This window comes from Alistipes sp. ZOR0009, assembly GCF_000798815.1.
GTDB lineage: Bacteria > Bacteroidota > Bacteroidia > Bacteroidales > ZOR0009 > Acetobacteroides.
In genome coordinates this window covers 60,996-118,666 of sequence record NZ_JTLD01000110.1, presented here as the reverse complement: position 1 = coordinate 118,666, position 57,671 = coordinate 60,996, and the positions used below count along the sequence as shown (strand labels likewise).

Below are 57,671 nucleotides of genomic sequence, written 5' to 3'. Positions count from 1 at the left end.
TGATGATACAGAAATGAGAAAATACATTGCGGAGATTTTTTCGGATACTTGCGAAGTTATTGAAGCTCCTGATGCTACAGCAGGATTCAGAAAGGCCGCAGCGTATAAACCTTCCTTGATACTTTGTGATGTAGTAATGCAGAGAAGTAGCGGGATTGAGTTATTGAAGCGGCTGAAAGAGGATGAACGAACATCTCATATTCCAGTAATATTGCTCACGGCCCAAACTGGAGCAGATACTCTTAAAGCAGGGTATGCAGCAGGAGCTGATGCTTACCTTATTAAACCATTCGATGAAGCCCAGCTCAAGTTTAATGTTTTAAACCTTCTAAAAACTCAACACAAGCTGCTTTCAAGCATTAATACATTCGGACAAAAAGAAATTGGAATAAACGACCTCTCTTCGATAGATCGACGTTTTTTAAAAAAGGTAATTGCAGCAGTTGAACGAAATCTAGATAACTACGAATTTGATATAAAGGACTTGTGCCAGGAGATTGGGGAAAGCCGAACTCTTTTATACCGAAAAATGAAAGAAACACTTAATATGTCGGCAAACGAATTTATTAGAATGTATCGATTAAAAAGAGCCGCCATACTATTGGGTAATAAGCATATGAATGTAGGCGAGGTGATGATTGCTGTTGGCTTCAACAATCGTTCATACTTCAACAGATGTTTCAAGGATTTTTTTGGAATGACACCAGTTGAGTATATGGATAAGTTTGGGGAACGCTGAGTTTATAGTTCTCATCAAACATTAAAAGCAACATCAATGAAGGGCAAATCCAGCAAAAAACTTCTCTGAGTATGCAATGTATTTTATAGCTATGAAAAATATTTTAACAATTAAATAAAAAAGCAACTTATTTCCTCAACGAAATGGTACAATACTCTTTTTGTTGTTTTATGGTATTGTTTGTAAGTGCTTTATGAAAATATCATAAGCCAAAAAGTACACATAAACGAGCTATTTGTACTAATACAAAAAGGCCAATCTACCTATGTTTGGGACCAAATCACAAACACCTAATAAGTATGAAACTTAAATTTGGTCTCGCATGGATCATGCTGCTGATTGTATTTGCAGCACAGGCACAGTATACGGTAAAGGGGCGTATATTCGATGCAAGTACAAAAGAAACCCTTCCGGCGGTAACTGTTGCCGAAAAAGGTACCCCTAAAGGAACCATAACGGATATAAACGGCAATTTCCAACTAAACTTATCGAACGCAAAGGCTGTGCTAGTTGTACGCTTTGTTGGATATCAAACTCAAGAGATATCTCTTGGCGGGAAGTCCGAACTAAACATAGAACTACAGGCTACTGATACGAAACTTGAAGAAGTGGTGGTTACCGGATATGGTAGTTCAATTTCGAAATCAAAGTTGACCTCTTCCATTGCTAAGGTGGATAACAAGGTGTTGGAAACAGGAGTTCGCTCGAATCCTGCTCAGGCATTGGCTGGGTCGATTGCTGGTTTAAAGGTGGTACAATCTACCGGTAAGCCAGGAGCAACGGCTACCGTAACCTTACGTGGAGGAACCAATTGGGATGGATCTGGATCGCCATTGGTTATTGTTGATGGTCAGGTTCGAGGTGGATTCTCAGATATCAACCCCGAGGACATCGAATCTATGGACGTGTTGAAGGATGCCGGTGCTACAGCTCTTTATGGTGCTCGTGCAAATAACGGTGTGGTTCTTATTACTACGAAGAGAGGTAAAGCAGGGAAATCGGAGGTTAATGCCAAGGTTCGTTTTGGATTGAACTATGTGAATGAAACCAACGAATTTCTTAATGCTGGAGATTACCTTTACTGGATGCGAAAAGGTTATCAGAATGCGGCTAATGCCGGCTATCAGAATCTTAACAGCCTAACGCAGCCAGTTGCTTATGGAACTGGTAACGTTTATTTTGATCCGAGTAATCCAACTCAACAGTTAGACGGAAATAAGGATAATAAGGGGGTGTGGAGCCCAATGCTGCTTACCGACGATAATAAGTTCTTGCTCAATCAAGGATATAAGGTGATGAAGGACCCTGTTTACGGGACCGATATAATTTACAAGGATTTCAATTACAAGGATGTTGCTTTTACTAACCCTGCAACAACCCAAGATTACAACATCTCGATGTCTGGCGGTAACGATCGTGGCAACTACTATGCTGGTCTTGGCTACTACTACGAGCAAGGACTTCCTATTAAAACCTTTTACAATCGCTTGAACTTTACCTTTAATGGCGATTACAAGATTAACGATTGGTTAACCTCCTACTCCGGACTAAACTTTGCCAATGCCCGTTGGAAGGACACCCCGATATCTGCCGAGGGTAACTACTTTGGACGTATGTTAAGTGCTCCACCTACCATGCGTGGCTATAACGGAAACGGAGATGCACTAGTAGGGCAAGGACTTTCAGATGGTAATCCGCAGGCTAACATCGACAAGTTTAAGCGTACCAATGTTTCCGACAAGTTTACCCTTAGCCAGTCGTTAAAGGTTAACCTAATGCGCGATTTGTCGCTAAAGTTGAACGCAATATGGATGTACGATGAGGAGTATAAGGAGAGTTTCAATCGCGACTATCTTCAATCTCCAGGCAACAAGGTTGTCACCCGATCTACTTCTGCTCAGTTTGATCGAGTCCTACGTCAAACGTATAACGCGGTGCTAAACTACAAGAAGAAGTTGTTCAATAATCATAATATCGACGGTATTGTTGGTGGAGAATTCTACGATGCCTACAACTATGGATTATATGGTGCAGGTTCTGGAGCCCCTACCGACGACTTTGGTGATTTGGAGTTGACTCTAAGCGAAAAGGATAAGCGTAAAATAGATACTTGGCATGACCGCCAGCGTATTCTGTCGGCCTTTAGCCGTGTTAACTACGATTTCATGGGTAGGTACCTTCTGTCCTTTACCTACCGTCAGGATGGCTACTCTAAGCTACTTGGCGATAACCGTTGGGGGTATTTTCCTGGAGTATCTGCTGGTTGGGTGGTAAGTAAGGAGTCTTTTATGAGTTCAACCAAAGATTGGCTTACCCAGCTAAAGTTGAGGGCTAGTTATGGCTTGAACGGCAACGTATCGGGTATTGGTTCATATCAACTTCAAGGAAGTTATTATTCACCAAAATACGATGGAGGCGTAGGATTTCTTCTTGGGGGTTACGATTCTAGTTCAGGATATACTACTGAAAAGGGGCTTCCTAATCCAGACCTACTATGGGAAAGATCGCATACGGCAGAGGTTGGCGTTGATGTTGGATTGTTGAATGGTCGAGTTTTTGCTTCTCTTGCCTACTACGATCGTACTACAAGTGATAAAATTACGCCAATTACGGTACCTGGAAGTTCGGGGGTTAATAAGCTCACAACAAACAACGGAACTATTAAAAATATGGGCGTCGAGTTTGAGGTAAAAGTTGCTGCAGTTCAAACGTCCGACTTTAAGTGGGATGTTAACGCTAACATATCTTGGAATAAGAATAAGGTGGTAAAACTTCCAGATAATGGTTTAGAGCGTAATCGTCAGGATGCAATGCAAATTTACGATCCAAAAACAGGGGAAAAAGTTTGGGTAGGTGGATTACAGGAAGGTCAAGAGGTAGGGGGAATGTGGCTTCATGTTGCTGAAGGCATCTACCAAAATGCTGAGCAGATTCAGGCTGAGGCTGCGAATCGTATCGATATCACCTCCGGAAATAATGGAAGTAATGGTAAAACGCTATATGGGCCGGAAGCATGGAATAAGCTAACTACAGCCGAAAAGGGAAAAGGGCTTCAAATTCAGCCTGGAGATATCAAATGGAAGGATGTGAACGGTGATGGTCTTATCGATAACTTCGATAAGGTGTACGTAGGACGTACGGTTCCTCGCTTTACTGGAGGTTTAACCTCTACCATGAGTTGGAAGGGCCTAACCCTATTTGCGCGTATGGACTATGCTCTTGGTTTCTACCAGTACGATAACACGCTACCTTGGTTTATGGGATGTATGCAGGGGGCGTTTAATCCAGTTGCAGAGGTAAAGCAAAGCTGGACTCCCGAAAATCCTTCGGCAAAGTATCCAATTTATACTTGGGCCGATCAGCTTGGTAAGCGCAACTACGCCCGCGACTCTAAGATGTTTGCCTACAAGGCCGACTACATCTGCTTTCGCGAGATTTCGATGAGCTACACCTTTCCTAAAAGTTGGGTAAGCAAGGTTAAAATGCAAAACCTGCAGGTAACGCTCACTGGGCAAAACCTAGGCTACCTTACCAAGTCGAAGACTTACTCTCCTGAAGTTGGAGGTTATGTAGGAAGCGGTTATGCCCTGCCACGTACCTATGTATTCGGTGTAAATCTTTCATTCTAGCAACATCCTTTAAAATAAAAACAAATGAAAAAGTTAAGAATACTTTTTTACACAATAGCATTTGCGGGATTGTTTACTTCCTGCAACAGCCTTGAGCTCGCTCCCGAAGACTACTACGCTAGCGGAAATTTCTGGCAAACTCCTGCGCAATTCGAGGGATTTATGGTTGGTCTTCACAATTCGCTAAGGGGAGATTATACAAACATGTTTGTACTGGGCGAAGCAAGAGGAGGAACACAGAAAAATGGTAACTCAACCCTTTCAACCAGTTTAAACTACAGCTCTCCTATTAAAAATAATGCCTTTACAAAAGATCAAACTGGTGTTAGCAACTGGGGTGGTTATTATGGACGTATTATGCAGGTTAACCTCTTTATTCAAAAGGCAGAGGAATCGACCGTAATGAACGAAGCCAATAAAAATTATCTGCTTGGACAGGCTTATGGTTTGAGGGCATACTACTACTTTCAACTTTACAAAACCTTTGGTGGTGTACCAATTGTAACAGATCCAATGCCAACCATGACTTCGGATATAAATAAGTTGGGTAAGGCCCGTGGTACCGCAAAGCAGACCCTCGATTTTGTTAAGCAGATGATTGAAAAATCGGAACAGTATTTTGCTGCCGATAATTTTACCCTAAAGAATAAAAAGGGAATGTGGTCGAAGGCGGCAACTTTGATGCTTAAGGGTGAAATATTTTTATGGTCGGCAAAAGTTACAACCGACGATCAGCAGGCTGTCGATGTGGCTGGCGATTTGAAGAAGGCAGAGGATGCCCTATTGTCCGTAAAAAATTCAGGCAAGTTTAGCCTGCTAAACAAGTTTGAGGATGTTTTCTCTTCCTCGAATAAGGGAAACAACGAAATTATTTTTGCGTTACGCTTTGCCGATGGAGAGGCCACTAACAATGCGGCTGAGTTCCTATACCAGGATGCTGTTTTTTTGAATCTTTACACGGGTTCTAACGGGAAAGTACTTAAGGATACCTTGAGCCTAAAGGGTACTGGGGGAATATTTCGTAACGAGTACAAGTTCGAACTATTCGAATCGTACGATAATGCAGATGCCCGTAAGCGTGCTACCTTTCTTGATTTTTACAAGGTTGTAAATGGAACACCAACCGTAAAGGCGGTGGTTCTGCGTAAGTTTGCAGGTTCTATTAACTCTACGAATAACAGGGTGTACGATTGCGATATACCAGTGTACCGTTATGCTGATGTACTACTACTATTAGCTGAAATCGCAAATAAGAAGGGCGAAGATCCTTCTGGTTACATTAACGATATAAGGAAGCGTGCCTACGGTCCAACCTATCCTGTGTACGCAAATGGTACATTTGCAGATAATGAACTTGCAATTCTTAAAGAACGCGACAAGGAGTTCGTTTGGGAAGGGAAGCGTTGGTACGACTTACGTCGTATGCAGGATGGTGCTGGAAAACCTTTAGCTTTTTCTATATTGGCTGGCTACCCGGCAACATCACCTGTTCTGGCAGAAAATGAAGCATATAAGTTGCTATGGCCAATCGATATTAATACGTTAAATGGCGATCCATTACTAAAGGGGCAACAAAACCCTGGATACTAATGCAAATAATTATTGGATAAGTGGTTTGTGAAGTTGTTCAGAATAACCTTGTTTTTATACATCAGGTGGTTCAGGACAACTTCCTACCTTTTCTAAAAAACATGAGAGCATGAGACAACATAATTTTATTGCAGCTCCCCACACCCCATTTAAGGAAAACGGAGAGGTCAACATTACGGAAATAACAGCCCTATACTCATTCTTAAAAAAGAATGGTGTTAAAGGTGCATTTATTAATGGATCAACATCGGAGGGGTATCAACTTACAACAGCCGAGCGTAAAAATACAGCGGAAGCGTGGAACTCTGTTGTCGATCCCGAGTTTCAACTATTTGTTTTTGTTGGACACCTCTCGACAAAGGAGGCATGCGAGCTGGCTGCTCATGCTGCCACGCTACAACATGTTAAGGCAATTTCTGCAACGGGGCCGTTTTATCAGCGTCCAACGAGTTTGAGCACGCTTGTTTCAATTTGTCAGGAAATTGCAAATGCAGCTCCCAATAAAGATTTTTATTATTATCACATTCCTGTATTAACCAGCATTTCGTTTTCTATGACCGATTTTCTGAACGAAGGTGCATTGCAGATTCCTAACTTTAAAGGAGTAAAATATACGCATACTGACATGCAGGATTACATTTCTGCAACTGCTTCTAAATACAATGTAATGGCAGGTGTTGATGAGATTGCACTGGTAAGCATGCAGCTTGGAGCAACATGGTTTATCGGAAGCACTTATAACTTTATGTTACCGTTATATCTTCAAATGGGAGACTGCCTTAATCGTAATGATTTAAAAGGAGCACTCAAGTTGCAGCGAAAAAGTATTCAGATAATAGAGGTGCTTGCAAAGAGAGGATATATGGCAAGTGCAAAGTTTGTGATGGAGCAGTTGGGAATAAATGTAGGTTCCCCTCGTTTGCCTTTTGTAGGGCTGAATGAAGAACAAAAAGAATCTCTATTGAGGGAGTTGAAAAAGGTTGGCTTTTTTACATTTGCAAATAAGGGATAGATGGAAAAGGATTTTAAAGGCTTATCCCAATTTTATGGGGATAAACTGCTTCATGATGTTATGCCTTTTTGGATTAATCATTCGTTGGATCATGAGTTAGGGGGGTATTTTACCTGTCTTACTCGTGAGGGGCAGGTTTTTGATACCGATAAATTTTTGTGGCTACAAAATCGCGAACTTTGGATGTTCTCCTTTTTGCATGAACATTTGGACGCAAAGTCAGAGTGGAAGGATGCTGCTTGCCTAGGGTATAACTTTCTTAAAAAGTACGGAAGGGCATCTGATGGGAGTTGGTATTTTTCGGTAGATCGGCAAGGAAATCCACTGATTCATCCTTACAATATTTTTTCAGATTGCTTTGCTACAATGGGATTTAGCCAGTATGCAAAAATGACGGGCAACGATGAAGCTATGCAAATAGCAATTGCTACTTTTAATAATATATTGAGAAGGCAAGGCAATCCGAAAGGAATCTGGAACAAGACAATTCCCAGTTCTAGAAACCTAGTCAATTTTTCGCTTCCTATGATTCTTAGCAATCTAGTCTTGCTACTTAAGGATGTTCTTCCGAAGGATAGAGTCGATCAAACTGTTCAAGAGTGTGTCAATATGGTAATGAACATTTTTCGAGATAAAGATAGGGGCATTATCTTTGAAAATGTGCTACCTAATGGGGATCACCATAACAGTTATGAAGGTAGGCTGATTAATCCAGGCCATGGTATTGAGAGCATGTGGTTTATTATGGATATTGCTCATGCTTATGGTGATACCGAACTAATGAAGCAGGCTGTAGATACAACTATCTCCATCCTAGAGTTTGGATGGGACAAGGATTATGAAGGTATTTTTTATTTCCTTGATGAAAAAGGGTATCCTCCATTACAGTTGGAGTGGGATCAAAAACTCTGGTGGGTTCATCTAGAAACTCTTATATCTTTGTCTAAAGCATATTTATATACTGGCGATGAGCGCTGTTGGGAGTGGTATAAAAAGGTGCATAAGTACGCATGGTCGCACTTTAACGACGATACCTTTGGTGAATGGTTTGGTTATTTGAACAGACAAGGCAATCCGCTCACAACTTTAAAGGGGAGTAAATGGAAAGGTTGTTTTCACCTTCCTCGTGCCCTCTACCAGTGCAGCATTACTTTTGCTATGCTGGACAAAATCCAAACAAAAAAGAATGCAGTATGAGAACGCAGATACTTCCCTTTTTAATATTACTTCTACTAACAGGATGTTCTTCTCCTCCTAAGGGAAGGCCTACTTACCATTGGCAAAAACTTCAAAACGTAGGAGCCCAAGATGTAAAAGGTTACGGTAAAGGTGTTGCCTCCCCTTTTGCAGGAGTCATAAACGGAAATCTCATTGTTGCAGGAGGATGTAATTTTTCGATAGGAGATAATGGAAGTATAGGTAACAAACGTTACTATAAGGAGATGTACTGCTATTCCTTGGATAGAGTAGCTTCGCCTCCTTCTCCAATGGCTCTACAACTTCCTTCTACTCTCGCTTATGGTGTTTCCATTCAGGTTCCTAGTGGAGTGGTGTTTCTTGGAGGTCGTAACGATAGCGTCTTTAGCAATAAAGTGATGCTACTTACCTGGAATGTTGCCCAGAAAAAGATAGTTGCTCATTCGTTGCCTCCTTTACCTGTGAAACATGCTCTATATGGCGGGACATACACAAACGGGAAAATTTATGTAGTTGGTGCCGAAACTATCGCTCCGTATCGAAAGCTCTTTTTTTCGCTGCAATTGAACAGGTTGGATAGTCGGTGGGAGCAGCTCGCCACCTATCCAGGTAGAGCTCGGACATCACCTGTTGTTGTAGCACAAAGCAATGGTGAGGAGGAAAATATATTTCTCTTCTTTGGAACTACTGCAGATGGAAAATATCCTTATATATTAAGTAGCTATCTTGCCTACAGCATTAAAGGAAGTAAATGGGGAGAGGAGGTAAAGACGAATTATAATGGTTCATCTATCTCTTATTTTGGAGGTGATGCTTTTAGATCAGGTGCACACCACATTCTTTTTGTTGGAGGTGTAGATGCCAGTATCTATCGCGAAGAAATAGCGCGCAGAGAAGCCTATTTGAAGATGCCCTCTTCCTTTCAACGAGATTCTATAAAGAGAGTCTCTGATGCTTATATGAGGGCGAATCGCTCATTCTTCAACTTTAACAGCAAAGTAATGGCGTTTCATACGCTTACTAAAAGTTGGACTCCCTTACAGAATGCTCCTTATGGGGGAGTTGCAGGAGCCAAAGTTGTTTCCGTTGGGAATAAAGTATATGTCGTTAACGGAGAAATTAAGCCCGGAGAGAGAACTCCTAGCGTTTATGCTGGAGAGGTCAACTCCAGTCCTGAATTTGGACTGTTAAATTGGATTGTTCTGGTAATTTATTTATTGTCGATGGTATACCTCGGTTACTATTTTATGAAGGGAAATGACAATACTGAAGAATATTTTACGGCTAGCGGACAGATACCATGGTGGGCCTCTGGAATAAGCATCTTCGCAACAATGCTGAGTGCTATTTCTTACATGGCTTTACCTGCAAAAACCTACACTTCTGATTGGCGCTATTCTCTTATGGCTGTGTCTATAATCTTAATTGTTCCGTTAGTAGTTAAATACTACTTTCCCTTTTTTCACAGGCTAAAATTATCTTCCGCTTACGAATATCTTGAGCGCAGATTCGGGCTATCTGTCAGACTTATTGCAAGCGCATTGTTTATTGTTTTTATGGTATCTCGTATTGGTGTAGTGCTTCTACTCCCAGCTTTGGCTCTTTCGACTGTTACTGGAATCAGTGTTTTGGTATCGATACTTCTAATGGGAATGATAACCTTGTTTTATAGTACAACGGGAGGAATAAAGGCTGTGATATGGGGAGATGTTATTCAAGGTGTCGTCCTTTTGGCCGGCTTGTTTGTTGCTATTATCTTTTTACTAGTTGATATTGATGGAGGAATTTCCTCCCTAATAGAGCATTCTCGTGCTGCCAATAAGCTTCAGATTCTCGACTTTTCTTTTGATCTTACAAAACCAACCTTTTGGGTGGTGATGTTTGGTGGGTTGGCCTCAAGCCTAATTACATATACGTCCGATCAATCAATAATTCAACGGTATATGACTACCTCAGACGAGCGTGGTTCAATAAGAGGTATTTGGCTTAATGGTTGGCTGAGCGCACCCGCTTCTCTGCTATTCTACTTCGTAGGTGCAGCCCTTTTTGCATACTACTCTGAAAACCCGATGAATTTGGATGTTACGATGACAAATTCAGATTCTATTTTTCCATACTATATAATGTATGCTCTACCCTCTGGGGTGGCTGGTTTAATGATTGCGGCTATTTTTGCGGCTACTATGTCTACACTTTCATCGAACATTAATGCTGTGTCCAACGCATTAACGGTAGATTTTTATCAGCGGCTAACAGGTAAGCATAACTCGGTTGTACTTGCAAAGATTATTAGTTTTGGGGTTGGATTTTTAGGTGTCACGGTGGCAATTTGGCTCTCGAAAACAAGTGTTGAGTCTATCTTTGATGAATTTCAAACCATTATAGGCCTTTTTGTGAGTGGTTTGGGTGGTTTTTTTGCGATGGGTATTTTTACTAAGCGAATAAGCACAGTGGGAGCTATTGCGGGGTTGATCGGAAGTGGACTAATCCTATTTTTTATACAACAAACTCAAATTCATTTTTTAATTTACGGGCTGATAGGATTTGTATCAAGCTTTGTTTTAGCATGGTGTGTCAGTATCTTTATCCCCAATAAGAAAAACCTTGATGAATTGACTATTCATACTTGTGGCAAGAGAACATAAGTTAAGCTATGCAGTAGATTTGAGAATGGTTTTTACTTTTTGTTAAAAATAAGGATAGAGCAGTAAGAGGGTCTCTTGTATGTTAATCACAACTATATGAGATAAAAAATATGTAGAGAAACACATGATTTTTTATCTTATGTGGTGATACTTTGGGGACCCTCTTTTATTTTTTCTCCCAACTCTAATGCAGCTTCTTTCCAATTAAATGGATAAACTCTTCCCTTGTCTTGCTGTTCGAAAGAAAGGCTCCTGTAAACGCTGATGTTGTAGTTACAGAGTTTTGTTTCTGTACGCCTCTCATCTGCATGCACATGTGGGAAGCCTCTATAACAACCGCCACTCCAAGAGGTTTCAGCGTTTCGTGTATGCAGTCGCGAATTTGTACGGTTAGCCGTTCTTGAACCTGAAGCCTGCGGGCGTAGGCTTCTACTATTCTTGCAATCTTGCTAAGACCTGTGATGTATCCATTGGGAATGTAGGCAACGTGTGCCTTCCCGTAAAACGGAATCATATGGTGCTCGCACATGGAGTAGAGCTCAATATCCTTCACCAGTACCATTTGCTGGTAGTCCTCCTTAAACTTGGCTGAGTTTAGGATTTCCTTAGGATCTAAATGGTAGCCGTGAGTCAAAAATTGAATCGCTTTGGCTACTCGCTCTGGGGTTTTTAGTAGACCTTCTCTTTCGGGGTCTTCCCCAATTAGTGTAAGTATCGATTTGTAGTGTTCTGATAGTTTTTGGGTAATTTCGTCGTTATATCGCTCTTCTTTTTCGTATCCTCGAATTACGCCATTTTCAAAATCGTTCATTCTATTCTTGGGTTTATTCGCCGTAGTATTCGGCAAAGTTATTCTCGGTTTCTTGTACTTTAATGCAGTGTAGGGCTATTTTTAGCGCTTCAACCTGCGGCTTTAGCTGCTGCCAGATGGCAACTGCCAAATTTTCGGTCGAAGGTATAATACCTTTCATAAAATCAACCTCTAAATTGAGATTTTTGTGGTCAATTTTTTCCACAATTTCTTCTTTTACTATCCGCCCAAGCTCTTTCAGGTTTACCACATAGCCCGTGTTGGGGTTTATTTCTCCCTTAACGGTAACTAGGAGGATGTAGTTATGGCCATGCCAATTGGGGTTGCTACATTTTCCGTATATCTCAAAATTTTCCTCATCGCTAAGGCCTTCCTTGTAAAGCCGATGGGCGGCATTGAATTGTTCTCTTCTTGTTAAGTATGCAAGCGGCATCTGGTCTGTTTTTAGTTGTCATTTAGCAAGCCATTTTCAAAACAACTTAAAGCCGATGAGGTTCATTGTCGTTAGGCTTAAAGATGAATTATTGTAGCGGCTTAAGGCTATCCTATAAAATTAGCGTAATAAGTGGAAGAACGGTTGAATGACTCAAAAAAAGAAGAAAAGTTTCCTTTTTTTTCAAAACCAGCTGAACAATGTTTCATGCTTATCGTTTTTAGCAGTAATTAGACTGAATAAAAACAACGATTAAAATTTTACGATTATGGCTTTCGTACTACCAGAACTTACCTACGATTACTTGGCATTAGAGCCTCATATTGATGCAAGAACTATGGAGATTCACCATACAAAGCATCATGCTGCATATTTGAACAATCTTAATGGTGCCATTAAGGACACTCCGCTTGCAGATCTTTCCATCGAAGCAATTCTTAAAGATGCATCAAAGCATGCCCCTGTTGTTCGTAATAATAGTGGCGGTTTCTATAACCACAACCTTTTCTGGAATTTCTTGTCTCCCAACGGAGGTGGCGTTCCATCCGGTGAAGTGGGGGAGGCTATCATAAAGGCATTTGGAAGTTTTGATAAGTTTAAGGCGGAGTTTAGTCAGGCTTCAATGAGCCGCTTTGGTTCTGGTTGGGCTTGGCTGGTTGCAACGCCTGATGGGCTGAAGGTTTCTTCTACTCCCAATCAGGATAATCCTTTAATGGATGTTGCTGATGTAAAGGGGGCTCCGATTTTAGGTCTTGACGTGTGGGAGCATGCCTACTACCTGCATTACCAGAATCGTAGAAATGAGTACGTTGAGGCTTTCTTTAATGTTGTTAACTGGGACGAAGTTGCACGATTGTACAAGTTAACTTTATAGTTCTAACTCCTTTTTTGTTTAAGGTCAAGTTTAGCTGTGAGGGCGGTCTGTTTACAGATCGCTCTTTTTTTGCTTTCTCAACATTTTGGGTTTACCTTTGTTACTAGAGCGACAAATACAAAAAACAAAAAGGATGAAATTTGAACTACCAAAGTTGCCTTACGAGCTGAGTGCTCTTAATCCAACCATTAGCGACAAAACGTTAGAATTCCACTACGGAAAGCACCATCAAGCTTATGTGAATAATCTAAATAACTTGGTTCCAGGAACTAAGTTTGAAAATGCCGATTTAGAAACCATCGTTTTAGAGTCGGATGGGGCTATTTTTAATAATGCGGCTCAGGTTTGGAATCATACCTTCTATTTCAACCAGTTTTCGCCTAACCCAGCTACCGCGCCTACTGGCGAGCTGGCAAAAGCGATTGATGCTACATTCGGATCATTCGAGAAGTTTAAGGAGGAGTTTACCAAGGCTTCGGTTGGACTATTCGGTTCTGGTTGGTCTTGGCTGGTTAAAAATGAGGCTGGTGTATTGGAAATTGTGCAGGAAGCTAATGCTGGCAACCCTCTTCGCAAGGGTAAAAAGCCTTTGCTAACTTGCGATGTGTGGGAGCATGCTTACTATCTCGACTACCAAAATCGTCGTCCTGACTATGTATCCAGCTTTTGGAATATCGTAGACTGGAAAGTAATTTCTGAAAGATACTAGCAGATTTATATCTTTGAGGCCCTACAACGTTGCTGTTGTAGGGCCTTTTTGTTTTCTTAATTTTCAGAATAATGGTAAAAGAGTTGGTGTATAAGAATAGAAGCTACAGACGATTCTACGAATCTGAAAGCATTGATAGAGAAACGCTAGTAGAACTGGTTGATTTGGCTAGGGTTTCGGCTAGTGGACGTAACCTTCAATCTTTGAAGTACTATATCTCAAACGAAAAATCGCTAAACGAAAAAATATTCCAAACATTAGCATGGGCTGGCTACCTGAAGGAGTGGGCCGGACCTGCCGAAGGCGAACGTCCTAGTGGCTATATCGTTATTCTGGAGGATACCACTTTGGGTGCTGCAATGGCCCACGATCAAGGAATAGCGTCTCAAAGTATCCTTTTGGGAGCTGTAGAAAAGGGACTTGGAGGCTGCATTATCGCTTCGGTAAAAAAGGCTGAGCTATCTAAAATTTTAGAACTTCCAGAACATCTCAGTATTGCGCTTGTGCTTGCCATTGGGAAACCGAAAGAGGAGGTTATCATGGTAGAGATGGCCGAAGATGGAGATGTTAAGTATTGGCGCGATGAAGATGGGCGTCATTATGTTCCGAAAAGGAAGCTCGAGGACGTGTTGATTAACTTATAGTCCGAATTAGGGTGGCATACCTTCTGTGAGGTAGAGTTTTATCCTGAGGTTTTATGAGTTATCGACGTTGTAAATTAGGGCTGATACAGCACGCTTGGATAAGAGGATGGGTATTTTGCGAGCTAACCGAATCTCTGTATTAATAGCATCATTCATGCTGTCTGCGTGCTCCTTCTTGCCCTTCTTCAAAAAAACGAGTAAGGAAGCTTGTACCGCAGATTTCTGCCTTGCACGGCGCCGCCCTGCGCGCGTTTGAGGCAATAGTAAAAAGAATGCCGCTATAAGCCATATAACAGAAGTAAGCAGTTAGCCCTCTTTTTCATCTCGCTTTGCGGCAATGCCAAGTGGGCTTATCCACCTTATTCGTTATAAGTTTTTTTATGCAAGAACATAGCGAGTGATGTCTTTGTGTCAGATAACAATTGCAGCAGAAAGGTTTGAACTCGCTCAAGTCTCTACTCTCAGTGTTGCCTACAGTAGCTTTACGGCAGTTTCCTCACCTAGTGTATGTCGAATCTAGATTTTTACGATAGCTTTTACCGCAAGACCCACAACAATAGCCATTGCAAAGCTCATCAGCGTTCCAATTAAAACGTATTCTGTCTTTTTTCGGGCTTTTTCTTCGCCATCCTTGCTGATGCGAAGCAGCGACTTCGCCGCAAACAGAAACCCAATTGCCGAAAACTGGTCCAGCAGTACAAAAATGAAGGTCAGCACCCGTTCCAGAACGCCAATATAGGTGCCAGCTCTGCTTAGACTGTCTGACTCGTTGTTGCCCAGCTCATTTCTGAATGGTTCGGTTATAATACCTATAACCAACCCAACAGGCCATACGATAAGCGTTAAGGCCGTTAAAATGGTAAGGTAAGCCTTGTTCGAAAAGAGTTGAGCAATAAACGGAAGTATCAGATTGAACGAGCTTGTCAGGTAAAGCCAGGCCATAAGAATGACAAGGAGATGGTAAAGCTGATCCATTAGAAAAAGCCGTGCACCCGACTTCCTTTTTGAGACATCCTCTACCTGGTTGTTAAAGGCTAGCAATTTAGCCTCCTGCCTTATTTTCAGATAATCGAGCAAGCCGTGGGTAACCATAACAAAAAGAGGCACCAGCCACCCGCTCCATTGCATTAGTATAAGGTAGGTTAGGGCTCCTGAAAGAACAATGTGAAACCAAAATTTTTTCGACTTTAGTCCCCCTTTTTTCTTGCTTTCGACCATGTCGTCGGTCTGAAAAACAAAATCGGCCAGAATATGGGCCAGTAGCAACTGAACGAGAATGGTTAGGTTCATCGTATTTTCCCCCTTACTATTTCATCAAAACGTGCCAGCAGCGCTTCAACGCCATACCAGCCCGCTGTTTTTTTACGTTGGTTAATGGCCGATTGGGTAATGCCGAGTATGCTGCCTATTTCAGCCTCGTTTTTCCCTTGTAGCAGCCAGTAGAGCACCTCTGCAGAGGTTACCTTCCAGCCTGCTGCTATCACCTCCAAAAGCTTAAGTTCGGTGTCCAGTTCGGCGTCAACCTCCTCTATACCCGTTTTTATGGCAAGCGTTCGCTTATTCTTTTTCATGGAATCCAATGTCCTGCCCGAGTTGGTGTATGCCTCTCCGGTCGACTCGTCGACTCTGTCTCTTTTGCCTGTAATGCTTCCTACCCCAATGGCAACTCTAACGTCCACCTCCGGTTTTGTTTTGGTGTCACTTTTTAGTGTGATCTTGTTTATGGCCGCTTTAAGTCGCAGGGCCAGCTTAAGAGCCTCTGCTACATCGTGCAGCTCTACCTGTATGCTGTCGCCTCTTTTTATGTGGAAACTGCCCTCGGTGGCATTACTTCTTCCCGAGTCGCTGTCGAAAACAGCATAAATGGCCTCCAGTACCTTACTCTCCTCGTTGGCCGACAGCTTGGTCGAGTTGATGACATCTGCGGTAATTACGGCATTCATATGGTTGCGATTTCTTATGTTACCAAATATCCTTATATCATAAGGTTTTAGCCTTATAGTAGTGTAGTATAAGGTTGTGGACTTATTTTGCCACCCGCTACTTTGCGGGATTGTCATTATTTGCCACTTTTCTATACATATCCACTTAGATATGTATGGATTTTGCCACTTTCCTATACATATCCATTTCAGCATGTATAGATTTCTCTACTTTCCTATACATATCATCGGGCATATATAGGCTTTGGTTGCGATTTCTTAAGTTACCAAATATCCTTATATCATAAGGTTTTAGCCTTATAGTAGTGCAGTATAAGGCTATGGGCTTATTTTGCCACCCGCTACTTTGCGGGATTGTCATTACTACAAATATATTAAAAATATTAGGACGTAACCTTATAATGTGTATTTATTAGGTTGTGACCTTATATGATAGGGCGTTGTTCTACTAAATGTGTGGTTGGGGAGTGGTATTTTAGCAAGCAAGTTTTTGAAAATGTAAAGCTAGATGAACGTTAAAACAAAAAGGGGCTGCTGCCCCTTTTGTTGATAGGTTAACCATCAGCTGATAACCTTTTCTAAATTATTTAGGTTGTTGATAATTGTAAATATCTTATCAGACTGGTCGTTGTTAAACACACCATCGACCCCTTGGTTGTGGAAGCTGATAAACGGTGGTTCATATAGCTTTTCTGGGTCGATCTTGCCATTGGTGGTTAGGAACATTTTGATGGTGTTTAAGAACTCAATTTGTTGAGAACTTAGCTGGTTGGCGTTGATGAAATCTGCAAAGGCTCCGTCTACGTGCTTTTCGCTTTGTCCTGTAAGGGTAACTACCATTTCGACAAGGTTAAGGGTCTTCCCAATTTCCTTTTCAAGTTCTTCCTTCTTTATTTGATCATCGAACAGCATCTTTTCGAGCGAAGCTAGCTCTTGATGTGTAATGGTTTCGCCATCGCGAATGCGCTTGATGGTTATGTTGCTGCTATTGTCGCGAATAATTTTTTCGAGGCGTTGACGGTTACTGCTGAAGAATGGCGTTGTTTCTACAGAAACAGCGTAGGACTTTTCCACTACCTCTTCTGCATTTAGCGAGTCCTCGAAGTCAGTCATTACATAGCGTACGTCCTCAGCATCTATGTAGCGGAGGAGGTTTCGTACGTTGCAACGAAGCTCTTCGAGGTGTGCAAGCTGGTTGGCATCCCAGAATTCAGCATCGAGAGGTTGTCGGATATGCTTTTCCTTATGCTTTACTTCGGGAATAGTTGTCTTCTCGAGCAACTTCTTAGATATGTGGCTTACACTACTAATGAGGCTGTTGGATTTGTTCTTAAACGCTGAAGTATTGGGCATTTCCAACCGTTTGGCCATGATGCTATAGAGCAGCTTATCGTAGAAACGGGAAAGATCGGTATCTCCTTTGGCTGGTTTTACCAATGGCGCAAGCGTTTCGTTGATAACTTGGATATCCTTTTTTTCTAGGTGATTCCAGAGTTCGCGATTACCTGCTGCATACTTGTTTACCGTTTTTATCTTCATGCGTACATCAAAGCGGTCGCGGTTGAGCGAGGAAATATCGTTAAAGAGACCATCGAGTAGGGACTGACGAAAAGCCTGAAGCTCGGTATTGGTGGCAAGCTGATCGCTGCGGAGGTATTCGGCCAACTCTAAGCGCAGGCCAAAAACCTGCTCGGTTATCGATTTTTGTACTGAGGTTTCTATTCCATGCTCGTTTTCGGCAAAGAATTGGAAGTTACCGCAAAGATCGAAGATCAGAAACTTGTCTTTATGAATCCCTGGCCCAAAAAGATTTGGACGTAGCCGAGAACCACGCCCGATCATCTGCCAGAATTTGGTGTACGACTTAACGGGCTTGTAGAATACAAGATTTACTACGCTAGGTGCATCGATCCCCGTATCCATCATATCTACCGAAATGACGATTTGAGGTAGCCGTTCCTTTTCTTCGTCGCAGAATCGCTCTATAAAGGATTGGGCCTTTGGTTGACTGTGATCTATCACCTTTACGTAGTCGTTGCTAAAAAGCTCCTTGTCGAGCTGCATGAAGATGTCCTTTAGAAACTTGGCATGCATTTGGTTGCGAGCAAAGATGATGGTTTTACCCAGTTCGTCGCCACCACGTTTTTTGATGCCATGCTTAAGTACGAAGCTAAGCGTTTTGATGGCGGTATCCTTATTAAAAAGCCAAGTGTTAAGGGAGTTGCTATCTATCCATTCGTTTCCAGAGGCCTCCTCACCGTCAAGTATCTCCTTTTCGAACTGCTCCTGCTCTTCTGCAGAAAGTTCGCTATACTTTATTCCTTGAGTTAGGAACTTGGTAGCTACCTCGACTGTATGGTAAGGAACTAGGTGACCATTCGTAACCGCTTCGTCGAAGGTATACGCATCGGTGGGGGTTTTATCGGCTAGACCAAAAATATGATAGGTGTTTTTGTCGATGCTGTTTTTGGGGGTTGCCGTTAATCCAAGGAAAAGGGCATCGAAGTAGTCGAATAGCGCCTGATACTTACGGTATATCGAACGGTGCGCTTCGTCGATAATAACCAGATCGAAGTGTCCGACGCCGTAGTATCTTTCGCTATCGGATTTGGCGCTGTCAATAAGGCCCATCATGGTAGCGTAGGTCGAGAAGGCTAGGCGGGTGTCCGTATTCTCCTTATCCTCTAAGAGATTAACGCACGAATATTCGGGTAGATGCTTTACAAAGTTGTTCTTAGCTTGCTTAACCAAGCTGATTCTATCGGCTAAGAAAAGCACCCGTTTAGCCCAGTTTGCCTCGAAGAGAAGCTTACATAGGGCGATGGCGGTACGTGTTTTGCCCGTACCGGTTGCGAGTACCAGTAGCGCACCTCGGTTGGTTCCTACTAGGTTGCCCGTTCGCTTATCGGTGCCAGCAAAATGCTCGGCAATACTTTTTATGGAGCGCATCTGGTATGGACGACCTGCAATTTCGGTGTTGATAGCAGAGGTACGGATATCTTTACGGTTGGCACGGCGGAACATGATGGTTTGCAGCTCGCGCTTGGTATAGAAGCCGTTAATGGGGCGAGATTGCTTATAGAATTGATCGTCCCAGATATAGATTTCGTAGCCATTGGTGTAGAACATAACGGGGCGGCGGCCAAAAGTTTTTTCCAGGCACTCGGCGTAAAGCTGCGCCTGATTCTCCCCGTTTTTAGCGTTAACCATTGTCTTTTTGGCTTCCACAACAGCAAGCGGTAGTCCGTCGTCATCCCAAAGCACGTAGTCGATATAGCCAATGCCCGATGGATTACCGCTAACAGGCATGTTGTTAACCTTGTACTCGCGGTTGTTTATGCTCGATAGATCCCAGCCAGCCTCGCGAAGCAGCACATCGATAAGCAGCTTGCGGGTTTCTGTTTCGTTGCGCGGATGGTAGATGTCGTCGGCGCTGTTGGCCTGACGCTTGTTGGCCTCCTGCTTTGCTTTTAGCTCCTGTAGCTGCAAGCGGTAAAGCTCGTTTTCGGATTCCAACAGTCGATTCTTCTCGTTGGCTTCGGCAATCTCGTCGTGTACCTTTCCGATGGTTTTGGCAAATTTAACCTGAAGCTCGTCGATCTTTTTTTTGCTAAGAGCTTCATCTCCCTCGGTTGGAATGAGGCTGCTATCGAATGGGGCTAATACGCCTATCTCGGTGGTAGCGTACGATTTGGCAAACCATCGGCAGAAGTAGAAGAGGTAGCCAGCAACGGATTCGGCATCGGTAGCAGTAACGGGCCTATTATGAGCGGCTAGGTTACCAGCCTTGCGTATGATATCTAGCTCTTGGTATAGCTTAGCGGATAGCTGCGCCCTAAACTCGAACGTTTTCATGAGCGAGTTCAACGATTTGTCGATGGGCATCTCCAGCTCAGTATCGTGCTGATACATCCAGTTAACAGCCGTTTCTAATGCCATACGACCGTATATAAGGGCTGTGCGCGGGTCGGTGTTAGCAAAGCGTTCTACTTTGACCGATAGCTTATAAAGTTCGGGCCACTCGGCTTTTAGAAAGGTGAAGTTTGACGATGGATGCATTACAATAAGCCTTTAGGTAGATATATGAGTTTCTTTTTAAAAGAAGATTACGAATAACGCTGCAAATTAACATTTTTACCGATATGGTATGGAGAAAAATTGCTTTAATGAGATATGATAGTGAAGTAACCAGCATTCTGATTTTTATCGTTGCGCTTGCCCATTATCATACAGGTGTGATAATGGGCTGATCTAAAAATAAGAGATTGAAATTGTGTGTTGTAGTAAAATTGTTTAAGATATAATGTTTTTAGGGGATTAGAGATTAACTTTATGAATAAATGGTAATTTTAGCAGTTAGACAGAGTTGTATTCCCTATTTTACTGTAAAAAATACGTTATGTGTCAAGTAATTCAACTTTAAAGTTGAATTATTGTAGAAACTGAAATATATTTGTGGAGGTAAAATGCCAATGACAACCAAGCAAGATGTAGAAGCTTTCTTGAAGGAGTTAGGTGTTAAGATAGCAGTTTTCGATATTCTATTTTTAGATGGACGTGGAAAGAATCAGCAAGCCTTACTAGATTTAGAAATATCCCCTAACTGTAGAAAAGAAACAGTGCTTGCACTGAATATTGAAGATTACACGACAGGCCCACTGGAAGAAAAAATGCTAGGGTTACCTCCGATGTGGGTTTTTGGGAAAAGCGTAAAAGGCAAAGAAATTTATATCAAAATAAGCATGGGAGTGCCAAACAGTAATGTGATTTGCATATCATTTCACGTAGCAGAGCATCCGATGACATATCCATTTAAAATGCAAAAGCCATGAAGAGCCCATTTACAGGAAAAGAAATGCCTATAGTTAAGGAATGGAGGACTCTTACTTTTAGAAAGGAAGAATTTAGGATACTGGCCCATTTTTACAAGTGTGAGGATACAGGCGAGCAGCTAGAAGATGGCATTTTGGCAGAATTAAACTACAACCAGGCAGTTAACCAATATAGGGAGAAGTATAATATACCCTTCCCGGAACAAATATCCGCAGTGAGAGAAAAGTATGATGTTTCGGCATCAAAAATGTCGGATATTCTAGGCTTTGGAGCTAACGTTTACCGCCAGTATGAGGCGGGAGAGGTTCCCAACCAGTCGAATGCAAAGCTGATTCAGCTAGTGGAGAATCCTCACGAATTTAGGAAACTAGTTAATCTATGTAGTACGTTAGAGCAAAAAATAAAGGACAAGATAAACCAACGAGTAGAGGTTCTGCTTGACAATGATAAAACGCATAAGCACCAAAGGCAACTTGAAAGGTATTTTTTGGAAGCTTGTGCCCCTAGCTCGTATACTGGCTATAAAGTGCCCGATCTACGAAAGTTTACCGAGATGGTGGTATTCTTTAGCGAAAGGCTGGAACCATGGAAAACGAAGCTTAATAAACTGCTTTTTTATGCTGATTTTGAGATGTATCGGAAGAGTGGCTTCTCAATAAGTGGCGTACAGTATAGAGCAATTCCAATGGGACCAGTACCAAACAACTACGACAGTATATTTGAGTATCTTACCAAGAATCAGGAAGTATATATAAACTATAAATATTTTACGGATGGTGGAACTGGAGAGCAGTTTACTCTAACTAAAAACAGGCAGTTTAAAAACGAACTTTTTACCCAAGTAGAGCTAGCAGTACTCGAAAGTGTCGCCAGTAGGTTTAAGGAGGTTACGACTCAAGATATTATTGAAATTAGCCACCGAGAGAAAGCGTGGCTTGACAATCAGGACGAGCGTAAGCTGATAAGCTACCAGTATGGGTTTGAACTGAACGAGGCCTAACGGGGAGTCAAAACTTGCGTAGTAGAAGTTTGAAGTTTACCTTAATTTGATTTTTTAAAACTAACCTAAAAGGGAGGAAATATTTCTACCGGTGTATTGGGCAATGGTTTTACAAGGAAAAATGGCTGGGGGATTTTTTGCTAGATTAGCTTGTATAAATGCATCGCACCTTTTAGCGTCGAATAAGCCAATTTGTAAAGCCTGGTAAAGAAAGTCGAATGTGGTAAGGTATATTACTTCGTGCATTTTGCAGTAATTATCGATATCCTTTAGGTTACTACTAGCAATTATGTTTTCGGTGTACCTCGCATAGGCCAAACAGGCACTTTCGCCATCACCTTTGAACATTTTGTTCTTAATATATAGATATTCTTTTCTTACTTGAGGATTGTCTTCAGGGAAGTCTATTGGCTCGATAACCTTCAGGTTAATAATATTATCAACCTCTTTTTTACGCCTAGTAAATCGATTTAGCTCATTAAGAACTTGTGGTAAAATTTTAATGGGATAGGGAAATATTTTATTGATGTAGAGTATTTCACCAGCCTCAATAAAATGGGAGACAACATCGGCATCAATGACGATAATTCGGTTACTCTTCTGGTCGGCAGCCATTATCCTCTAATTCTTGTATGTTTATACCTATATCTTCGAGCAGCGTAAAATAATGGCTTTCTGATATTTTACCACCATCAAAAAGGTCGCGGGCAATTATTCCGTAGTCACCAATCACAAGGTTGTCGTTGCCAGAATTATAGAGGTCGGTTTGGTAACCATAAGATAACGCCCCATGTATTATTCTAGTGCTATATTGATTGTAGAATGAAGTGTCGATATGGCCCAACTCTTTAAGCCGGTATAGGAGAGCGCTTCGCGATGAAGAAAAGTAGTTTTCTATACTTAAAATTGTTTTAAGCGTAATCCTATTTTTAGGCATTTCATGGTCGGGAATAAGCTTTTGAATGCCAGCAGTTGGAAGCAGTAAGCGAGAAGCAAATAGGTCGGCATTATACTCCTCTTTGTCTCCTTTAGGATCAAATTTACCTGCGGCACTCGTGCTGTAAACAAAGTTCTCCTGAAAGAATAGGTGGTATAGCTCATGGCAAATGGTGAAGTGCTGCTTGCCAATAGAGTGGTCGCTATTAATAAGAATGAATCGCTTATAACTACCTGGGGTACCCGTTCGTATCGCCATGCCCGAAAAACCGGAACTCAACTTACGGTAAACCGTTAAGATTTGGTTGCTCTGAAGGATGCTCTTAATACGGATCGGTTCTGTTAGACTCAACCCGTTGGCTTGACGGAATGAGTTGGCGTTTTTTTCCTGTAGCTCCTTACTCATTTTGAACCGCTTGTTTCATGTTTAGATAGTTTCTGACAATTTTTTTGAACTCAAGAATCACGGACAAATCTTCAACCTCAAGCTCGTCGGCACGAAATGCTAAGGCTGTAGTAGCCTGTTGCATGTCTATGCTTTCTTCATAAAAATCGTACTCATCGATACCATACAAAAGAGCTAACTTTTCGAGGGATTCGGAAGGAATGGTAGATTCGCCAGACTCGTATCTTGAAACAATAGTGTGAGAAACACCAAGCGTTTGACCTATAAAGTCTTGGCTGTAGCCAAATTTATCACGTAAGACTTTTAAATTTTTAGAGACAACAGCATTGTTAGACATGGATGGTAGTATTGGTTTATTGGCAACGTGATGTTGCAAATTTATTGTAAAAATTATAATAACAACAAATCTGCAATAGTAAATGTTGATAAAAAGAAGAAAATTATCGGAAACATCTAGCCTGAGTTCTACCCAAAGGAAGGGAGAGCAATATGTGAAAGGTTTGAGATATGCGATGGATATGCAAGCCTCAAAAGGAGTTTTTGGTTGAGGCGATTTCTTTATTATCGAGCGGGGGCCCGCTTGATGAGATGGATGAACTAGAAATTCCCCATAAAAAGTAAGTATTACGCTATGCTCGTATCGCGAAATCCCCAATAGCACAAAGCAAAAAGCAGAGGCCGGTAACCTCTGCTTTTGTATTTTATGGTGGCAACTACTGCTGCTTAATACCGAACAGGTCTGCGGCTAATTCGGCCGGGTTTACTATTGGTAGGTAGTAGTCGGAAAACTTGGTGCCTAAGCTATTCTTTGCCAGGAGAGCCCTCGTATGCGAGATCGAAAGGCTAAGCATGGTAACAAGAAGCCCGTCGGGCAACAGAAGGTCTCCATTGTCATCCTTGCCCAGCTGGTCGAATGAGGGAACAAGAAATACGTTGCTTGTTTTTATTTTTAGAAAGTTTTGCTCGCCATTGTAGAGGTATTTAACCGTTAAAACAAGATCTAGCATTTTCAATTCGGCATTAACATTTAGGTTTACCTCAAAGTTAATGGAAATGGCATCGGGCGAGCTTACAGCAATGCTCTCGTCTACTAAGAACTCGATGTCTTTTATTTTGCTGATTCCTATCTCAAATGTATCCATGCTTAAGCGGCTTTATCTTTTTTTTCTTCTTCGGTTACTTTGGCAAATACGGAGTAGGCAATGGAGATATTACTATTGACAGCTGCCGCAGATTGAACTGTAGCGCTTGTGGCTCTTTTGTCGATTATAGCGTTGTAGGGTATTTCAACCTTTGCGTTGTACTCTTGTATAACTGATTCAATTGATTTAAATTCAACTACCGGAGCTTTGTCGATAAACAACGACAGCTCTATAAGCTTGCGCAGCGAGCAGTTGAAGTCGCCATTAAGTATTTGGGTGATGTATCCTTTGGAGACCTTCATCTCTTCGGCTAGCTTTGTACGGGAAATATTGTTAGCTTCCATATATTCGGCAAGCTGCCTGTAAATTTCGTTTTGAATAGTTTCGAACCAGTATTCCGGTGTTTTTATAAGTTCTTCCCTTGTTTTCATAGCTGGTTACTTTTTGTTTTCTAAATATCTTTTCTTTACCTCTCTGAAGTGCTTAATATCCTTTTTTTGGCTGGTCTTTTTCCCCGCACAGACAATCACCCTACCATTAGGAACGTCGTGAAGTAGGTAGACCCTAAGGTGCTTAGTTTTTACTTCATACTCCTTTACCTTTTCCTTTTCTGGGGTAATGTCCTTAAATTTAGTATCCGGAAGCGATTTTAGCTCGGCCATCTCCTGTAGGCGAACCTGTATGGTGGTTAGCTCGGAGAGGTAGGAGCCTTCCGCCTCAACCTCCCTTTCGAAGCTGTCGTACTCGCACTCTCCATCTACCGTGAGCTTGAATACTTCGAGACGGCCAACAATTTCTTCTATTTTATGTAACGCAAATGTATTCATTTTGTTTAGTTATAACTAAACTTGTTGGTGTTTTAACATTGCCTTTTGTTTAACAAATATAAAAATAAAGTTGTTTGTGCTTTGAGTATAGGTTTTTTAGAGAAATATTTTTTTAACGGGAGTAAGTTAAACCCGTTTGATTTTAGTATTACTACGCTCGTATCACGAAATGCCCAATAGCACAAAGCAAAAAGCAGAGGCCTCTAACCTCTGCTTTTGTATTTTATGGCGCTACACGGCCTGCTCGGCGGGCTGTGGCTCGGGTACCAGCTCGCCCTTAAAGGCCTTTTGCAGTAGGGCGTTAAAGAGGTTCTCGCTTTCGGCTAGGCTCTGCCTGGCCAGCTCCTTCTGCTGCTCTATAAGCGCTATCTTTTTGGCAAACTGGTTTTGGAGGTCTATTGGAGGAGTTGGAATTTGTAATTCTCTTAAAAATTTGAGATTAATATTTTTTTGTGCTGCAGCCGGTGCTAACTCTTCAATAGAGCCCTGAAGTATTGATAAAAGGAAATAAATATATTCATTCACTGTTTTATCGTTAGGTATAAATCCTACAACGCTATCGGGGAAGCATGCTTCAAAAGACAAAATACTACATTTAGCAATATTTGCTGCAATAGTAATGCATAAAGTGCCCTTAGGCCATTTCTTGCTTTGGGCAAGTCCAATGTCTGAATAGGTAGATTTATAATTCTTTATATATAAAGGAGCATTGGCAATATCCCCAGTTTGAATCAATGGATGTGAACCTCCCAAAAGTTCAGGTGCATTTCGGGGTCTATGTTTTGACTTTCCCCTATCTAAACTACCAAGTTTTTCAAATTCAATCAGTTCCCAGTTTTTCGAATTTTTGAAAGGGTCTCCAAACATCTCCAAGAAGAGGGACTGGGCGAGCTCGTCGTAGCTGTCGACAATTTGCTGGGTTTTGCGGCGTAGAGCATCGGCGGCATCGAGGATGTCGGCAATGTGCTTTTGGGTGGCTAATGGGGGGAGGGGGATTTCGAGGTTTTTGATATGTTCTAATTTAATTCCTTTGACAGTCGCTCCACTCGCTAGACTATTTAAGCACTCTTCTTTTGACTTGAAAAAATAAAATAAGTATTTGTAAAATACTTTATCTGAACAAATTATTGCTTTTAAATCTTGATTTATTGCCAAATCTACTAAATTAATAGAAACCTTCCCAACGGCCATTCTAGTTCCTATAATTATTGACCCTTTAGGAATAATTTGAGTTGCACTATTTGATACTGCTTCTAGTGAAATTGAATCAATAGTTTTCTCGATATAATCACTACGCAAATCTTTTACACTAGCCCAAGGTATGCTCCCGTTCCAATAATGAGATATTAATTTGCTAGGAGTGCCACCTCCAATGATTGTAATTATTTTATTTAACTTAATCATTATTCTATACTATTTATTGAAAGCATTTTTAATAAATTATTCCTTTCATTATCTAGTTGTTGTATTCTTGAGAGAATACTGCTAGGCGACTCATACTTCACCTCCTCATACACAATCTCCTTGTACTTATTGATGGAGAGATCCCAATCGTTGGCCTTAATTTCGGCGAAGGGTACCTGAAAGCTCTGCTCGGTACGGGCGCGGCTATCGGTGGCGCGGTGTGGGTAGCGGGCAAGGATGTCGGGGATGTTGAAGCTGGCGTGCAGCTTCGCCTTCTCCTCGGCGCTGAGCGTATTGGGAACGGCAAAGGTGTTGAAGATATCCTCGTCCACCAGCAGGTTGCGCTTATCGTCGAGGCTTTTACCGTCGGCCTGCATGTCGTAGAACCACACCTTGTCGGTACCTCCTGTTCCGGTTTTGGTAAAGATGAGGATGGCGGTGCTTACACCAGCGTAGGGCTTAAACACGCCGCTTGGCATGGAGATAACGGCCTCGAGCTTGTTGTTGGCAACAATCTCCTCGCGCAGGCTCTTATGAGCCTTGCCGCTACCAAAGAGCACGCCATCGGGGACAATAACAGCGCAGCGGCCACCAGCCTTTAGCTGGCGCAGCATGAGCGCCAGAAACAGCAGCTCGGTTTTGGAGGTGTCGGTAACGTTCTTAAGCCCTACGGCAATGCTATCCTTATCGATGGTACCCTTAAATGGAGGGTTGGCCAGAATAAGGGTGTAAGCATCGGCAACGGTGTTGTCCTTGCTAACGGCATCCACATCCATAATGTGCGGCTCGCCAACTCCGTGGAGGTATAGGTTCATCGATGCAATGCGGAGCATGGTGGCATCGAACTCCATCCCGTTAAACATCTTTTTGGAGATGTGCTCGGCCTTGCTGTCGATATCGGTAACCGAGTTGTTATGGTCGATGTACTCCTTGGCAGCAACCAGAAAACCAGCAGTTCCACAGGCCGGATCGCAGATGGTATCCGCGAGGGTAGGCTTCGTAAGCTCTACCATCATTTTGATGATATGGCGAGGGGTGCGGAACTGGCCAGCAGTGCCACCACCCTCGAGTTTGGAGAGCAGGTACTCGTAGATATCTCCCTTGGTATCCTGGTTGGTCATGTCGATGCCCTCGAGCTTCTCCATCACGGTGTCGAGCACCTGTGGCTTGGAGATGCCAAACGAGGCGTTGCGCATGTGGGTGCTAAAGAGGCTCTTCTCCTCGCCTAGGTTGCGGATAAACGGGAAGATGCCATCTACGGTATTGGCAAATATATTGTGACGGGCATTCACCTCCATCTCCTTAAGGTTTTTCCAACGGAAGTTCTGCTGGTCGGGACCAAAAATTGGGGTGTACTTAAAGCCACGCTTGGCCTTACGCTCGTTTAGGTTCTCCTTCTCGTCGAGGTCTTTGATAAAGATGAGGTAGGTAAGCTGCTCAACGATGGTTATGGTGTTGGTGATTCCTCCCGTCCAGAAGGTATTCCATATTTGGTCTATTTGCGATTTAAGCTCTCCAGTAATCATGGTAGAAGTCTTGATTTATGATTTGGTAAAGATAGTCGATGTCTGTGCAGTTGACGTGCACAGCTAATTTTAATTATACCTTTTTGCAAGTCGTTCTATTTTCTCTTTTAGCGGAGCTCTCAGGCTGGCAGGCTCCACAACTTCAATCCTATCGGAGTGCGAAAATATAACCGCCTCGAACTCGTAGTTTGGTATGAGCTTTAGCTCCACAATGGTATCCGCATCACCCATCTGTCGTATTTTTTGGGAGCCATGTATGGGCTTTGTTTTGATATACGGTAGAAGCGAGTTGTCAACTCGAAGCACTATTTTTTCAGGTTTCCCATCGGCAGGAACAGATACTCCAATTACATCGTCGAAGTATTCGTCAAAGTCGTAGCTGTTGTTTTCCTTATATGTGATTTTGGCCTCTTCAATAGAGGTAATTCTGTCAAGCGCAATATTGGTAATACGATCTAGCTCATCGTTAAGGCCAAGCAAGAACCACCTGTTGTTATACTGTTTCAGAAAGTAGGGATGAATGGTATGTATCAGCGGTGTTGTCCTCGAAAAGGGTTGATAGTTAATCGTAAGCGGTATTTTATTAATGATATAGCCGAAAAGAATGCTGATGTAATCGGTGCCTCTTAGGTAAGGATTCTCCTCGAATGAAATGGCCACCTGCTGCGACTTGAGCTTAAAGGTATGCTCTAAGCGAGCGATAATCTCGTCAATCCAGTTGAATTGAGGTAGGCCCTTAAAGCGGGAAAGTGTTACTAGCGACTCTTTCAGCTGGTAGGCCTCCTGCTCATTAAGCGGTTGGCTGTTAATGGAGAATTGGGTATCCGAATAGCGGTAGTAGGTTTTTTTGCCATCGCGATAGGATTCTATTGGAGCCTCGTAGCCCCTCGAATCCTTCATGAATTTTATGTCTTCAAAAACTTGCCGCCGCTTTACTCCGCTGGATTGGCTGTCTACATCCAGCAAGGCTTCATTGCAAGCCTCAATTAAATCTTCGATAAAGTATTTGCGGCCAGTATTACGAAAGCATTTGTCCAGTGCTTGATAGCGGATGGTGGCATTTTTATTGGTTGACATCTTAGTTAGAAAATATATTTAGGTGGTAATTGCTGTAAATGTAGCCAAATTATGGTTCTATAACGAAATCGGTGGATGTGCCTATAGGGATTTCGCGTTTAAAACAGCAGAAGTTAGACGAAGTTACAGGAAGTTACAAGGGGTTAAATGAATAGCTTGCGCCAGCCTTAGAACCCGGCTTCCTCGATTATAATATGGAAAAAATGGTGCTTAAGCTCATCTTTTTAACTTCGTACATCTCCAGCGATCCCCGCTTAATTTCTACCCAGCTAACGTTGAAGGTTAAAAGCGAAATACATGGAGATGCCTACCATTAATATCTATCGCAAAAGAATCGTTCGACGATGTTTTTGGCTTTATGGTGGGGTGGATGGGTGTAGGGTAGATCATTAAAATGGCTAGATCACCTTCTCGTTCATTCTTCGGGAGGCCGTAGGCATCGAAGGTTTATAGTACGCCCGAAGAGCGAGAAGTAAGGAGATATCATTTCCTATAAACCTTTAATTCCCACTAGTTTTTTTTATATAATTAAGTAGCTGCTGCCTTTGTCTGCGTATGCCCTTTTGCCTCCTCAAAAAGAGGAGCAGAGAAGCATGTACATCGCATTTCTACCTTGCACGTCGCAGCCCTGCGCGCGTTTGTCTCAAAACAACTAATTGGAGATTCTGATTTCCTGCTTTTCTTAGCATTGATTGCAGTTTCTTCTTTTTTGTAAAAGGTAACAATTTGATTTTGTTATAGGTGTGTGTTTGTTGCTAAATCTACAGCTACCTGTGCATGTTGGCTGCACAGTTGGTTGTCAGCTTTGTACCGTGCAAGTAAAACTTAAAACGTAATGGTATGAAGCGCTGTTTTTTTATAGCTGCTATGGCTCTATCTCTAGGCTCTTGTGGCTTTGGTCCTGCAGTTTCGTATAAGGTCGGGTTGTCGAATGTTGAGGCTCCAGCCGACGCTAAAAGGCAGTATGGCCAGACAAAGATTGTAAGCCTCGAAAAGGAGGGTAAAACTAACTATAGGTACGAAGACGACTACCTAGATGTCACCTGGTACGTTGGCCGTACTCAGCTTGCTTTTGGGCTAAAAAATAAGTCGGGGCACTCTATAAAAATACCTTGGGACGATGTGGTTTACATTAACGTCAATGGGCAGTCGGGTAGAGTAATGCATAGCGGGGTGAAGTATATTGATAGAAATAGCTCTCAGCCTGCAAGTGTGGTTCCTAAAGGTGCTAGCCTAAATGATGTAATAATTCCAACGGATAATATCTACTATGTAAGCGGGAAGTATGGTGGCTGGAGAGAGCTGGATCTCTTCAATTTTAAGATCGATCTCAGCAACTTTGATATCTCTAAGCAAGCGGTTGTTGGTCAAAGTATAAGGATACTTCTACCTGTTGTAATGGAGGATGTTAAAAATGAGTATGTGTTTGAGTTTAAAATTCAGGATGTCTTAAAACAGTAACACTCACAGCCTTTCGTAGAGCGTCATTTCTTATTGTTCTTTTAAAATAACTGAAGCAAATCGGCATCCTGTATGGTATCACGAGGCTTACGCCAGCGATATTTAATGGCCAATTAAAGGATTTTTGATTGGTTTTCGTGATACGTGTGTCGTGTATCGTGATTCCATGGGTGCTGAGTGCTATAACTAATTGTTCGTATGGAAAGATTACACTTTGCCAACTTTCATTTGGCCGGATTTACCTACTGGGATGGAGCGTTAGTATTCGATTTGCTAAAGGTAGGAGCAAAGCTCAGCTTGGAGAGGGAACCAAATAACAGGTACGATGCAAAGGCGGTTGCCATCTACTTTAATGGGCATAAAATAGGTTATGTGCCTAGAACCGACAACCGAGAAATTTCGAAGCTATGCGAGATGGGCTACAGCCATATTTTTGATGTTCGTATTAATAGGGTTAGCCCAGAGGAGCACCCGGAAAATCAGGTTGGTGTTATTGTACACCTGCTACCGATTAAGGTAGATGGCGACGAGTAGATGTTGAGAATTACCAATCATTAAACTGATAAGCTATGGATTATTACTATGTAAACAAGGTGGCACAAGCTACCGGCGAGCACGAGGTTCATAAGAGTGGATGTGCTTGGATGCCAAACTCAGAAAACCGAATGGGGTTAGGCTACTTTTCGGGCTGTGCCGATGCGCTAAAAAAGGCCCGCGAATACTACTCTAACGTAGATGGGTGCAAGCATTGCTGCCCTGCATGCCATAAGAGGTAGTAAATGTTTGTAAGGGATTAGCGGTATCAGCTAATTCCGTTTTATTTAGTATAACGCATTATATGACAGTGATTTCTCTTTTAAGACCGCGCGATTACCGTCAAGAGACGCATACAATGCGTCTCTACCCTGCTACGCCCATAAAACGATGGTAGAGACGCGATGCTCGCGTCTCAAAGCAAATTCATGAAATGCTTTTTACCCAATAGCTGTCGTCAAATCTTCTATCAAAAAGGACAGGATGGTAAAAGCGAAATCCCTGATTATATGAGATTTAAGAGTTTGCTTAGTGCTGAATTCTTATAGCATGATAGTTGGTTTTAATAAGTTATCTAACATGACTATATCGTAGATGTCTAATAGTCGAACGTCGTCCGATTAGCGTTAGGCCACTCCTCGGATAAGGGGGAGTGAATGTTTTTTTGCTTTGCCTAATTGAACTCTCTAATATTCGAAGCAACTCAACATCTCTGTATGGTATTACGAAGCACGTACCAAGAGCTGAAAGTCGGCGAGACCAACCGAAGCGCAGCGAGCTCAACGGAGTTAATCACGAGGCCTACGCCAGCTATATTTGATGGCAATTAAACGATTTTTGTTCGGTTTTCGTGATACGTGTGTCGTGTGTCGCGTATTGTAATTCCAAGGGTGCTGAGCCGTTACTGATATTCACATAGCATCATTCAGGCTGCCTGTAGGCTAACGTATGCCTTTGGATAGATAGCCGTAGCCGTACAAGGGGTACTTTGAATCCTTAATTTGCATTTGATAGTCTGAGGCATGCTTTCCACACACACACTTACCCCTCGCAAACCGCATTTATTGGTGCTTTTGATATACTCCTAGCATGTTTTACAATATTTTCTTGCACAATGCTGAAAATATTACCTATTTTTCTTTGTGCATACAAAATCATCAGTTAACTTTATAGAGTTTTAACACAATGTTTTAGCGAATGGCAAAGCTAGTTTTAAATATTCTACCTTTTATGCCAAAGGAAGCTGCGGCTATTTTCTACTTTTCTGTGACTCCTGTAAAGGGTGCTGTCACCTTGCATCTCTCTTCGTTATCCGAGGGGGTAAAATCGAAGTTGAATACCGACAGATGTGTAGATGGTAAGCTCTATACCCGTTTCGATGTGGAGTTCGAGAATGCCACTCCGGTGTTGGTTACCTTTGCCGACGATTTCTCGCTCTACCGTACCTACCTAAACATCCGTATAAAGGATTACTTTAGGGGTGTGGATGGAGTGGTTGTCGGTAGCTCGTTTGTCGACGATGTGGAGATTTGGATTCCTGCTGTCGATGAGAATACCGACACCTCGAAGGCCTACCGCCGTTTTAATCTTAAAATATTCACCAACGATAGGCGTAGCGCCCCCTTACTCAACGTTTCGTACAGAGGTATCTCCTGTATCTTTAAGCATAGCGTTAGCGAGCTGCTCGATCGGGGTGCCGACTCCGAGCTGTTTACCCAAGTGGTGTACAATGGTCGGCTTTTTCGCTATTCGAACATGCCGGATGTGGTAGCTGATAACCTCGACCTGGTTTACCCTAAGCTAGGAGGCTCGCTGTGTGCCTCTCTGGGCGTTCGCTTTGCTCGTAGACCTATTGTTAACCGTTACAAGCACTACCACACCATACTTAACTGCTTTAAAAGGGAGTATCTAGATACCGATGGCTTCCTGGCTATCATTCCCCATAGCGGGCAATGGTTCGATGCTACAGAGAATGGGTTAGTTAGCAAAATAGACAATGTAGGGGGAGCTTACAGGTTTGGTGGTGGTGGGGTGCATACCGATTTTCACAGGGGGATGGCCACCTATGGGCCTTATGTTAGGGTTCCCAACAATCACGTAAAGCTGTTTATTATTTACAGCGAAGCCGATAGGGATAGGGTCATGAAGTTGCACAACGAGCTTAAGGGCGATTCGGCTAACTCGCTAAAGAAGTATGCTCGTATTCTGGCATCCTACTCAAAGGAGCATAACATTATTATTACCGACGATACCAACCCGCTTCCCGATGTCGAGAAGGCTTTAAGCGCTATGGTGCTGAGCCCTAATACCAGCTACTTTGCTATTTACATATCGCCAATCTCTAAGGTTACCGCTAACCCCGTGGCCAAAAACGTCTATTTTCAGATTAAGCAGCAGCTGCTTCAGCGGGGTATCGTATCGCAAGTGCTGGAGCGGGAGAAGATGGATAGCAGCGCTTTTTGCTACTTTATTCCCAACATTCAGGTAGCCATGCTGGCTAAGCTAGGGGCTATTCCTTGGACGCTGGCTGTTCCCGATAGTCAGGAGCTGGTGGTGGGGATAGGCGCTTTTAAGCAGCAGGGGCGGATGGTGCGCTATATCGGTAGCACCTGTAGCTTTGCTGGCGATGGCCATTTTAGGGGCTATAAAGCCTTTCCCGAGACTAGCATTAGGCTGCTGGCTGGTAGCATTCAGCGTGCTATCGTGGAGTTTTGCGAAAAGCATGGCAAGCCAAAGCGTCTTGTCATCCATTTCTATAAGGATATGAGCAACCGCGAGCTGCAGCCCATAGAGGAGGTGCTCGACAAAATGGAGCTAAAAATTCCGGTTGTTATACTAAAGATAAATAGGACCGAGAGCAGCGACTTTATTGGCTTCGACGAGTCGGTGGAGTCGCTGATGCCAGTATGCGGTACGGTTGTGTCGCTTCGTAATAGCTCCTACCTGCTGTTTAACACCCCTCGCTTCGATGCTGGCACCATGGCGGTAAAGGGAAACCCTTTTCCCCTTAGGATTACGCTTAAGGCCAACCAGCCCGGACTAATTGATAGGCCTGATAGGGTTAACATGCTGCTACAACAGGTGTACAACTTTAGCGGGATGTACTGGAAGTCGATTAGTAGGCAGAATATGCCCGTAACCATTCTTTACCCAAGCCTTTTGGCCGATTTCTACATGCATTTCAATAGCAGCTTGCTTCCCGAGGCGGTGGGCGATAAGCCTTGGTTTCTCTAATAGGTGCTGTAGTATGACGCTTTCCGTTTTTCGCGATTTTCTGTTTGGACCGCTCCGCCCACTGGTGGTGTGCGCCAATTCGGCAGCGATTACCCCCTCCGAGATGCTCAACCTTTCGCTACGTCAGTGCCACACACCCCGTAGCTACTTTGCTGCGCTTTCGCTGCTCTGCAGGCAGCGGGCGGTTGATCTTTCGGCAGATATGCTACATTTTATAGCTCAGATGGATGGCCTGCACGATAGCGAAGCCCTTCATCCAGGAACTTGCTGGGCCGTATCGATGCCCTACCTGTCGCCTAACGATGAGTTTTACGCGCAGCTCTTTCTTAACTTCTCGAAGGGATACCATGCGCTGCTCTCCAAAATGGTTGGCAAAGCCCATTCTCCCGAGCTGGTGCATCTTTACCTCTACGAATTCTACAACGAGGCAAATAGCCTTTTCGACACGCTTAACGGCGATAGCAACCAGCAAAATTTCCCGTTTACATCAGCTGCAGCTTACGCCTTGGTTAACCTCTACAACGAGGTGACTCGTATTCATAACCCCGCAAATATGCAGTGTGTGGAGTGCTTTCGTACAGCAGAAATGCTCATTAACGCCATCTCTCCAACTCTCTACACCCAACACCCTGGTGGCGATATGCTAATTCCTTGCTTAAGGGGCTATCTCGATTCATGTTGTGCAGAGGAGGCTCCCTCTTCGGCCAGTCCTACCGACGAATATGTTGGTCTGACGAAAACTTTAAAAATTCTTGGAATTTCGCGTACTACCCTCTACAACTACATTAAAAGCGGTAAACTTCCCAAGTACGACCGAAACGGCAAACCCTGCTTTAAGTGCAGCGACATCCAAAGGCTTAAAGAGACAAATCGCGTTTAACCTAGATTTTACATCTTGTTAAGCAGCACCTACATCAGCGCACGTTCGGCGGTCGGCTGTGCCGCCGTCGGGCTATGTGGCGCAAGCTTTGCCTGCATGTTAGATGTTTTGTAGCCAAGGCCTCTGGCCGTATTGCCAGCTAGCAGGTGTCAATTATCGGTTGCTTTCCTTTTTATTTCAACACCTCCTCTAGCTATATCTTTTCTTTTAATCGCCATTTTCTTCTGTTCAGCTTTGTACAGATGTTGCTCACAACTGTATGTAGGTGTACAAACTTGTTAAACTTCAGGATATTCCTTGCTTTGTGCCTCTATACTTGTATCGACATCGCGCTGGGAATGCGTGGTAAAGCTATGGGCGCTGTTGCCTCCGAGTAGCCAGGTGTTCGAAACAACAAGGACACACCTTTCGTACAGCAAGCCTACACGTAGCCAAGCCATGGAGGAACCGATACGATTGATGGAGGGATGGTAACAAATGTTGGGAGATTGATAACAAGCGCTCACAACTTCTGCACAGCACTCCACATCACGGCTTAGGAACCTTCAGTACCACCGTTCGAGACGATGTAGTTTTTATTGTTAACCCATTAAAATTTAAAGTTATGGGTAAGATAATTCAAGGAATCCTTGGTGGATTCATCGGTAAGGTAGGTACTGTTGTTGGTTCAGTTCGCGATGGTAAGGCGTATATGCGCTCTGCCGGGTATCGTAGTGGTAAAAAAGCAACAGAAGGTCAGCTTAATCAGCGCCGTAAGTTTGGTGTTTTAAAGCGTTTGATTTCACCGTTAACACCGGTTTTTGCTATTGGGTTTCGAAATCTTTGCAACGGGAGTAAACCTCAGAATGTTGCATTTGGGATACTTTATAGCAGTGGGGTGGTAGGCGAGGCTCCCGATTTTGTGGTAGATTATAGTAAGCTAGTTGTAAGTGATGGTAGCTTAATTTCGTTTAATAACTTGCAGGTTAGCGTGGTGTCGCGTACCATTAAGGCGGTTTGGAGCGATAACTCCGACGTTGATGGGCTCGATCCCGACGATCAGGTTTACATGGTGGTGCTACTGCACGAGGTGGATTTGGTTTACATTATTGGAGGTGATGTTGTTCGTTCGAGTGGCTCCATTTCCTACACCGTTCACGAGTTGCTACCAGCGCAAAAGGCGCATGTTTACCTCTTTATGGCAGCTGCAGCAAGCACCAAGGTGAGCAAGTCTGCTCATTTTGAGGTTAGCTTGTAGCTTGGTTGCTCGGAGGTAAAAAAGGAGAGAGGCTGTCTTAAAAAGCGGTATCAAGCATCCGGATATCCGTATCACTACAGGTTAAACCACGTTGCTGTACGCTGTGGCTTCATTTCGTGATACTTGATTCTTGTATCTTGATACTTTTAAGACAGCCTCTCTTTCTGTTTGCTATTTAAAAGCGGTTTCTAGTAGCCCATCACCTTTTATCGATAGCCTATCGAAGTAGGCGGGTGTTGGCTTTCCTGTAATCTTATCTACATACAGCCTAGCAAGCTCTAGTCCAAGCATAAATCCTTGCCCTCTGAGCCCAACTAAAAGCCCTGCTTCTGTATCGATATACATACGAGGTTCGGTATAGTAGCCTGCCCAGAATGCTTGGAATCCGATGTTCGAAAGGTTTGGAATCCATTCCGTAAACACTTCAGACACAATTTCGATAAACTCCTTAGAGTTGACGGCCAGATTTCTACCTGCTTCCTGAGGGTCGGTCATTGGCGATGCGCAGCCTATGATTTGTCCCGTTTCGGCCAGCTGCTGTCCGTAAACCGCCACAAATCCTTTATACTTACGGCGATCTATAAGCATGCCTAGCGGCGTATTGTTTGCGCCCAGCCAGGGTAGCCTTCGGGTGATAAAGGCTTGATGCTTTACGGGATACATGCCCAACTGGTAGCCCAGCTGCTTGGCAAATCGGTCGGCATCTCCGCCAAGAGAGTTTACAAATACCTCCGTGCGATACTCCGTATACTCCTTTTTGTGGTTGCGTACCAGCGCTACAAACTCTTTCCCATCCTTATGGATGCTTATCAGCTCGCTGTCCTCCTCTATGGTTCCTCCATGGTGTATCCCTAGGTCGCGAATTAGGTCTACCGTTTTTCCGGGAGTGGCCTGCCAGCAGTCGCGGGTGATAAGGGCTCCTTTGTAAAGGTTCAGATTTGGGTTTATTAGCGACGATATTTCGGTGGCAAAATCTTTTGGATCTACCATGTAGGCGTTAGACCAAGCCATTGATGCCTCCAATGCTTGGTAGGTCTTGTCGTCGTGCGCAAAGTTTACGTAGTTTATCGGGCGGTAATCAATGTTCGAAACCTTGTGCAGCTGCCTAAAGAGGTCGTGGCTTCGGCCTGCTATCTCTGCAATTTCGGGGATACTAAAGGCAGGGCGTCCTCCTGCTATATTTCTCCACGACGAGCCTCTGCCGAAGTTTAGCAGCGTTGGTTTCATGCCCGCCTTTGCCATATGGAAGAATAGGGAGCTTCCGGCTATTCCTCCGCCTGCAATTAGCGATGTAACTTTAACCTTGCGCGTTGGGGTGGCGTTGATATCCGCAATTATTTTCTCGCTTCTGCCGTTAGGCTTTACTTCTCCAAGGGTAATTTGGTTCGAAAGGGGACCTCTAGGGTTAGAGTCGCCTACGATTTCAATCCCGAGTGGGGCTAAGGCAACCTTTAGGCGCTTCATGCAGCGCTTTCCTCGGCAAGGGCCCATCCCTAGGCGGGTGGTATGCTTAATCTCATCTGCCGAAATAAACTTTCTTTTTCCAATAACCTTCAGCACTTCGTCCAGCGGTACATCGTCGCAGTGGCACAGGTAGGTTTCTGTCTCTATGTTTGCGGGTGCATCCTTTAGGACTACAGGCTCAGGGAATTTTTCTTTTGGAATGAATCCTCTGATTTCGGTAATGTCGCTAGTGGTAGTGCTTCCTATTTTTACCCTAGCCATGTTGGTTTTGTTGGACTTGGTCATCACCCTTTCGATGACACCTTCGCCTAGCGTTTGTCCGTTATTGTCAACAAGGTATACCTCTTTTCCCTCCTCTACGAAGAATTCGATAGGAAGGAATAGCTGGTTATTTTTTAGGTTGTATCCAAATATAGCTAGGCCAGGGCATTGCGTTACGCACTGCATGCAGCCGGTACATTTGGTGTAGTCGATGGTTGGAGTGGTGTTGGTCGAGTTCTTGGTGATGGCGTTTTGTGGACAGGCAAAGCTGCAGGGGTTGCATGCGAAGCCGTAAAGGCAGTCGGCGATAACGAATGGTTTTTCGAGTCGCTCTCCGCTTGGCCTTAAAGGTTCGTTGAGCAGCTTTACGGGATGCTGTTGAGATTCGATATACTCTTTTGATACGGCGAGATAGTCGGTGTAGGATGTTTTAATCCCTATCTCCTGCATTATTTCGTAGGCAACCTGCTGTCCGCGGAGAACCGCGCTTGTTCCTTCACCAATGCGTATGGCATCGCCAGCACCGTAGCAGTGGCGTCCAAACACCTCATCTCCTTTAATTAGAAGGTGGTTGTCGGGGAATAGCCCCGTACAGATGTTTATGGCATCAATCCCATCAATATATTTTTCGGTTCCCGGGATGGGGGAGAAGTTTTTGCATTCGGCAATTACGGCGCCAACAATACCGTTGTGCTCCTTATTGGGAACAGCCTTAACAAGGATGTGCGAAAGCATTATAGGAATTCCCAGTCGGCGAACCCTATTGGCCTGCACCGGAAATCCACCTTCGTTGGGTGCTGCCTCCACTATTGCTTTCACGTTGGCACCAGCCTGCATCAGCTGGTACGAGGTTAGGTAGCCAATATTTCCTGCTCCGATGGTAAGCACATTTTTGCCCAAAAGCGTAAACTCCTGGTTCATCATCTTCTGAACTACCGCAGCGGTATATACTCCCGGAAGATCGTCGTTTTCGAATGCGGGCATAAATGGTACTGCTCCAGTTGCAACTACCAGGTAATCCGCGTCAACGTAGTAAATCTCATCCGTGGCAATATTCTTTACGGCAATACGCTTCCCTTCTAGTATATCCCATACGGTGCTGTCTAGCAATATCCCGTCGGCATTCTCACCTGCAAGGGTTTGGGCGATGTCAAATCCGCGCATACCTCCAAACTTCTTCTCCTTTTCAAAAAAGAAGAACTGGTGTGTTTGCATGTTGAATTGCCCGCCAATCTTGCTGTTGTTGTCGAGAACTAGGTTCGGAATGTTGTTTTTTAAAAGTAGCTCGCGGGTTGCCAAACCTGCGGGTCCAGCACCTATTATCGCTACAGAGGTTCTGTATACCTTCTCCTCCTTCTGTTGGGCGTTTAACTTCGAGTCGGGGATGTAGTCGTGGGGAATTTCCTTTACCTCCTTTACGCTATCAACAAGAGTTATGCAGATACGCTTTGCAATACCATCAACCAGCATTTCGCAAGCACCACACTTGCCAATGCCGCATTCTAGGCTTCTTTCTCTGTTGTCGATGCTGTGGCTATGGACGGGGAATCCTGCCCGGTGTAGAGCCGTTGCAATGGTTAATCCTTTCTCCCCTGCAACGGGTTTCCCGTTGAATATAAACTCGACCGCTTCACCCCTGGGTACTTCCAGTATCGGGTGAATATCAACTTTATACATAATGCTATTCTTTTTTAGTTCGTAGTAGTATTTTTCCAATTCAGTTTGCCAATTTATATAAATTTAACTCAGATTATCCCCCGGAGGGGGTGTGTGAATAAATTTAGAATGATTATTTATAAGTTAGTTGCAAGTTGTTGTACATAATTCTAGTTTGCCAATGTTTTCTTAGTAGTGTTAATTCTTTCTTCGCTTTTTCTTCAACATTTTTTGTGAGCCGATCGGTGCTATTCACAATTTTATAGGCAGATCGTAATGCAGATAATTATATCTTTGTTTGAATTTTATTAGCGCTTTAAATCAGTGAGTATGGATTTTGATAAAATCGCAAAAACAATACGAGTAAAGGCTAAACGTGCATGGGGTAACGTTTATAGTCGTCAGCTTATCATCGCTTTCGGAGTAGTTGTTCTTAGCTGGTTGGTAATTTCAGTTTTTCTGAATGTTATAACCCTGCATGGTATTAGCCAGCCTGTACCCGAGTTTAGAGGAATGATGATTGACGAGGCTACCGCTTCTGCCGATGACGCCAATCTCGAAATTCAAATTGCCGATTCTATTTATATTCCTGGACGAAAGGCTGGGATGATTATAGATCAAAATCCAGAACCTGGCGTACAGGTTAAGCGAGGTCGTAAAATCTTTGTAACCATAATTACCCGCACGCCAAAGCTTAGCAAGGTGCCTAACGTGGTTGGATTCTCGTTGCGTCAGGCTAAGGCTATTCTCGAATCGCAAGGTTTTGCGGTGGGTAAGCTTACCTACGTGAGCGATATTGCAACCAACAACGTGCTCGAGCAGCGCTACCACGGTCGTACGCTTTATACAGGTACTAAAATTCCTGTTAGCACGGCTATCGAGCTGGTGGTTGGCCTTGCTGGTGGCGAAATGACCGAAGCGCCTAACGTGGTGGGCCAAACGTTCGACCATGCTCGATCGGCCATCGTAGAGTCTTACCTCAATGTGGGCGAGGCGGTTTACGACGAGACTGTTCGTAACTCGATCGACTCCATTCAGGCTAAGGTGTACTACCAAAATCCATCATACCGTTCAAAATTGCTGTTTGGTCGCAAGGTGAATATCTTTCTTTCGAAGGATCCTCACAAGAGACCGCTTTCGTGGATGATGGTTTCTCCAAATGGAGCCGATACGGTTGCTACTGATACAGCCGATACCGCATCGGCCGCTAACACAGGTTTCTAAAATTATTACTGATAAATTGATGAAGGACGAATACGAAGACCCGGACTTGTTGAACGAAAACGAAGAGGAAGAGGAGGACGAGCAGTCGGGCCTGTACGAGCACTTCAACTTTTCTGTCGACAAGGGGCAGGGGATGCTCCGTATCGATAAGTGGCTTACCAACCGCATGGAGAAGGTCTCGCGCAACCGCATACAGAGTGCGGCAGATGCGGGCAACATTCTTGTTAACGGGAAGTCTGTAAAATCGAACTATAAGGTAAAACCGCAGGATGTTATCTCCATTGTGCTACCCTATCCTCGTAGGGAGCTAGAGATAATTCCCGAAAATATACCGCTTAACATCCTGTTCGAGGACGAGGATGTGATTGTCCTTAACAAGGAGGCGGGCATGGTGGTGCATCCTGGCCACGGAAACTATACGGGTACGCTGGTAAATGCGCTTACTTACCATCTAAAGGATGTGCCCCTTTTTCAAACAGGCGATATGCGAGCAGGACTGGTACACCGAATTGATAAGAATACTTCTGGTATTTTGGTGATTGCCAAAAACGAGTTTGCGCATGCCTACATTGCCAAGCAATTCTTCGATCATACCACCAAGCGTGTTTATAACGCGTTGGTTTGGGGTAATATGGAAGAGGAGGAGGGGACTATTGTGGGGAATGTTGCCCGTAGCACCAAAGATCGGCTTAAAATGGCCGTTTATCCCGAGGGCGATCAGGGGAAGCATGCCGTTACCCACTATAAGGTACTCGAACGCTTAGGCTACGTAAACCTCATCGAGTGCCGTCTCGAAACGGGGCGTACGCATCAGATTCGAGTCCATATGGAGTTTATGAAGCATCCGCTCTTTAACGACGAGCGTTACGGTGGCGATCAAATTCTGAAGGGGACAACGTTTAGCAAGTACAAGCAGTTTGTAAATAACTGCTTCGAAATCTGCCCTCGTCATGCGCTTCATGCTCGTTCGTTGGGTTTTGTGCATCCACGAACCAAGCAGGAAATGTACTTCGAGAGCGAGCTGCCATCCGATATGCAGCAGCTCCTAGAGCGCTGGCGTACCTATGTTGCTAGCCGCGAGATAGAGGAGGAGTAGTTTTTGTGATATGAGATGTGAGATATGCGATTTGAGATATGAGATGTGTGATATGAGATATGAATGTGAGACACTTCTACTCATTACTCAATACTCAATACCCATTACTCATTACTCTGTACTCAGTACCCAATACTCTGTACTCAATAAAAAAACTGAATTGGAATAATATCAACCGATATGAGTAAAAAAAACATTGCCATTTTAGCGGGAGGCGACTCTTCGGAGGCCGTTATCTCCTTTAAGAGCGCCCAACAGCTGGCCGATGTTATCGACCGCAGCTTGTACAACCCTTACACCATATTCATAAAGGGTGCCGAGTGGACTGTAAAGCAGGATGGAGTTCAGGATATCAGCATCGATAAGAATGATTTCTCGTTTCAGCAAAACGGGCAGAAGGTTACCTTCGATTGTGCGCTGATGGTTATTCATGGAACCCCTGGTGAGAATGGTATTCTCCCAGCCTATTTCGACCTAATTCGCCTTCCATATACAGGATGCCGCACCTTTACCTCGGCGCTTACCTTCGATAAGTATGCCACCAAAAAGTACCTCGAGGATGAGGGCGTGGATATGGCTCGTGGCTATATGTTCCGTAAGGGACAGCAAATAGACACCCAGGCGCTGGTTGAGGAGCTAGGTTTACCTATGTTTGTTAAGCCCAATGCTAGCGGTAGCAGCTTTGGCGTTACTAAGGTTAAGGGTGCCGACCAGCTGCAGGCTGCCATCGATACTGCCTTTACCGAGGGCGACAGCATCCTGATCGAGGAGTGCATTACGGGTATCGAGTTGGGCAACGGCCTTATTAAGACGCCAAGCAAGGCGCTTGTATTTCCGGTTACAGAGATTGTTCCTAAGAAGGAGTTTTTTGACTATGAGGCAAAGTACACCTCAGGCATGTCGGAGGAAATCACTCCTGCCCGCATCTCTGAGGAGGTTACCGAGCGTGTTCAGGAACTTTCTTCGCACATCTACGACGTGCTTGGCTGTCGCGGTATTGTGCGTGTAGACTACATCTACAGCAACGATAAGCTCTACTTTATCGAGATTAACACCATTCCAGGGATGAGCCCCGCTAGCATAGTGCCTAAGCAGGTTGAGGCAATGGGCCTTCAGCTGCGCGACGTGCTAACACTCGAAATTGAAGACGCTATTGCTCGATTTTAATTTAAGATCTAAAATATAGTAAAGAGGCTGCCTTTTAAAGCAGCCTCTTTTTTTACACCCTTTCTGAACGGCTATTATTTATTAAAAGAAAGGATGTGACTTGTAACCTTTGTGGTGCTCGGTCGTCTATTGTTTAAATTCTTGCAAAAAAATATGAAAAAGGCTAAGATGTTAATATTATTCAGTCTTCTTATGGGGAGTCTATTTGGTCAGTTGGTAGAGTATCCTGTTCCTTCCTCGAATTTTACTGCCAACTTTTGTAACTTTCCTTTGGCATGGGAGGCATGCAGAGGGAGATCTGTTCCTATCACCGTTGTTTCTAAGTCTCTAAACAGGCAGGACTCTATGCTATTATGTCAGCTTGTTCCAAAGGGGTGTTTTCAAACCTTGAAACTATCTCAGTTTATAGGTGATGCGAAATCTGTTAAACCAGGAGTAACTCTTTTGCTAGAGGAACCAACACCAACTTCTTACAAAGGCTTGTTAAGATGTATTAGCCAGCAGATTAGTATGGGGAATGTAGTTGTTGTGCCAGCTCTCTTTAAGGAGATGAATTCGGCTCACGGCTCTAAAGCATGGAGAATGTTTTTGGAACGGGCTTCTGCATTAGGTGCTGTTATTGTTGGAGCACATGGTCCTAGTATGGTTATCGGTGATTTAGATTTTATACGACAGTTTCCTATCGATTTGTTTGCCTATGTTGACATCGAAGACGAGGGATATCCCAACGCTAATGTTAGGCTAAAAGGAAGACTGGAGAGCTGTGCTCTTCCTGTTGCAGCAGGACTTGCTCTTTATAAAGGGAGTCACCCTATGCTGTCTTCTAAGCAACTTAAAAGTGAGTTGAGGAGGTATTCTAAAAAGGCAATATGGGGAGATGTTAAATTGACGAATGGAAATGACGTTTTGCACTTTTCTATAATCAAGCCAACCGATAGTTCTTTTAACGTAGAAGTTGCTAAGCATTCAAATGTTAATGCGAAACTCAATAGTAAATTTTATGGACGGTACTTTGATGCAGGCTTGTTCGTTGCTCATCATTCATATAAGCCTAACGAATGGTCCTATGGCGTACTTCAACTCGATTCACTTCGTCTTATAGGAACAGGGAAAGGGATCAAGGTGGCGATTCTCGATCATTTATTTAGTTGTGCAGATACTGCTATTACTAAGCATTACGTTAATCCAGGTTCCGTTTTTCCATCTGTGCGCTATGACCAAGGGAATGAGGGGCACGGTACATGGATGGCGCGGAAATTGCTGGATGTAGCTCCTGAAGTAAGCATTATTCCCATTCGTATTACGGATACAAACTATATGGCAAGTTGTGTAGGCTATGTTAAGGGAATTGACTATGCATTAAATCAAGGAGCAAATATTATTAGTTTAAGTCATCAACCTGTAGATCCTTCCGAACAGGCCATGCTCGATAGTGCTATTGATCGAGCTTCTTTAATGAATGTTTGTTTTGTGTATATCCACTATTCTGGCTCTCGTAACGATGTTGTAAAAACAACTCCAATAGAGTTTGTGACAGAAAAAACGAGTACTTCTTCTATTAATGTTATAGGGACAGGTTTTAATGATGAGAATGAGTTCCCATTTACCTGGGGCTTTTCTCAAACGGCTCCTATTGTTGCTGGAGTTATCGCATTGATTAAGGAGAAAAGTCCGTCTTTAAGTAATGAACAGATTCTTCATATACTTCGCCAATCTTATAAAATAGGGACGGATGGAGTTCGTTATCTTGATGCGAAAAACGCAATTAGGCGTGTATCTCAGGAGGCAGGTTATGGGGGAAAATAGGAGAGAGGAACTCGCTAAAACCTCTTTTCTCAAATTAATCGCATTACTTTAGATGTCACGATTTTCTAAATTTGGCGAATAACGAATAAATATATTTTTCAGCCGCTAGTATATGCATGCAGCATTGGCAAAAACTAGGTGCCAATGCTGGCTTATCAAATGCCGATGCTTGAGATGGTTGGTTGGACGATTTTATGCCTTAACGTTTGTAGTTAGCGAGCAGCTTATATTACGGATGAGTTTCCCTATTTCTGCAACTCTTTGGAATAAAAAAGGGGAAGATGCAAATCCTCCCCTTTTTGTTATTCTAGCTCAATCAGCAGCTCTCCCTTAGGAACCTTATCGCCAACCGAAATCTTTATGGACTTTACGGTTGCGTTAAAAGGCGCGTTGATTGCAGTGTGCATCTTCATTGCTTCAAATAGCAGCATCTTCTCTCCAGCTTTAATTGCATCACCCTCTTTTACGTATAACTCAAGAATGGTTCCGGGTAGGAATGATACAATAAGATTTGGGTTTGGACGCTCCCATGGTTTGCGGTTTGTGTATTTCTTGCTTACGGTTGTTTCGTAAACCGTATCGTCCACCACAAACTCGATGTACTCTGGTTTTTTCTCTTCTGCGTTGCTCATAATACCGTCGATTAAAATGGAGGAATTCCGTGCTTACGCGATGGACGCTCAACCACCTTATCTAGCGATACTTCAAGAGCGTGGATCAAGAATTTGCGGGTTTCCTGTGGCTCAATAACGGTATCAACATACCCTTTTGCAGCAGCCACGTATGGGTTTGCAAATTTCTCCTTGTACTCTTCTACCTTTAGCTTGCGCATTTCGTCTGGGTTTTCGGCCTCCATAATCTCCTTGCGGAAGATGATGTTAGCGGCACCTTCAGGACCCATTACCGCAATCTCTGCCAGCGGCCAAGCAAACACGAAGTCGGCTTGTAGGTGGCGCGAGTTCATCGCAATGTATCCTCCACCGTATGCCTTACGAAGGATAACGGTGATACGTGGCACGGTTGCTTCGCTGTAGGCGTACAGCATCTTTGCTCCGTGACGAATTACCCCTTGGTGCTCCTGATCTACCCCAGGAAGATACCCTGGAAGGTCTTCTAGCGTTACAATCGGAACGTTAAACGCATCGCAGAAACGGATGAAGCGAGCAGCCTTATCAGACGAGTCGCAATCCAACACCCCAGCAAGTACCTTAGGCTGGTTGGCTACAAAGCCAACGGTGTCTCCGTTTAGGCGGCCAAAGCCGATAACGATGTTTTGTGCCCACATCTCCTGAATTTCGAAAAAGTCAGAGTCGTCTACAACGGCACGAATTACATCGCGTACATCGTATGGCTTATTGGGATTGTCTGGGACAATGTTCTCAATCTTGTACTGTGCGCTAGGCTGCTTTGGTTCAAAGCGAAGCGCCTTTTGGTTGTTGTTGCGGGGGATGAGTGAAATCAGCTTCTTGATCTGATCAAAGCACTCTGCCTCGCTGTTGGCAAAGAAGTGGGCGTTACCGGTAGTTTCGCAGTGTACGCGTGCACCACCAAGCTCTTCCTGCGAAATCTCTTCGCCAAGAACCGACTTAATAACTTCTGGTCCGGTAATAAACATCTTAGAGATGTTATCTACCACAAATACGAAGTCTGTAAGGGCGGGAGAGTATACAGCACCACCAGCACAAGGACCAAGAATTACCGAAATTTGTGGAATTACGCCGCTAGCAATGGTGTTACGGTAAAAAATCTCACCGTATCCTGCAAGCGAGTTAACTCCTTCTTGAATACGTGCACCACCAGAGTCGTTAATTCCGATTAATGGAAGGCGCATTTTTAGCGCATAGTCCATAATCTTGGTAATCTTGCGGGCGTGCATAAGGCCTAGAGATCCGCCCATAACGGTGAAGTCTTGTGCAAAGATTGCAACGGGCGATCCAAATATTGAACCAGTACCAATCACTACTCCATCTCCAGCTAGCACTTTTCCATCCATTCCAAATTCGCGAGCTGTGTGCTCTACGAAAAGGTCATACTCGTGGAATGAGTTCTCATCCAAAAGAGAAAGGATGCGTTCGCGTGCCGTCATTTTTCCCATAGCCTGCTGCTTAGCAATGGCTTGCGGGCCACCTCCTTGTAATACTTCCTCCTTGCGCTTCTTAAGCTCAAGAATTTTCTTTTTCAAAGGCATGTGTATTTTGTGTTAGTTGATAACTGGGGGACGAACAGCCAGCGTCGTCCCCATTCTCAAATCGGGTACAATTCTAGCTAATTTTCTCCCAACATCAGCTAGCTTGTGAAGGTTTTAACAATTTGCGTTTGCACAATATATTATACATTGCAAAAAGTGCAGCACCTGCAGAAGCGGCTGGATGTTCTGATTTTCAACCTCTATTTCGGTGTTTTTCTGTACAGATAGAAGGCAATGAATGCAAATAGCACGTTGGGTACCCAAATGGCGACGTTAGCAGAAATTAAACCTCCAACGGCAAACATTTCACTAAAGCGCATAAACAGGATGTAGGCAAAACTTAGCAGTATACCTAGCCCAATGTGAAGTCCAATTCCGCCTCTCACCTTTCGTGACGAGAGAGATACTCCAATAATTGTAAGAATAAAGGTACTAAGGGGATAGGCGTAGCGCTTGTTCATTTCCGTTTGCAGAATCACCACGTCATCTGCGCCTCTAGCCTTTTGCTTTTTTATCTGATGGCTCAGCTCAAAGATGTTCATCGTTTCAACCACATTCGCGCGCTGCGAGAGCTCCTGTCCACTAAGATCGATCAGCGTATCGAGCTTTTCGCCTCGGCGTATGGTTTCCTTTCTATCGCTAAAGTCTCTTATATAGTAGTTGTAAACGGTCCATTTGTTGCTTGTGGAGTCCCACTGCGCGTAGTCCGACATCAGCTTCGAGCGCAGCTTATTCTTCTCATATTTCTCCAACGAAAATTTGTAGCCTGTCTTGGAGTATACCGCAAAGCTCTCCATATATACAAAGGTATTGGGCGATAGCTGGCGGTGTATGTTTGACGATTCGTTTACGTACTGGTTTTTTACGTACTTATTTTCGAAATCGATCTTGATCTCGTTTGCTCGCGGAATAATGAAGGCAACCAGCACAAAATTTAGCGTTCCGATAAATAGCGCTGCTACAAAGTAGGGATAAAGCAGCCGCTTAAAGCTTACCCCGCTGGCCAGTATCGCCACAATTTCCGTGTTGTAGGCCATCTTCGAAGTGAAGAAGATTACTGCCACAAACGTTATTAGCGAGCTGAAAAGGCTGGCAAAGTAGGGGATGAAATTCATGTAGTAGTCGAAGATAATCGCCTTCAGCGGCGCACTCTTCTCCATAAAGTCGTCAATCTTCTCTGCCGCATCAAACACTACGGATATGCCAATAATGATGAGTATTGCAAAGAAATAGGTCCCGATAAATTTCTTAATTATATAGATATCAAGACGCTTTAAGAGTCTAAATTTCATCCGATGTTTGTTTAATAGATGCCAATAAAGTTACGAAAGCATATGGGCTGCGAAGCTAATAAATGTTGTTTGTTAAACAAAATTACAAACGGGTTGCTAGCTTCGGTACCATTATCGCCTTCCACTGGGCAAAATCACCCTCCAAAATGTGCTTGCGAGCCTCTTTTACAAGCCATAGGTAAAATGCCAGGTTGTGCATCGACGCAATTTGAGCCCCTAGCATTTCATCTGATATGAATAGGTGCCTAAGGTAGGCTTTGGTGTAGTCGTGATCTACAAACGCCATCCCGTTGCTGTCTATTGGCGAGAAGTCGTCTTTCCACTTTAAGTTCCTAATGTTGATAATTCCCTCGCTGGTGAAGAGCATTCCGTTGCGTCCGTTTCGGGTTGGCATTACGCAGTCAAACATGTCTACTCCTCGCGATATGGCTTCGAGAATATTTACAGGGGTTCCAACGCCCATTAGGTAGCGAGGCTTGGTTTGTGGTAAAACTTCGTTTACCACCTCAATCATCTCGTACATTTGATCGACTGGTTCGCCTACCGCTAAACCGCCAATTGCGTATCCCTCTCTATCTAGTGCAGCCGCATGTTCGGCAGCCTTAATACGGAGCTCGGGATAAACGCATCCCTGTACAATAGGGAAGAGCGTTTGCGAGTAGCCGTACAACCCTTCTGTTTCATCAAAACGCTTAACGCAGCGTTCTAGCCACTGCTGGGTTAGGTCTAACGACTTCTTCGCGTAGTCAAAGGTCGCTGTTCCAGGAGGGCACTCGTCAAATGCCATAATAATGTCTGCCCCGATAACACGTTGGATATCCATTACGTTTTCGGGTGTAAACATATGCTTTGATCCATCGATATGCGATCGGAAGGTGCATCCTTCGGCAGTAAGCTTCCTGTTTTCTGCAAGAGAAAATACCTGAAAACCGCCGCTATCTGTCAAAATCGGTCTATCCCACGAGCTGAATTTATGAAGTCCGCCTGCAGCCTTAAGCACGTCAAGTCCTGGACGAAGGTAAAGATGGTAGGTGTTGCCTAGTATGATTTCGGCTTGCACCTGCTCCTTTAAATCGCGATGGAAAACCCCTTTTACGGTTGCTACCGTTCCCACGGGCATAAATATTGGCGTATGAATTTGTCCGTGGTCGGTGGTTATTACCCCTGCACGTGCTTTAGATCCAGAATCTGTACTAACTAAATCGAACTTCATGTTCCGTTTTGTTGAAAATGAGCGCAAAAATAACAATTAAAAAACGCACTGCATACTACTTTTAATTCATTAAAAAATAATGTAGCTACTGTTAACTATTTGATAAGAGCTAAATAAATATCCCGAACAAGAACGAAAAGATAAAAAACTTTGATAAAATTGCCGAATATTTTGAACGTGTGTAAATGGTGTACAATTTTATCAACGATTTAGAGGGGTATCAGATTGCATTGCTTTCACTCCTTGGATTAACTCTTCTTATTCAACTTATTTACTATATAGGTATTTATGGTCGAGTTGGACGAAGAAAACAGGTGGTGATTGATGCCTCAAAAACCGATTGGCCTAAGATTTCGGTGGTGATTTGTGCACGAAATGAGCAGGATAATCTGGAGAAAAATATTCCACTTATTGCCGAGCAGGACTATCCTAACTTTGAAATAGTGGTTGTCGACGATTGTTCTGAAGATAATACATCCATTCTTCTGAAATCGTTGAAGGTAAAATATCCTCACTTACGCCAAACCTTCATCAAAAAGGATGAAAAGTTCTTTCATGGGAAAAAATTAGCCCTTACCGTTGGTATTAAATCGGCCATGTACGACCAAATTGTGCTTACTGATGCCGATTGCACTCCAAAATCGAATCAGTGGCTCAAGCAGATGGTTAATGCCTACGGTGCTAACACCGATGTGGTGTTGGGGTACTGTGGCTACGAGCGTAAAAAGGGATTTTTGAATAAGATAATTCGTTGTGATGCGTTCTTTATAGGATTAAACTACTTAGGGTTAGCTTTGAGTGGCGCTCCATACATGGGAATTGGCCGTAATCTATCCTACAGGAAAAGCCTCTTTTTAAAGAATCGAGGTTTTGCGAGCCATCACTCTCTGCTTTCGGGAGACGACGACCTGTTCGTAAACGAGGTTGCCAACAGGTATAATACCCGAGTGGCCATTTCGAAGGAGGCGCTACTGGTTACAGCACCGAAGGCTTCATGGAGTAGCTGGATGGTTCAAAAGGCTCGTCATGGGACTACCTACAAGCGCTATAGGTTTGCTTCAAAGTTTAGCCTATCACTCGAAATGGCAAGCCGTTTGCTCTTTTTTGCTACCTCAATTCCGTTGATTTTTCTTTTGCCAATTCCTTATGTGGCTATTTTTGCCATTTCTCTTCGTTTTATTGTTATTAATATATGCTTTAAGACAGCAATAAACAAGTTGCAGGAGAGAGGAATATGGTTATTTATGATGTTTTTTGATATTGTATCGCCTGTTTTGTATCTTGCAATTTACCTTAAGCGCAAATTTACACCCAAGCGGCAACAATGGAGCTAGACCCTAATTTATCGGATAAGGCAAGATATGACTACAAACTTGTTCAGCAAGCACTGGTAGGCGACCAAAAGGCGTATGCCGAGCTGATGGATAGGTATAAGGATGCGTTGTTTTTTCTTTTGCTCAAAATGGTTAACAACAAAATTGATGCAGAAGATCTAACTATCGAAGCTTTTGGTAAGGCTTTTCGAAACATTCACCTTTACACACCCAACTTCGCATTTAGTACTTGGCTGTTTAAAATTGCGACCAACAACTGTATCGATTTTATTCGAAAAAACAAGGCAAACATCGTGTCAATTGATCAGCCAAACGACACCGACGACAACTCTCCTTCGCACGTGGATATCGTGGCAAGTACGCCGAATCCAGAAGAGTCGATGATAAAGGAGCAAAATGTAAAGCTTATACAAGACCTAGTTTCGAAGTTGAAACCGAGGTATAGAAGGCTGTTAGAACTTCGCTATTTTAAGGAATACTCGTACGAGGAGATTGCCGAAGAGTTGGAACTTCCAATAGGGACGGTTAAGGCTCAACTTTTTAGGGCAAAAGAGCTCCTCTCGAGTTATATGAAACACAATAAAGATAATCCGCTGTAATGGAAATCGTAGAAAAGTACTTCCCCAACCTAACTGACGAACAAAAACGCCAATTTGGAATGCTGAAGGACTTGTACTCTGAATGGAATGATAAAATCAATGTAATTTCTCGGAAGGATATAGATAACCTCTACGTTAAGCATGTGCTGCACTCGTTGGCTATAGCCAAGGTTGTGACGTTTAAGCCGGGAACAAAAATCCTCGATGTGGGAACAGGGGGAGGCTTCCCAGGGATTCCTCTTGCCATACTATTCCCAGAGGTGCAGTTTACGTTGGTTGATTCTATAGGTAAGAAAATAACTGTGGTTCAAAATGTGGCAGAGGCGTTAGGCCTTAAAAATGTAAAGGCAATGCAAGCTAGAGCCGAAAACTTACCCGAAAACTACGATTTCGTGGTGAGCCGTGCCGTGACGGACATCAAAACATTTTGCTCTTGGGTTTGGAAAAAGATCATTCCTCGAGGAAATCACGCGATTCCCAACGGTATTTTGTACCTAAAAGGAGGCGATTTGACAGAAGAGTTAAGCACAGTTCCTTACAGCCGTGATATTTTTAATATTCCAGACTTCTTTGATGATGAGTTCTTTGAAACAAAGAAGGTGGTTTACCTCCAAAAGTGATTAAAGGCTAAAAAACATCTTAGCACTGCAATTTTTTAATACAATTGTATTTGCGAGAACGAAAAAAAGGCTATTTTTGCAATTCGAAAAAAAGAGTAACAAGTTAACAATATAGTTTAAAGAGTCTCCCAATGAAAAGGACATACCAACCATCGAAGAGGAAGAGAAGAAACAAGCACGGTTTCAGAGAAAGAATGTCGACTGCTAATGGTCGTCGTGTGCTTGCTTCTCGTAGAGCAAAAGGTAGAAAAAAACTTACCGTTTCTGACGAGTCAAGAGGTAAATACTAGTATTTAACCTGCAAGATATTAAAAAGGCTGCCTTTCGGTAGCCTTTTTAATTTTCTATAAGTTGATGCTTCTTTTCATGGAGTTGTAAAACTCGACCATTTTTAAGAATTTGGCGAGGGCCAAGTTGTGCGGTTTGGCTCCTTTTTTTTGCAGATGTCCGATGAAAGAGCGGACGTACACTTCTCCTGAGTGGGCGATAGGCTCATAACTTTCGATGGCTTCACCGTCTTTGTTTTTTGCCATTAGGACGTTCGTTTGGCAGTCTAAGTCCAAAACTTCGGTTTGGGTAAATACCTTTACAACCTCCTTGTCCTTAAATCCTAGGTTGGTAAACCAGATGTCAACGGGTACGCTAAGCGCAGATTCTGTCCTTCCATATAGCAGTATGCCTTCAGAACTTATCGCAGGCGAAACGCTCATCTTAAACTTACGAACATCTCCTTCCGAAAAAAACGCACACCAGTACAGCAAACGGTAAAGGGTGTTAAACGAAATATCCTCCAACGAGTGCGTCTCTTTAATAACCCTAACATAGTATGGCGCAGAGCTATTTCTTGCTATGAAATTGAAAACTTGAGGATGGATGGCCGGTCCTGCAATCTGTAGCTCAACTTCTGCCTCTTCGCAGATTATGGAAAGGTCTTGGGTTAGAATTGTTGATGCTACATCAGGATTTAGGAATAGGATGTTCTTAAAGCGTTTAAGCGTATTGGCAATGTCTGCCGAACTTTTAAATTCGTCAGATACGATAAGTCCATCAACGTTGCTTATGGCTTTATCTTCAAGGCTGTTGATTGTTATTAAATCGAAGTTTAGCTCTTTCGAAAGGTCAAGCATCAGCTCTTGAAGAGGCGATTTTGAGTTTTTGAAGAGTCCGATTTGCATGGGTTGAATGGTTTATAGTTCAAATGTAGCAATAAGTACAGTTCCTAGAAACGCTTTTAGCTATAAAGTTTTCCGTACGTTCAACCTTTGTTTAAAACGGATTGGGAAACTCCTTTCAAAAGGTATCTTTGTAAAAAATAGTGGTAATGTCAATTGCTGAATTTGAAGATAACTTTAGGCATAAAGGGTTGAGACGTAGGCTTATCGATGAGCTTCGAATGAAGGGGATTCGAGATGAGCGTGTTTTGATTGCTTTTGATAAGGTGCCTCGCCATCTTTTTATGGATAGCGGGTTTGTAGAATTCGCCTATCAGGATAAGGCTTTCCCTATTGCTGCCGGACAAACGATATCGCAGCCCTACACCGTTGCTTTTATGACAGAACTTCTATCCTTAAAGCAGTGGGATAAGGTTCTTGAAGTTGGTACTGGCTCTGGTTATCAGGCGGCCATACTGTCGGAGTTGGGGGCGAAGGTGTATACCATCGAAAGGCAGCAGGAACTGTTTTTATCATGTAGGCATCTTTTAAATCGCTTGGGATACAATCCTCAATTTTTTTTGGGAGATGGATACGAAGGAAAACCAACCTATGCTCCCTACGATAAGATAATTGTTACAGCAGGGGCGCCTGAAATTCCTCGATTGCTGGTGGAGCAGCTGGCTGTTGGAGGACGAATGGTTATACCTGTTGGCCCCATTAATAATCAGGTGATGACTTCTATTGATAAAGTATCATCAACCGAGGTGGCTGTTTGTGAGCACGGAAACTTTGTTTTTGTTCCAATGCTCAAAGGTGTTAATGGCAGATAATTCACAATTTTACAATATGATTACAGTTAAGACTTTTGTTTGCAATCCATTTAAGGAAAATACCTACATCCTTTACGACGAAACAGGCGAATGCGTAATTGTAGATGCGGGAGTATATGGTTCCGAGGAGCAGGAGGATATGGATAGCTTTATTGCAGCGCTTAATCTGAAGCCGGTAAAGCTGATAAATACGCACGGGCATCTTGACCATATTTCTGGAGTTGAGTATTTGAGTAAAAAATATGGGGTCGAGCTGTATATTCATGCTGACGAAGTGGAAAATATAAATAGGTCGGCAGCAATGGGCTCCGCTTTTGGTTTTGTTATTGAAAAACCAACTTGTAAGGTGAATTTTATTTCAGATGGAGATGATATCTCTTTTGGAAAATCGCTACTTAAGGTAATTGGTTTACCAGGCCACACAAAAGGAGGGGTCGGCTTCTATAGTGATGAGCAAAAGATTATTATGGTTGGTGATACCCTGTTTAATGGGAGCATTGGAAGAACCGACTTGCCAGGAGGAGACTATGAGGAGATCATTCGTTCTATAATAAAGAAAGTTTTGCCGCTTGGCGATGAAGTTCGCTACTACTCTGGTCATGGCGAATCGAGTACGTTGGGGCAAGAGCGAAGGTATAACCCCTTTGTGAATGAGCATCCTTTCGAACTTTAACATAAAAATTTACAGTACGAAATTTTTTTGTTCCATTTAAGCTAGAAATATAAAGGCAATTTGTAATTTTAAGCTTTGATTTCGAATACTCACTTTGTAATTAGCTAAATAATGGCAAACGATAAATTTGTCGGAAGACATAATGGACCACGTCAGCATGAGATAGCTGAAATGCTTAAGGTTGTTGGGGTTTCTTCGGTAGATGAGCTAATCAATCAAATTGTTCCTACGTCTATTAGGCTGCAGGAACCGTTGAAGCTCGATAAGGGAATTAGCGAGTACGAATTTGCTCAAAAAATTAAGGCTATTGGAGCGAAGAATAAGATTTACAGAAGTTTTATAGGTATGGGCTACTATCCAACCTATACTCCAGCTGTAATTCAACGCAACATCTTCGAGAACCCTAGCTGGTATACTTCCTACACTCCATATCAGGCTGAAATATCTCAAGGACGTTTAGAGGCGCTGCTTAATTTCCAAACTGCTGTAATTAGCCTTACAGGAATGGAGATTAGCAACTGTTCGCTTTTGGATGAGGCAACAGCTGCTGCTGAAGCCATGGGAATGATGTTTGGTGCTCGTTCGCGTACTGCTGTAAAGGCTGGGAAGAATGTTCTATTTGTAGATGAGGACATTTTTCCTCAAACTCTTGATGTTATTAACCTTCGTTCTGTTCCTTTTGGAATAGAGGTTGTTGTTGGTAAGTTCGAAGAGGTTAGCCTAACAGATCGTATGTTTGGCGCCATTGTTCAGTACCCTACCGCTTCAGGAGAGATTAAGGATTACGCGGCTTTTGCTGCTGCTTGTCACGAAAAGGGGATTTTGGTAACCGCTGCCTGCGATATTTTAAGCCTTGTAATGGTTAAGTCGCCTGCAGAGTGGGGGGCTGATATTGCAGTTGGATCTACTCAACGTTTTGGTATTCCAATGGGATTCGGCGGTCCTCATGCTGCCTATCTTGCCACCAAGGATGAATACAAGCGTAGCATGCCAGGCCGTATTATTGGAGTTTCTGTAGATCGCCTCGGAAATCCATCTCTTCGTATGGCGCTCCAAACTCGTGAGCAACATATTAAGCGTGAGAAGGCTACTTCTAATATTTGTACCGCTCAAGCGCTACTTGCTTCTATGGCTGGTATGTTTGCAGTGTACTATGGGGCAGAAGGGGTAAAACGAATTGCGCTGCATGCTCATAATGCTGCTGTAGCCGTGAATAACGGCTTAAAAGTTCTTGGTTATACCCAACGTAACGTAAACTTCTTTGATACTTTAGAAGTTGAAGTGGCGGATGTAAAGAAAATAGAAGAGCTGGCGTTGGCGAAAGAAATTAACTTCTTCTTCCCATCTAGCAACGTTGTTCGTATGAGCTTTGATGAGGTAACCACCGAAGCGGAAATTGCGGCTGTCCTTGACATTTTTGCAGTTGCTGCAGGAAAAAACAATGGCAGCGCCGCTGTAATTGGAGAAGAGGTTGCTTTTGATAAAAAGTTTGCAAGAGAATCAGCCATCTTGACCGAAAAGGTATTTAATAAGTACCATTCTGAGACTGAAATGATGCGCTACATCAAAAAGTTGGAGCGTAAAGATATTTCATTGACGCATAGCATGATTTCATTGGGATCTTGTACAATGAAGTTGAATGCTGCTGCTGAAATGCTTCCTTTGAGTTTCCCCGAGTTCAGCTCGCTACACCCATTTGCTCCTAGCAATCAGGTTGAAGGTTACTTGGAGCTAATCGCTGATCTTGAGAAAGATTTAGCGGTTATCACCGGCTTTGCTGCCACCTCTCTTCAGCCTAACTCTGGTGCGAATGGCGAGTACACAGGCCTTATGGTAATTCGTGAATACCACCGAGCTAATGGTCAAGGGCATAGAAACATTGTCTTAATCCCTGCATCGGCACACGGAACCAACCCTGCTTCTGCGGCGATGGCCGGAATGGAGGTTGTTGTTGTTGCTTGCGACGAAAAGGGAAACATTAATGTTGATGACCTAAAAGAAAAGGCTGCTAAGTATAGCGATACCCTTTCAGGGTTGATGGTTACCTATCCTTCTACACACGGTGTATTCGAAAGCCGTATTAAGGATATGATGGATATCATTCACAACGCAGGTGGTCAGGTTTATATGGATGGTGCAAATATGAATGCACAGGTTGGGTTAACCAATCCAGGTACGATTGGCGCCGATGTTTGTCACCTAAACTTGCACAAGACCTTTGCAATTCCTCACGGTGGTGGTGGTCCTGGGGTTGGACCTATCTGCGTAGCTGCTCATCTTGCTAAGTTCCTTCCTTCTCATAAGTTGGTTAAGGCAGGAGGTAGCGAAGGTATTAGCGCTGTTGCTGCAGCTCCATTTGGTAGTGCAAGCG

General features: G+C 43.3%; 48 protein-coding genes (2 of these 48 cut by a window edge). 28 read left to right on the top strand and 20 right to left on the bottom strand.

Annotated elements, in window-relative coordinates:
• The 6 genes from L990_RS17055 to L990_RS17030 form a co-directional block, all read left to right on the top strand.
• Window positions 1–739: the final stretch of a hybrid sensor histidine kinase/response regulator transcription factor gene (locus tag L990_RS17055; protein ID WP_047451930.1), read on the top strand. The gene continues 3,218 nt to the left of window position 1, outside the view; the window shows 739 of its 3,957 coding nt (coding positions 3,219–3,957); its start codon lies off the left edge, out of view; the stop codon is at window positions 737–739.
• Window positions 740–1,038: 299 nt separating this feature from the next.
• Window positions 1,039–4,368: a SusC/RagA family TonB-linked outer membrane protein gene (locus tag L990_RS17050; protein ID WP_047451928.1), complete on the top strand. Its 3,330-nt coding sequence runs from the start codon at window positions 1,039–1,041 to the stop codon at window positions 4,366–4,368.
• A gap of 24 nt (window positions 4,369–4,392) precedes the next feature.
• Window positions 4,393–5,958, top strand: a complete 1,566-nt coding sequence (locus L990_RS17045; protein ID WP_047451927.1) for a RagB/SusD family nutrient uptake outer membrane protein — start codon at window positions 4,393–4,395, stop codon at window positions 5,956–5,958.
• A 109-nt stretch (window positions 5,959–6,067) separates the two neighbouring features.
• Entirely contained in the window at window positions 6,068–6,970 is a 903-nt protein-coding gene (locus L990_RS17040) for a dihydrodipicolinate synthase family protein (RefSeq protein WP_047451925.1), read from the top strand.
• Window positions 6,971–8,167 (top strand): AGE family epimerase/isomerase, encoded by a 1,197-nt coding sequence (locus tag L990_RS17035; protein ID WP_047451923.1) that lies wholly within the window; start codon window positions 6,971–6,973, stop codon window positions 8,165–8,167.
• On the top strand, window positions 8,164–10,812 hold the full coding sequence (locus L990_RS17030) for a sodium:solute symporter family transporter (RefSeq protein WP_052181113.1): 2,649 nt from the start codon (window positions 8,164–8,166) through the stop codon (window positions 10,810–10,812). The genes L990_RS17035 and L990_RS17030 overlap by 4 nt, the downstream gene beginning before the upstream one ends.
• Before the next feature lie 184 nt (window positions 10,813–10,996).
• Here L990_RS17030 and folE read toward each other — a convergent pair whose 3' ends face one another.
• Together folE and L990_RS17020 are read right to left on the bottom strand one after the other, a co-directional pair.
• Window positions 10,997–11,623 carry a GTP cyclohydrolase I FolE gene (gene folE / locus L990_RS17025; protein ID WP_047451922.1) on the bottom strand — a complete coding sequence of 209 codons (627 nt, stop codon included), beginning with the start codon at window positions 11,621–11,623 and terminating at the stop codon, window positions 10,997–10,999.
• Between the two features lie 13 nt (window positions 11,624–11,636).
• Window positions 11,637–12,056, bottom strand: a complete 420-nt coding sequence (locus L990_RS17020; protein ID WP_047451921.1) for a 6-carboxytetrahydropterin synthase — start codon at window positions 12,054–12,056, stop codon at window positions 11,637–11,639.
• Window positions 12,057–12,324: 268 nt separating this feature from the next.
• On the opposite strand from L990_RS17020, the gene L990_RS17015 reads away from it, so the two are divergent.
• The 3 genes from L990_RS17015 (at window position 12,325) to L990_RS17005 (ending at window position 14,283) form a co-directional block, all read left to right on the top strand.
• Window positions 12,325–12,930, top strand: a complete 606-nt coding sequence (locus L990_RS17015) for a superoxide dismutase (protein ID WP_047451919.1) — start codon at window positions 12,325–12,327, stop codon at window positions 12,928–12,930.
• A 133-nt stretch (window positions 12,931–13,063) separates the two neighbouring features.
• On the top strand, window positions 13,064–13,639 hold the full coding sequence (locus L990_RS17010; RefSeq protein WP_047451917.1) for a superoxide dismutase: 576 nt from the start codon (window positions 13,064–13,066) through the stop codon (window positions 13,637–13,639).
• Between the two features lie 71 nt (window positions 13,640–13,710).
• Window positions 13,711–14,283: a nitroreductase family protein gene (locus L990_RS17005; protein WP_047451911.1), complete on the top strand. Its 573-nt coding sequence runs from the start codon at window positions 13,711–13,713 to the stop codon at window positions 14,281–14,283.
• 516 nt (window positions 14,284–14,799) lie between these two features.
• On the opposite strand, the gene L990_RS17000 is transcribed toward L990_RS17005, so the two are convergent.
• From L990_RS17000 to L990_RS16985, 3 genes are all read right to left on the bottom strand, one after another.
• The gene (locus tag L990_RS17000) at window positions 14,800–15,573 is read right to left on the bottom strand and encodes a DUF3307 domain-containing protein (RefSeq protein WP_047451909.1); all 774 of its coding nucleotides are present in this window, start codon (window positions 15,571–15,573) and stop codon (window positions 14,800–14,802) included.
• Window positions 15,570–16,226: a hypothetical protein gene (locus tag L990_RS16995; protein ID WP_047451907.1), complete on the bottom strand. Its 657-nt coding sequence runs from the start codon at window positions 16,224–16,226 to the stop codon at window positions 15,570–15,572. Before L990_RS16995 ends, L990_RS17000 begins: the two co-directional genes overlap by 4 nt.
• 561 nt (window positions 16,227–16,787) lie before the next feature.
• On the bottom strand, window positions 16,788–20,285 hold the full coding sequence (locus tag L990_RS16985) for a DEAD/DEAH box helicase family protein (RefSeq protein WP_047451903.1): 3,498 nt from the start codon (window positions 20,283–20,285) through the stop codon (window positions 16,788–16,790).
• 413 nt (window positions 20,286–20,698) lie between these two features.
• Between L990_RS16985 and L990_RS16980 the strand changes: the two genes are divergently transcribed.
• The gene (locus L990_RS16980) at window positions 20,699–21,058 is read left to right on the top strand and encodes a toxin (protein ID WP_047451901.1); all 360 of its coding nucleotides are present in this window, start codon (window positions 20,699–20,701) and stop codon (window positions 21,056–21,058) included.
• Entirely contained in the window at window positions 21,055–22,059 is a 1,005-nt protein-coding gene (locus tag L990_RS16975; RefSeq protein ID WP_047451898.1) for a type II toxin-antitoxin system antitoxin SocA domain-containing protein, read from the top strand. Before L990_RS16980 ends, L990_RS16975 begins: the two co-directional genes overlap by 4 nt.
• 60 nt (window positions 22,060–22,119) lie before the next feature.
• Here L990_RS16975 and L990_RS16970 read toward each other — a convergent pair whose 3' ends face one another.
• The 9 genes from L990_RS16970 to L990_RS16930 all read right to left on the bottom strand — a co-directional run bounded on the left by L990_RS16970 (window position 22,120) and on the right by L990_RS16930 (window position 29,377).
• Window positions 22,120–22,674 carry a hypothetical protein gene (locus L990_RS16970; protein ID WP_052181112.1) on the bottom strand — a complete coding sequence of 185 codons (555 nt, stop codon included), beginning with the start codon at window positions 22,672–22,674 and terminating at the stop codon, window positions 22,120–22,122.
• Window positions 22,652–23,401, bottom strand: a complete 750-nt coding sequence (locus L990_RS16965; RefSeq protein ID WP_047451896.1) for an ImmA/IrrE family metallo-endopeptidase — start codon at window positions 23,399–23,401, stop codon at window positions 22,652–22,654. The genes L990_RS16970 and L990_RS16965 overlap by 23 nt, the downstream gene beginning before the upstream one ends.
• A complete protein-coding gene (locus tag L990_RS16960; protein WP_047451894.1) occupies window positions 23,394–23,738 on the bottom strand; it encodes a helix-turn-helix domain-containing protein in 345 nt (114 codons plus the stop codon). Before L990_RS16960 ends, L990_RS16965 begins: the two co-directional genes overlap by 8 nt.
• Window positions 23,739–24,114: 376 nt before the next feature.
• Window positions 24,115–24,543 carry a hypothetical protein gene (locus L990_RS16955; RefSeq protein WP_047451892.1) on the bottom strand — a complete coding sequence of 143 codons (429 nt, stop codon included), beginning with the start codon at window positions 24,541–24,543 and terminating at the stop codon, window positions 24,115–24,117.
• A 2-nt stretch (window positions 24,544–24,545) separates the two neighbouring features.
• The gene (locus L990_RS19485; RefSeq protein WP_052181111.1) at window positions 24,546–24,974 is read right to left on the bottom strand and encodes a helix-turn-helix domain-containing protein; all 429 of its coding nucleotides are present in this window, start codon (window positions 24,972–24,974) and stop codon (window positions 24,546–24,548) included.
• Between the two features lie 6 nt (window positions 24,975–24,980).
• Entirely contained in the window at window positions 24,981–25,370 is a 390-nt protein-coding gene (locus L990_RS16945; RefSeq protein ID WP_047451889.1) for a hypothetical protein, read from the bottom strand.
• A 231-nt stretch (window positions 25,371–25,601) separates the two neighbouring features.
• On the bottom strand, window positions 25,602–26,774 hold the full coding sequence (locus tag L990_RS16940) for a restriction endonuclease subunit S (protein ID WP_052181110.1): 1,173 nt from the start codon (window positions 26,772–26,774) through the stop codon (window positions 25,602–25,604).
• Window positions 26,774–28,300, bottom strand: a complete 1,527-nt coding sequence (locus L990_RS16935; RefSeq protein ID WP_047451885.1) for a class I SAM-dependent DNA methyltransferase — start codon at window positions 28,298–28,300, stop codon at window positions 26,774–26,776. Before L990_RS16935 ends, L990_RS16940 begins: the two co-directional genes overlap by 1 nt.
• A gap of 69 nt (window positions 28,301–28,369) precedes the next feature.
• Window positions 28,370–29,377 (bottom strand): helix-turn-helix transcriptional regulator, encoded by a 1,008-nt coding sequence (locus L990_RS16930; protein WP_047451882.1) that lies wholly within the window; start codon window positions 29,375–29,377, stop codon window positions 28,370–28,372.
• 840 nt (window positions 29,378–30,217) lie between these two features.
• Here L990_RS16930 and L990_RS16925 point away from each other — a divergent pair.
• The 6 genes from L990_RS16925 to L990_RS19480 all read left to right on the top strand — a co-directional run bounded on the left by L990_RS16925 (window position 30,218) and on the right by L990_RS19480 (window position 36,723).
• Complete coding sequence (locus L990_RS16925) at window positions 30,218–30,838, top strand: hypothetical protein (protein WP_047451879.1); 621 nt, start codon at window positions 30,218–30,220, stop codon at window positions 30,836–30,838.
• Between the two features lie 198 nt (window positions 30,839–31,036).
• A complete protein-coding gene (locus L990_RS16920; RefSeq protein ID WP_047451876.1) occupies window positions 31,037–31,372 on the top strand; it encodes an HIRAN domain-containing protein in 336 nt (111 codons plus the stop codon).
• A gap of 35 nt (window positions 31,373–31,407) precedes the next feature.
• Window positions 31,408–31,614: a hypothetical protein gene (locus tag L990_RS16915; RefSeq protein WP_047451874.1), complete on the top strand. Its 207-nt coding sequence runs from the start codon at window positions 31,408–31,410 to the stop codon at window positions 31,612–31,614.
• A 955-nt stretch (window positions 31,615–32,569) separates the two neighbouring features.
• A complete protein-coding gene (locus L990_RS16910; RefSeq protein WP_047451873.1) occupies window positions 32,570–34,606 on the top strand; it encodes a Piwi domain-containing protein in 2,037 nt (678 codons plus the stop codon).
• A gap of 13 nt (window positions 34,607–34,619) precedes the next feature.
• Window positions 34,620–35,486: a helix-turn-helix domain-containing protein gene (locus tag L990_RS16905; protein WP_047451871.1), complete on the top strand. Its 867-nt coding sequence runs from the start codon at window positions 34,620–34,622 to the stop codon at window positions 35,484–35,486.
• 604 nt (window positions 35,487–36,090) lie between these two features.
• Window positions 36,091–36,723, top strand: coding sequence for a DUF6266 family protein (locus tag L990_RS19480; RefSeq protein WP_052181109.1), 633 nt, complete (start codon window positions 36,091–36,093; stop codon window positions 36,721–36,723).
• Between the two features lie 171 nt (window positions 36,724–36,894).
• On the opposite strand, the gene L990_RS16895 is transcribed toward L990_RS19480, so the two are convergent.
• Window positions 36,895–40,125, bottom strand: coding sequence for an FAD-dependent oxidoreductase (locus L990_RS16895; protein ID WP_047451963.1), 3,231 nt, complete (start codon window positions 40,123–40,125; stop codon window positions 36,895–36,897).
• A gap of 309 nt (window positions 40,126–40,434) precedes the next feature.
• On the opposite strand from L990_RS16895, the gene L990_RS16890 reads away from it, so the two are divergent.
• The 4 genes from L990_RS16890 (at window position 40,435) to L990_RS16875 (ending at window position 45,397) form a co-directional block, all read left to right on the top strand.
• Entirely contained in the window at window positions 40,435–41,328 is an 894-nt protein-coding gene (locus tag L990_RS16890) for a PASTA domain-containing protein (protein ID WP_047451869.1), read from the top strand.
• Window positions 41,329–41,347: 19 nt separating this feature from the next.
• Window positions 41,348–42,424, top strand: coding sequence for an RluA family pseudouridine synthase (locus L990_RS16885; protein WP_047451865.1), 1,077 nt, complete (start codon window positions 41,348–41,350; stop codon window positions 42,422–42,424).
• 180 nt (window positions 42,425–42,604) lie between these two features.
• On the top strand, window positions 42,605–43,591 hold the full coding sequence (locus tag L990_RS16880; RefSeq protein WP_047451864.1) for a D-alanine--D-alanine ligase: 987 nt from the start codon (window positions 42,605–42,607) through the stop codon (window positions 43,589–43,591).
• A 153-nt stretch (window positions 43,592–43,744) separates the two neighbouring features.
• The gene (locus tag L990_RS16875; protein WP_047451863.1) at window positions 43,745–45,397 is read left to right on the top strand and encodes a S8 family peptidase; all 1,653 of its coding nucleotides are present in this window, start codon (window positions 43,745–43,747) and stop codon (window positions 45,395–45,397) included.
• 302 nt (window positions 45,398–45,699) lie between these two features.
• Here L990_RS16875 and L990_RS16870 read toward each other — a convergent pair whose 3' ends face one another.
• The 4 genes from L990_RS16870 to tgt all read right to left on the bottom strand — a co-directional run bounded on the left by L990_RS16870 (window position 45,700) and on the right by tgt (window position 50,090).
• On the bottom strand, window positions 45,700–46,029 hold the full coding sequence (locus L990_RS16870; RefSeq protein WP_047451861.1) for a biotin/lipoyl-containing protein: 330 nt from the start codon (window positions 46,027–46,029) through the stop codon (window positions 45,700–45,702).
• Window positions 46,030–46,040: 11 nt separating this feature from the next.
• A complete protein-coding gene (locus tag L990_RS16865) occupies window positions 46,041–47,585 on the bottom strand; it encodes an acyl-CoA carboxylase subunit beta (protein WP_047451859.1) in 1,545 nt (514 codons plus the stop codon).
• A 200-nt stretch (window positions 47,586–47,785) separates the two neighbouring features.
• Window positions 47,786–48,877, bottom strand: a complete 1,092-nt coding sequence (locus L990_RS16860) for an LptF/LptG family permease (protein WP_047451857.1) — start codon at window positions 48,875–48,877, stop codon at window positions 47,786–47,788.
• Between the two features lie 82 nt (window positions 48,878–48,959).
• Complete coding sequence (gene tgt / locus L990_RS16855; protein WP_047451854.1) at window positions 48,960–50,090, bottom strand: tRNA guanosine(34) transglycosylase Tgt; 1,131 nt, start codon at window positions 50,088–50,090, stop codon at window positions 48,960–48,962.
• Window positions 50,091–50,275: 185 nt separating this feature from the next.
• Between tgt and L990_RS16850 the strand changes: the two genes are divergently transcribed.
• The 4 genes from L990_RS16850 to rpmH all read left to right on the top strand — a co-directional run bounded on the left by L990_RS16850 (window position 50,276) and on the right by rpmH (window position 52,933).
• A complete protein-coding gene (locus L990_RS16850; protein WP_047451852.1) occupies window positions 50,276–51,424 on the top strand; it encodes a glycosyltransferase in 1,149 nt (382 codons plus the stop codon).
• On the top strand, window positions 51,415–52,023 hold the full coding sequence (locus L990_RS16845) for an RNA polymerase sigma factor (protein WP_047451851.1): 609 nt from the start codon (window positions 51,415–51,417) through the stop codon (window positions 52,021–52,023). The genes L990_RS16850 and L990_RS16845 overlap by 10 nt, the downstream gene beginning before the upstream one ends.
• Window positions 52,023–52,643 (top strand): 16S rRNA (guanine(527)-N(7))-methyltransferase RsmG, encoded by a 621-nt coding sequence (gene rsmG / locus L990_RS16840; protein ID WP_047451850.1) that lies wholly within the window; start codon window positions 52,023–52,025, stop codon window positions 52,641–52,643. The genes L990_RS16845 and rsmG overlap by 1 nt, the downstream gene beginning before the upstream one ends.
• 131 nt (window positions 52,644–52,774) lie before the next feature.
• Window positions 52,775–52,933 carry a 50S ribosomal protein L34 gene (gene rpmH, locus L990_RS19750; protein WP_081981776.1) on the top strand — a complete coding sequence of 53 codons (159 nt, stop codon included), beginning with the start codon at window positions 52,775–52,777 and terminating at the stop codon, window positions 52,931–52,933.
• Between the two features lie 54 nt (window positions 52,934–52,987).
• Here rpmH and L990_RS16835 read toward each other — a convergent pair whose 3' ends face one another.
• Window positions 52,988–53,818, bottom strand: a complete 831-nt coding sequence (locus L990_RS16835) for a hypothetical protein (protein ID WP_047451847.1) — start codon at window positions 53,816–53,818, stop codon at window positions 52,988–52,990.
• Window positions 53,819–53,964: 146 nt separating this feature from the next.
• On the opposite strand from L990_RS16835, the gene L990_RS16830 reads away from it, so the two are divergent.
• The 3 genes from L990_RS16830 to gcvP all read left to right on the top strand — a co-directional run.
• Window positions 53,965–54,627 carry a protein-L-isoaspartate(D-aspartate) O-methyltransferase gene (locus L990_RS16830; protein WP_047451846.1) on the top strand — a complete coding sequence of 221 codons (663 nt, stop codon included), beginning with the start codon at window positions 53,965–53,967 and terminating at the stop codon, window positions 54,625–54,627.
• A gap of 16 nt (window positions 54,628–54,643) precedes the next feature.
• Window positions 54,644–55,300, top strand: coding sequence for an MBL fold metallo-hydrolase (locus L990_RS16825; RefSeq protein WP_047451961.1), 657 nt, complete (start codon window positions 54,644–54,646; stop codon window positions 55,298–55,300).
• Between the two features lie 111 nt (window positions 55,301–55,411).
• Window positions 55,412–57,671 carry the 5' portion of an aminomethyl-transferring glycine dehydrogenase gene (gene gcvP / locus L990_RS16820; protein ID WP_047451840.1) on the top strand. It continues 599 nt past the right edge of the window, so 2,260 of the gene's 2,859 nt are visible here — the first part of the coding sequence; its start codon is at window positions 55,412–55,414; its stop codon lies off the right edge, out of view.

Bases quoted from the DNA above. Each gene is read 5' to 3' on its own strand.
- L990_RS16920 (WP_047451876.1), top strand. From the start codon at position 31,037: ATGGAAAGATTACACTTTGCCAACTTTCATTTGGCCGGATTTACCTAC.
- L990_RS16945 (WP_047451889.1), bottom strand. From the start codon at position 25,370: ATGAATACATTTGCGTTACATAAAATAGAAGAAATTGTTGGCCGTCTC.
- L990_RS16875 (WP_047451863.1), top strand. From the start codon at position 43,745: ATGAAAAAGGCTAAGATGTTAATATTATTCAGTCTTCTTATGGGGAGT.
- folE (WP_047451922.1), bottom strand. From the start codon at position 11,623: ATGAACGATTTTGAAAATGGCGTAATTCGAGGATACGAAAAAGAAGAG.
- L990_RS16830 (WP_047451846.1), top strand. From the start codon at position 53,965: ATGTCAATTGCTGAATTTGAAGATAACTTTAGGCATAAAGGGTTGAGA.
- L990_RS17050 (WP_047451928.1), top strand. From the start codon at position 1,039: ATGAAACTTAAATTTGGTCTCGCATGGATCATGCTGCTGATTGTATTT.
- L990_RS19480 (WP_052181109.1), top strand. From the start codon at position 36,091: ATGGGTAAGATAATTCAAGGAATCCTTGGTGGATTCATCGGTAAGGTA.
- L990_RS16925 (WP_047451879.1), top strand. From the start codon at position 30,218: ATGAAGCGCTGTTTTTTTATAGCTGCTATGGCTCTATCTCTAGGCTCT.
- rsmG (WP_047451850.1), top strand. From the start codon at position 52,023: ATGGAAATCGTAGAAAAGTACTTCCCCAACCTAACTGACGAACAAAAA.
- L990_RS16865 (WP_047451859.1), bottom strand. From the start codon at position 47,585: ATGCCTTTGAAAAAGAAAATTCTTGAGCTTAAGAAGCGCAAGGAGGAA.
- L990_RS17005 (WP_047451911.1), top strand. From the start codon at position 13,711: ATGGTAAAAGAGTTGGTGTATAAGAATAGAAGCTACAGACGATTCTAC.
- L990_RS17045 (WP_047451927.1), top strand. From the start codon at position 4,393: ATGAAAAAGTTAAGAATACTTTTTTACACAATAGCATTTGCGGGATTG.
- L990_RS16930 (WP_047451882.1), bottom strand. From the start codon at position 29,377: ATGTCAACCAATAAAAATGCCACCATCCGCTATCAAGCACTGGACAAA.
- L990_RS17035 (WP_047451923.1), top strand. From the start codon at position 6,971: ATGGAAAAGGATTTTAAAGGCTTATCCCAATTTTATGGGGATAAACTG.
- L990_RS16960 (WP_047451894.1), bottom strand. From the start codon at position 23,738: ATGTCTAACAATGCTGTTGTCTCTAAAAATTTAAAAGTCTTACGTGAT.
- L990_RS16955 (WP_047451892.1), bottom strand. From the start codon at position 24,543: ATGGATACATTTGAGATAGGAATCAGCAAAATAAAAGACATCGAGTTC.
- L990_RS16980 (WP_047451901.1), top strand. From the start codon at position 20,699: ATGACAACCAAGCAAGATGTAGAAGCTTTCTTGAAGGAGTTAGGTGTT.
- L990_RS16880 (WP_047451864.1), top strand. From the start codon at position 42,605: ATGAGTAAAAAAAACATTGCCATTTTAGCGGGAGGCGACTCTTCGGAG.
- L990_RS17030 (WP_052181113.1), top strand. From the start codon at position 8,164: ATGAGAACGCAGATACTTCCCTTTTTAATATTACTTCTACTAACAGGA.
- L990_RS16835 (WP_047451847.1), bottom strand. From the start codon at position 53,818: ATGCAAATCGGACTCTTCAAAAACTCAAAATCGCCTCTTCAAGAGCTG.
- L990_RS16910 (WP_047451873.1), top strand. From the start codon at position 32,570: ATGGCAAAGCTAGTTTTAAATATTCTACCTTTTATGCCAAAGGAAGCT.
- tgt (WP_047451854.1), bottom strand. From the start codon at position 50,090: ATGAAGTTCGATTTAGTTAGTACAGATTCTGGATCTAAAGCACGTGCA.
- rpmH (WP_081981776.1), top strand. From the start codon at position 52,775: ATGAAAAGGACATACCAACCATCGAAGAGGAAGAGAAGAAACAAGCAC.
- L990_RS16935 (WP_047451885.1), bottom strand. From the start codon at position 28,300: ATGATTACTGGAGAGCTTAAATCGCAAATAGACCAAATATGGAATACC.
- L990_RS16970 (WP_052181112.1), bottom strand. From the start codon at position 22,674: ATGGCTGCCGACCAGAAGAGTAACCGAATTATCGTCATTGATGCCGAT.
- L990_RS19485 (WP_052181111.1), bottom strand. From the start codon at position 24,974: ATGAAAACAAGGGAAGAACTTATAAAAACACCGGAATACTGGTTCGAA.
- L990_RS16940 (WP_052181110.1), bottom strand. From the start codon at position 26,774: ATGATTAAGTTAAATAAAATAATTACAATCATTGGAGGTGGCACTCCT.
- L990_RS16905 (WP_047451871.1), top strand. From the start codon at position 34,620: ATGACGCTTTCCGTTTTTCGCGATTTTCTGTTTGGACCGCTCCGCCCA.
- L990_RS16975 (WP_047451898.1), top strand. From the start codon at position 21,055: ATGAAGAGCCCATTTACAGGAAAAGAAATGCCTATAGTTAAGGAATGG.
- L990_RS17010 (WP_047451917.1), top strand. From the start codon at position 13,064: ATGAAATTTGAACTACCAAAGTTGCCTTACGAGCTGAGTGCTCTTAAT.
- L990_RS16885 (WP_047451865.1), top strand. From the start codon at position 41,348: ATGAAGGACGAATACGAAGACCCGGACTTGTTGAACGAAAACGAAGAG.
- L990_RS16890 (WP_047451869.1), top strand. From the start codon at position 40,435: ATGGATTTTGATAAAATCGCAAAAACAATACGAGTAAAGGCTAAACGT.
- L990_RS16850 (WP_047451852.1), top strand. From the start codon at position 50,276: ATGGTGTACAATTTTATCAACGATTTAGAGGGGTATCAGATTGCATTG.
- L990_RS17020 (WP_047451921.1), bottom strand. From the start codon at position 12,056: ATGCCGCTTGCATACTTAACAAGAAGAGAACAATTCAATGCCGCCCAT.
- L990_RS17000 (WP_047451909.1), bottom strand. From the start codon at position 15,573: ATGAACCTAACCATTCTCGTTCAGTTGCTACTGGCCCATATTCTGGCC.
- L990_RS16825 (WP_047451961.1), top strand. From the start codon at position 54,644: ATGATTACAGTTAAGACTTTTGTTTGCAATCCATTTAAGGAAAATACC.
- L990_RS16870 (WP_047451861.1), bottom strand. From the start codon at position 46,029: ATGAGCAACGCAGAAGAGAAAAAACCAGAGTACATCGAGTTTGTGGTG.
- L990_RS16915 (WP_047451874.1), top strand. From the start codon at position 31,408: ATGGATTATTACTATGTAAACAAGGTGGCACAAGCTACCGGCGAGCAC.
- L990_RS16985 (WP_047451903.1), bottom strand. From the start codon at position 20,285: ATGCATCCATCGTCAAACTTCACCTTTCTAAAAGCCGAGTGGCCCGAA.
- L990_RS17040 (WP_047451925.1), top strand. From the start codon at position 6,068: ATGAGACAACATAATTTTATTGCAGCTCCCCACACCCCATTTAAGGAA.
- L990_RS16965 (WP_047451896.1), bottom strand. From the start codon at position 23,401: ATGAGTAAGGAGCTACAGGAAAAAAACGCCAACTCATTCCGTCAAGCC.
- L990_RS16895 (WP_047451963.1), bottom strand. From the start codon at position 40,125: ATGTATAAAGTTGATATTCACCCGATACTGGAAGTACCCAGGGGTGAA.
- L990_RS16860 (WP_047451857.1), bottom strand. From the start codon at position 48,877: ATGAAATTTAGACTCTTAAAGCGTCTTGATATCTATATAATTAAGAAA.
- L990_RS17015 (WP_047451919.1), top strand. From the start codon at position 12,325: ATGGCTTTCGTACTACCAGAACTTACCTACGATTACTTGGCATTAGAG.
- L990_RS16845 (WP_047451851.1), top strand. From the start codon at position 51,415: ATGGAGCTAGACCCTAATTTATCGGATAAGGCAAGATATGACTACAAA.
- L990_RS16995 (WP_047451907.1), bottom strand. From the start codon at position 16,226: ATGAATGCCGTAATTACCGCAGATGTCATCAACTCGACCAAGCTGTCG.